General features: G+C 54.4%; 50 protein-coding genes, 6 tRNA genes and 2 pseudogenes (1 of these 58 running past the window's edge). 46 read left to right on the top strand and 12 right to left on the bottom strand.

Annotated features, from left to right (window positions below):
• On the bottom strand, positions 1–646 hold the 5' portion of the coding sequence (locus BISA_RS12535) for an MFS transporter (protein WP_081890045.1). It extends 671 nt beyond the left edge of the window; 646 of the gene's 1,317 nt are visible here — the first part of the coding sequence; its start codon is at positions 644–646; the stop codon falls past the left edge of the window.
• A 402-nt stretch (positions 647–1,048) separates the two neighbouring features.
• On the opposite strand from BISA_RS12535, the gene BISA_RS06295 reads away from it, so the two are divergent.
• The 21 genes and pseudogenes from BISA_RS06295 to BISA_RS06195 all read left to right on the top strand — a co-directional run bounded on the left by BISA_RS06295 (position 1,049) and on the right by BISA_RS06195 (position 23,833).
• Positions 1,049–1,441, top strand: coding sequence for a VOC family protein (locus BISA_RS06295; RefSeq protein WP_033890876.1), 393 nt, complete (start codon positions 1,049–1,051; stop codon positions 1,439–1,441).
• Between the two features lie 63 nt (positions 1,442–1,504).
• Positions 1,505–2,449 (top strand): EamA family transporter, encoded by a 945-nt coding sequence (locus BISA_RS06290; protein WP_237746104.1) that lies wholly within the window; start codon positions 1,505–1,507, stop codon positions 2,447–2,449.
• Positions 2,446–2,934 (top strand): GNAT family N-acetyltransferase, encoded by a 489-nt coding sequence (locus BISA_RS06285; protein ID WP_033890875.1) that lies wholly within the window; start codon positions 2,446–2,448, stop codon positions 2,932–2,934. The genes BISA_RS06290 and BISA_RS06285 overlap by 4 nt, the downstream gene beginning before the upstream one ends.
• 103 nt (positions 2,935–3,037) lie before the next feature.
• Positions 3,038–3,337, top strand: coding sequence for a DUF2316 family protein (locus tag BISA_RS06280; protein WP_033890874.1), 300 nt, complete (start codon positions 3,038–3,040; stop codon positions 3,335–3,337).
• 47 nt (positions 3,338–3,384) lie between these two features.
• A complete protein-coding gene (locus BISA_RS06275) occupies positions 3,385–4,080 on the top strand; it encodes an SOS response-associated peptidase (RefSeq protein ID WP_033890873.1) in 696 nt (231 codons plus the stop codon).
• A 151-nt stretch (positions 4,081–4,231) separates the two neighbouring features.
• Positions 4,232–5,476: an MFS transporter gene (locus tag BISA_RS11970; protein WP_162178587.1), complete on the top strand. Its 1,245-nt coding sequence runs from the start codon at positions 4,232–4,234 to the stop codon at positions 5,474–5,476.
• Between the two features lie 190 nt (positions 5,477–5,666).
• A complete protein-coding gene (gene uvrA / locus BISA_RS06265; protein ID WP_033891179.1) occupies positions 5,667–8,696 on the top strand; it encodes an excinuclease ABC subunit UvrA in 3,030 nt (1,009 codons plus the stop codon).
• A gap of 3 nt (positions 8,697–8,699) precedes the next feature.
• Positions 8,700–11,036, top strand: a complete 2,337-nt coding sequence (gene uvrC / locus BISA_RS06260) for an excinuclease ABC subunit UvrC (RefSeq protein ID WP_033890872.1) — start codon at positions 8,700–8,702, stop codon at positions 11,034–11,036.
• 107 nt (positions 11,037–11,143) lie between these two features.
• A complete protein-coding gene (locus BISA_RS06255) occupies positions 11,144–12,115 on the top strand; it encodes a shikimate dehydrogenase family protein (protein ID WP_033890871.1) in 972 nt (323 codons plus the stop codon).
• A complete protein-coding gene (gene rapZ / locus BISA_RS06250) occupies positions 12,115–13,071 on the top strand; it encodes an RNase adapter RapZ (RefSeq protein ID WP_051917376.1) in 957 nt (318 codons plus the stop codon). Before BISA_RS06255 ends, rapZ begins: the two co-directional genes overlap by 1 nt.
• A gap of 155 nt (positions 13,072–13,226) precedes the next feature.
• Positions 13,227–14,177 (top strand): DNA-binding protein WhiA, encoded by a 951-nt coding sequence (whiA, locus tag BISA_RS06245; RefSeq protein ID WP_033890870.1) that lies wholly within the window; start codon positions 13,227–13,229, stop codon positions 14,175–14,177.
• 140 nt (positions 14,178–14,317) lie between these two features.
• A pseudogene (locus tag BISA_RS11965) lies at positions 14,318–15,522 on the top strand (phosphoglycerate kinase).
• Positions 15,523–15,597: 75 nt separating this feature from the next.
• Entirely contained in the window at positions 15,598–16,401 is an 804-nt protein-coding gene (gene tpiA / locus BISA_RS06235) for a triose-phosphate isomerase (RefSeq protein WP_033890869.1), read from the top strand.
• A 63-nt stretch (positions 16,402–16,464) separates the two neighbouring features.
• The gene (gene secG, locus BISA_RS06230) at positions 16,465–16,713 is read left to right on the top strand and encodes a preprotein translocase subunit SecG (RefSeq protein ID WP_033890868.1); all 249 of its coding nucleotides are present in this window, start codon (positions 16,465–16,467) and stop codon (positions 16,711–16,713) included.
• A gap of 135 nt (positions 16,714–16,848) precedes the next feature.
• On the top strand, positions 16,849–17,799 hold the full coding sequence (locus BISA_RS06225) for an L-lactate dehydrogenase (protein ID WP_033890867.1): 951 nt from the start codon (positions 16,849–16,851) through the stop codon (positions 17,797–17,799).
• Positions 17,800–17,807: 8 nt separating this feature from the next.
• Positions 17,808–18,707 carry an HAD family hydrolase gene (locus BISA_RS06220; RefSeq protein WP_033891176.1) on the top strand — a complete coding sequence of 300 codons (900 nt, stop codon included), beginning with the start codon at positions 17,808–17,810 and terminating at the stop codon, positions 18,705–18,707.
• A gap of 5 nt (positions 18,708–18,712) precedes the next feature.
• Positions 18,713–19,777, top strand: coding sequence for an ADP-ribosylglycohydrolase family protein (locus tag BISA_RS06215; protein ID WP_033890865.1), 1,065 nt, complete (start codon positions 18,713–18,715; stop codon positions 19,775–19,777).
• Positions 19,774–20,709: a PfkB family carbohydrate kinase gene (locus BISA_RS06210; protein ID WP_033890864.1), complete on the top strand. Its 936-nt coding sequence runs from the start codon at positions 19,774–19,776 to the stop codon at positions 20,707–20,709. The genes BISA_RS06215 and BISA_RS06210 overlap by 4 nt, the downstream gene beginning before the upstream one ends.
• Positions 20,710–20,857: 148 nt before the next feature.
• Complete coding sequence (locus tag BISA_RS06205) at positions 20,858–22,402, top strand: aminotransferase class I/II-fold pyridoxal phosphate-dependent enzyme (protein ID WP_152597203.1); 1,545 nt, start codon at positions 20,858–20,860, stop codon at positions 22,400–22,402.
• Between the two features lie 407 nt (positions 22,403–22,809).
• Positions 22,810–23,553, top strand: coding sequence for a nucleotidyltransferase family protein (locus BISA_RS06200; protein WP_051917375.1), 744 nt, complete (start codon positions 22,810–22,812; stop codon positions 23,551–23,553).
• A gap of 31 nt (positions 23,554–23,584) precedes the next feature.
• Positions 23,585–23,833: a hypothetical protein gene (locus BISA_RS06195; RefSeq protein ID WP_133124990.1), complete on the top strand. Its 249-nt coding sequence runs from the start codon at positions 23,585–23,587 to the stop codon at positions 23,831–23,833.
• Positions 23,834–24,002: 169 nt separating this feature from the next.
• Here the strand turns inward: BISA_RS06195 and BISA_RS06190 are convergent, their stop codons facing one another.
• From BISA_RS06190 to tkt, 4 genes are all read right to left on the bottom strand, one after another.
• Positions 24,003–25,112, bottom strand: a complete 1,110-nt coding sequence (locus BISA_RS06190; protein WP_033890862.1) for a 5-methyltetrahydropteroyltriglutamate--homocysteine S-methyltransferase — start codon at positions 25,110–25,112, stop codon at positions 24,003–24,005.
• A 205-nt stretch (positions 25,113–25,317) separates the two neighbouring features.
• Complete coding sequence (gene brnQ, locus BISA_RS06185; RefSeq protein WP_033890860.1) at positions 25,318–26,688, bottom strand: branched-chain amino acid transport system II carrier protein; 1,371 nt, start codon at positions 26,686–26,688, stop codon at positions 25,318–25,320.
• Between the two features lie 290 nt (positions 26,689–26,978).
• Positions 26,979–28,082 carry a transaldolase gene (gene tal / locus BISA_RS06180; RefSeq protein ID WP_033890859.1) on the bottom strand — a complete coding sequence of 368 codons (1,104 nt, stop codon included), beginning with the start codon at positions 28,080–28,082 and terminating at the stop codon, positions 26,979–26,981.
• Between the two features lie 68 nt (positions 28,083–28,150).
• Positions 28,151–30,256 carry a transketolase gene (gene tkt, locus BISA_RS06175; RefSeq protein ID WP_033890858.1) on the bottom strand — a complete coding sequence of 702 codons (2,106 nt, stop codon included), beginning with the start codon at positions 30,254–30,256 and terminating at the stop codon, positions 28,151–28,153.
• Positions 30,257–30,634: 378 nt separating this feature from the next.
• On the opposite strand from tkt, the gene hrcA reads away from it, so the two are divergent.
• Positions 30,635–31,786, top strand: coding sequence for a heat-inducible transcriptional repressor HrcA (gene hrcA / locus BISA_RS06170; protein ID WP_420308630.1), 1,152 nt, complete (start codon positions 30,635–30,637; stop codon positions 31,784–31,786).
• 110 nt (positions 31,787–31,896) lie between these two features.
• Positions 31,897–33,042 carry a molecular chaperone DnaJ gene (gene dnaJ, locus BISA_RS06165; RefSeq protein WP_033890855.1) on the top strand — a complete coding sequence of 382 codons (1,146 nt, stop codon included), beginning with the start codon at positions 31,897–31,899 and terminating at the stop codon, positions 33,040–33,042.
• A gap of 116 nt (positions 33,043–33,158) precedes the next feature.
• Here the strand turns inward: dnaJ and BISA_RS06160 are convergent, their stop codons facing one another.
• Complete coding sequence (locus BISA_RS06160) at positions 33,159–33,950, bottom strand: fructosamine kinase family protein (protein WP_033890854.1); 792 nt, start codon at positions 33,948–33,950, stop codon at positions 33,159–33,161.
• A gap of 151 nt (positions 33,951–34,101) precedes the next feature.
• Here BISA_RS06160 and uppP point away from each other — a divergent pair, with 151 nt between their 5' ends.
• Positions 34,102–34,986, top strand: a complete 885-nt coding sequence (gene uppP, locus BISA_RS06155; protein ID WP_033890853.1) for an undecaprenyl-diphosphatase UppP — start codon at positions 34,102–34,104, stop codon at positions 34,984–34,986.
• A 114-nt stretch (positions 34,987–35,100) separates the two neighbouring features.
• Here the strand turns inward: uppP and BISA_RS06150 are convergent, their stop codons facing one another.
• On the bottom strand, positions 35,101–35,901 hold the full coding sequence (locus BISA_RS06150) for a PAC2 family protein (protein ID WP_193349264.1): 801 nt from the start codon (positions 35,899–35,901) through the stop codon (positions 35,101–35,103).
• 194 nt (positions 35,902–36,095) lie between these two features.
• On the opposite strand from BISA_RS06150, the gene BISA_RS06145 reads away from it, so the two are divergent.
• The 17 genes and pseudogenes from BISA_RS06145 (at position 36,096) to BISA_RS13325 (ending at position 48,844) form a co-directional block, all read left to right on the top strand.
• Positions 36,096–36,168 (top strand) — tRNA-Gly (locus BISA_RS06145).
• Between the two features lie 29 nt (positions 36,169–36,197).
• A tRNA-Cys gene (locus tag BISA_RS06140) sits at positions 36,198–36,268 on the top strand.
• 42 nt (positions 36,269–36,310) lie between these two features.
• Positions 36,311–36,385, top strand: a tRNA-Val gene (locus BISA_RS06135).
• Between the two features lie 44 nt (positions 36,386–36,429).
• Positions 36,430–36,502 (top strand) — tRNA-Val (locus BISA_RS06130).
• Positions 36,503–36,533: 31 nt separating this feature from the next.
• A tRNA-Gly gene (locus BISA_RS06125) sits at positions 36,534–36,609 on the top strand.
• 276 nt (positions 36,610–36,885) lie between these two features.
• The gene (thrS, locus tag BISA_RS06120; RefSeq protein ID WP_033890850.1) at positions 36,886–38,919 is read left to right on the top strand and encodes a threonine--tRNA ligase; all 2,034 of its coding nucleotides are present in this window, start codon (positions 36,886–36,888) and stop codon (positions 38,917–38,919) included.
• A 97-nt stretch (positions 38,920–39,016) separates the two neighbouring features.
• Complete coding sequence (locus BISA_RS06115) at positions 39,017–39,772, top strand: YebC/PmpR family DNA-binding transcriptional regulator (protein ID WP_033890849.1); 756 nt, start codon at positions 39,017–39,019, stop codon at positions 39,770–39,772.
• Between the two features lie 6 nt (positions 39,773–39,778).
• A complete protein-coding gene (gene ruvC, locus BISA_RS06110) occupies positions 39,779–40,363 on the top strand; it encodes a crossover junction endodeoxyribonuclease RuvC (protein ID WP_033890847.1) in 585 nt (194 codons plus the stop codon).
• A gap of 64 nt (positions 40,364–40,427) precedes the next feature.
• Positions 40,428–41,054 (top strand): Holliday junction branch migration protein RuvA, encoded by a 627-nt coding sequence (gene ruvA, locus BISA_RS06105; protein WP_033890846.1) that lies wholly within the window; start codon positions 40,428–40,430, stop codon positions 41,052–41,054.
• The gene (gene ruvB / locus BISA_RS06100; protein ID WP_033890844.1) at positions 41,054–42,118 is read left to right on the top strand and encodes a Holliday junction branch migration DNA helicase RuvB; all 1,065 of its coding nucleotides are present in this window, start codon (positions 41,054–41,056) and stop codon (positions 42,116–42,118) included. The genes ruvA and ruvB overlap by 1 nt, the downstream gene beginning before the upstream one ends.
• Before the next feature lie 89 nt (positions 42,119–42,207).
• On the top strand, positions 42,208–42,612 hold the full coding sequence (locus tag BISA_RS06095; RefSeq protein WP_081890043.1) for a preprotein translocase subunit YajC: 405 nt from the start codon (positions 42,208–42,210) through the stop codon (positions 42,610–42,612).
• A gap of 53 nt (positions 42,613–42,665) precedes the next feature.
• A complete protein-coding gene (locus BISA_RS06090) occupies positions 42,666–43,247 on the top strand; it encodes an adenine phosphoribosyltransferase (RefSeq protein ID WP_033890841.1) in 582 nt (193 codons plus the stop codon).
• A 91-nt stretch (positions 43,248–43,338) separates the two neighbouring features.
• Positions 43,339–44,540, top strand: a pseudogene (gene sucC, locus BISA_RS11960) (ADP-forming succinate--CoA ligase subunit beta).
• Positions 44,540–45,451: a succinate--CoA ligase subunit alpha gene (gene sucD / locus BISA_RS06080; protein ID WP_033890840.1), complete on the top strand. Its 912-nt coding sequence runs from the start codon at positions 44,540–44,542 to the stop codon at positions 45,449–45,451. Before sucC ends, sucD begins: the two are co-directional and overlap by 1 nt.
• 20 nt (positions 45,452–45,471) lie before the next feature.
• Positions 45,472–46,800: a cell division protein PerM gene (locus BISA_RS11955; protein ID WP_474847207.1), complete on the top strand. Its 1,329-nt coding sequence runs from the start codon at positions 45,472–45,474 to the stop codon at positions 46,798–46,800.
• The gene (gene purH, locus BISA_RS06070) at positions 46,797–48,434 is read left to right on the top strand and encodes a bifunctional phosphoribosylaminoimidazolecarboxamide formyltransferase/IMP cyclohydrolase (RefSeq protein WP_033890838.1); all 1,638 of its coding nucleotides are present in this window, start codon (positions 46,797–46,799) and stop codon (positions 48,432–48,434) included. The genes BISA_RS11955 and purH overlap by 4 nt, the downstream gene beginning before the upstream one ends.
• A gap of 107 nt (positions 48,435–48,541) precedes the next feature.
• The gene (locus BISA_RS13325; RefSeq protein WP_081890042.1) at positions 48,542–48,844 is read left to right on the top strand and encodes a DUF3017 domain-containing protein; all 303 of its coding nucleotides are present in this window, start codon (positions 48,542–48,544) and stop codon (positions 48,842–48,844) included.
• Here BISA_RS13325 and BISA_RS06065 read toward each other — a convergent pair.
• Positions 48,743–49,681, bottom strand: coding sequence for an MIP/aquaporin family protein (locus BISA_RS06065; RefSeq protein WP_033890836.1), 939 nt, complete (start codon positions 49,679–49,681; stop codon positions 48,743–48,745). The genes BISA_RS13325 and BISA_RS06065 overlap by 102 nt on opposite strands.
• 182 nt (positions 49,682–49,863) lie before the next feature.
• On the opposite strand from BISA_RS06065, the gene BISA_RS06060 reads away from it, so the two are divergent.
• Positions 49,864–50,634 carry a pseudouridine synthase gene (locus BISA_RS06060; RefSeq protein WP_033890835.1) on the top strand — a complete coding sequence of 257 codons (771 nt, stop codon included), beginning with the start codon at positions 49,864–49,866 and terminating at the stop codon, positions 50,632–50,634.
• Positions 50,631–52,760, top strand: coding sequence for a bifunctional cytidylate kinase/GTPase Der (der, locus tag BISA_RS06055; RefSeq protein ID WP_033890834.1), 2,130 nt, complete (start codon positions 50,631–50,633; stop codon positions 52,758–52,760). The genes BISA_RS06060 and der overlap by 4 nt, the downstream gene beginning before the upstream one ends.
• 98 nt (positions 52,761–52,858) lie before the next feature.
• Here the strand turns inward: der and BISA_RS06050 are convergent, their stop codons facing one another.
• On the bottom strand, positions 52,859–53,326 hold the full coding sequence (locus tag BISA_RS06050; RefSeq protein WP_033890833.1) for an aminoacyl-tRNA deacylase: 468 nt from the start codon (positions 53,324–53,326) through the stop codon (positions 52,859–52,861).
• 576 nt (positions 53,327–53,902) lie between these two features.
• Here BISA_RS06050 and BISA_RS12255 point away from each other — a divergent pair.
• The 3 genes from BISA_RS12255 (at position 53,903) to BISA_RS06035 (ending at position 55,761) form a co-directional block, all read left to right on the top strand.
• On the top strand, positions 53,903–54,664 hold the full coding sequence (locus tag BISA_RS12255; RefSeq protein ID WP_081890041.1) for a class I SAM-dependent methyltransferase: 762 nt from the start codon (positions 53,903–53,905) through the stop codon (positions 54,662–54,664).
• Between the two features lie 131 nt (positions 54,665–54,795).
• A tRNA-Pro gene (locus BISA_RS06040) sits at positions 54,796–54,869 on the top strand.
• Between the two features lie 190 nt (positions 54,870–55,059).
• Entirely contained in the window at positions 55,060–55,761 is a 702-nt protein-coding gene (locus BISA_RS06035; RefSeq protein WP_237746103.1) for a DUF1206 domain-containing protein, read from the top strand.
• Positions 55,762–55,932: 171 nt separating this feature from the next.
• On the opposite strand, the gene BISA_RS06030 is transcribed toward BISA_RS06035, so the two are convergent.
• From BISA_RS06030 to BISA_RS06020, 3 genes are read right to left on the bottom strand one after another with little or no spacing between them, the layout of a single operon-like run.
• Positions 55,933–56,229 (bottom strand): hypothetical protein, encoded by a 297-nt coding sequence (locus BISA_RS06030; protein ID WP_051917373.1) that lies wholly within the window; start codon positions 56,227–56,229, stop codon positions 55,933–55,935.
• 1 nt (position 56,230) lies between these two features.
• Complete coding sequence (locus BISA_RS12525) at positions 56,231–57,190, bottom strand: peptidoglycan recognition protein family protein (protein WP_081890040.1); 960 nt, start codon at positions 57,188–57,190, stop codon at positions 56,231–56,233.
• Positions 57,191–57,206: 16 nt separating this feature from the next.
• On the bottom strand, positions 57,207–57,629 hold the full coding sequence (locus tag BISA_RS06020) for a hypothetical protein (protein WP_033890832.1): 423 nt from the start codon (positions 57,627–57,629) through the stop codon (positions 57,207–57,209).
• Positions 57,630–57,671 lie beyond the last annotated feature (42 nt).

The raw sequence follows: 57,671 nt of genomic DNA, 5'->3' as shown, positions 1-57,671 counted from the left end.
GTCCTTTCTCGGTTACGACTGCCGTCCTCCTCGGCAATGCCAATGCGGTGAGGGCCGCTGCCAGATAAAGCACTGTGGATGCAAGGAACGGGAACCAGCCGGCGATCTTATATAAGAGTCCGCCAATCGCGCCACCGGATAGTTCGACGCAGGATTCGCGCGCCTCGCGTATCGCCTGCGCTTTGGCGAATCGTTCCATCGGCACGATTGATTTGAGCATGGCATCGTTGGAAGGCCCCAACAGGCCGTTCATCACGGCAAACAAAATGACAAACAGCATGAATGCTGTTGTATTCATCATGTCGAAAGTGAGAAGAACAGTCGTTGCAGCAGATAAGATCATGCCAATAAGACCGAGCAGAATCATTAACCGTCTACGGTCGTGACGATCGGCTATCGCGCCACCAATCGACATAAGTACCAGCCCTATAGCGGATTCGATGGTGACCAGTAACCCCGAGATAAAAGCAGAACCGGATAGAGCCAGACCAATCAGCGGTATGACAAATGTTCGCAAACTGACTGCGGACACATCGGCTGTATCGGCAATGAACCAGTTGCGATATGCGGACAAACACCATAGTGAACGAGAATTGTGCGCGGCCTTGGCAACGGGATGATTGGGCGAGTGGATATCGGTGTTCATGGTGAAACTCATTTCATGACTGCCATGAACGGCATGCAATAGCCCATCGGATTACGGCTGATTATGGCGATCGCAAATCACGTTCATGGGAACGTTCGGAAATCAGGCATAACAACATATCGTGCGAGTCTTAATTGCCCACATCGATAGGGGAGAGACAGGAAAACGAACCGTCAATCCGCTTAGTCGTATGCGAATGATTCCAGAACGACGTACATGCAAGTCTCCTATGACCGATAATGATTCGCTACGAAAAATCCTCGATAACTGGTTCCGCAACGATACCTTTAGCTATCTATGGTAATCAGTCGGAATGTAGCAAAACGCCATTATTCGGCATAAATCCGAGAATAGTGATGAGGAGTCAAGCAGACCAAACACAATGCGCTTACAGTAAGAGTCATGTTGGATCACATCACGTTACATGTTCAGAATATTGAACGCAGCATCGCGTTCTATGAAAAGGCGCTCGCACCACTGGGATACATCGCCAAGGCGCACCACGAGCCGACAATTGGATTCGGCGTGGACGACGGCACATCCCACTCAGATTTCTATGTTTCCCCAATGGACGATGCGGAGATCTCGCCGGTTACCCATATCGCGTTCCTCGCTCCTAACCGCGAAGCCGTGCAAGCGTTCTATCAGGCCGCGCTTGCCGCCGGCGGCCGTGACAATGGTGCTCCTGGGCCTAGGCCTTACCATCCTGGCTACTATTCGGCGTTCGTTCTCGATCCAGATGGCAATAATATCGAGGCCGTAGTCGACTGGTCCGGCTGGTTCGAGAAGCGATGAGAAAGCTGAATAGTATCATTGGTGACGCGTGATAGTGGGGGTATTCACGCTTGGAGGGGAATATTGCAGAAGCTTCAAATACTACGCTCTGAACGTGGCCGCGTGGTGGCTGCGGCTGGCATGGTGATGGTCGGTTCTCTCGGCATACAGACTTCGTCTTCACTGTCGGCATCATTGTTCGATGCGTTGGAACCGATTCCGGTCAGTTCAATGCGCATGCTCGTTGCGGCAATCGTCATGCTTGCTCTGGTTCGTCCGAAATTGACCGGCAGGTCGAAAGGCGAATGGCTGGGCATCGTGGTCTATGGGCTGGCGATGGCGGCGATGAACATTTGCCTGTATTCGGCCATCGACCGCATCCCTATGGGTGTGGCCGTCACTTTGGAATTCCTCGGCCCCTGCGTGGTCGCCCTGGCTGGTTCGCATCACTGGCGCGAAGGCTTGTGCGCGATAGTCGCGCTGGCGGGTGTTGGATTGATCTCATTCACACCGGGCGGCTACTTCAACCCGGCTGGCTACCTGTTCGCGCTAGGGTCGGCTTTCTGCTTCGGCCTTTATACATTGTTCGCCGACAAGGTCGGCAAGTCAGGCAGTGGGTTGGACGGGCTCTCCCTGTCCGTCACGGTGGCCGCTCTCGCCACGTTACCGATATCTATCGGCCACGCCACGCATGCGACGCCCTCCCAATGGGGCGTTATCGCTGCTTCGGCCGCGTTAGGTGTAGTGATTCCCTACACGATGGACACACTGTCCGGACGCATCACATCAGCTCGTGTGGTTGGTACGCTGTTTTCCATCGACCCGGCTATGAGCGTGGTTATCGCCGCGTTGATTCTACGACAAACAATCACACTTATGGCTGTGTCCGGCGTTATCGTTGTTTCTTTCGCCGGAGCCTTTCTCGTATGGGCATCCGGAGGCAATGGCGCGAACGGAGAAGCCAATGAAGTATCCTCCAAGAATCCTGTCCCTTTGAATCACAATGAAAATGAAAGAGAGACGGAATGATAATCCGCATCGCTCCGATTGAACCTCGATGGTTCGAGGAGAAGGCGCAGGTGCAATCCCGTACATGGCGGGAACTCAATCAGGGGCATATCCCGCAGGAGATTGTGGATGCCATCACACCGCAGTTAGCGTTGAGGCTCACCGAGGCCCACGCCAAGGATCCTAATCAGGTCGTGCTGGTGGCGCTTGACGACGATCATGTGATCGGGTTCGCCGAATTGCTGTGCACGCCACGCCCTCCGGCCGATCGTCCCGAGGCGGCGGAGCTGGCCTCGCTATACGTGCTGGCCGACGGGCATCGGCGGGGTGTCGGACGCATGCTGGTCGAAGCCGGGAAACAGGCCATCGGTAACGACCGGCTCGTGCTTTGGGTCGCTGGGGTCAACGACAACGCGCAAGGTTTCTATCGGCATATCGGCTTCCACGAGACCGGCTTCACCCAAACCGAGGACATGGGGCCGGAACTCGAAATGACCAACTACTGATAATTCATTCTTATCCATGCAGTAAACCGGTATGTTGCTGTGCGCATAATTCGAAAGTAAGTTGTATACCGAATCTTGCACTGATAAGAGGGGGAAGTATGACATGTCTTTGACTATTGAGCAGCGTGCGGCGACCATACGTGAATTTCGCGAGAATATGGCTTTGCTTGGATTGACTGCGGAACAGATCGGCGCGGATTTCGGAGTGTCCGGCGCGACCGTTACGAACATCATCGAACTCAAGTCCGGCGTGCTGGAATATCCGTGGATCGTACGCCGTTATCTGCTCGACAAGGCAGCCGCAGCAGGTGTGCAACCGGTGACATTCACTGCATTGCGTGGCGACCCGCACGACTACTGGTTCCTTGATGACCGAATCATCGATGCGAACAGATTGGACTGACAGACCGAGAACCGACTCGCGAATTACGCGATGGTATGCTTCACGCTATGTGCAGGTGTTTTGCGGCTGACTTGGATTGGGATGTGATTGCGGAGCAATTCAGCGTGGATAAGGACGACTCGAATCCCGCCGAACTCCCGCAGCCGTCGTACAACATCACGCCCAAGAAGAGCATTGGCATTGTGGCGCAAGGGAAGGATGGGCGGCGTCATCTGGCCAACGCATATTGGTCATTGATTCCGACATGGAGCAGCAGTAAAGAACTGTCGTACCCCACATACAACGCTCGCATCGAATCGGCTTGCAGCAAGCCTACGTTCGCGGATTCCGCTAAGTCAATGCGAGCGATCATTCCCACTTCCGGGTACTACGAATTTCACGGTCGCCGGCCGTATTATTTTCACGCACCGGATGATGCCATATTGCATTTGGCTGGATTGTTTTCGTGGTGGAGAGAAGGGCAATCTCCTTGGCTGTTGACCGCGACGATACTCACCTGCCAAGCTGTGGATGGCCCTGCCACGGTTCATGACCGCATGCCGGTGCTTGTGCCAGATAATCTCGCCGATGCATGGCTTGATCGTTCAGTCGATGGCGCTTCATTGATTCCGGATATACAGAAACGCGGTGTCGAAATATCCCGCAACCTCACCTTTCATGAGGTTTCTGCATTCGGTCCAACAGATAATGGGCGTAAGCTGATTCGCCCATTGCGGCAAATGCATACGCCTAGCCTATTCTGATGCGTAAATCTGTTGATGAACAGCTGCGGTGCTGCATGGATCGGTAAGTCAGAACAGACGATTCGACATACCTCGTTCACCGTCTGTTCACCTTATCTATTACAATCTTCCGCCGAACCGTAACGGGAAGAGCGGAGGGATAGCCATGTTCATGGCAGATAAGGAAACGGTGGATAAGGCCAGCGGCATGAAGCATTACGCCGGTCTGGCAGTATTCTCCTCGGCGGTCGGGCACGCACTCGACGGCCTTGATTTGATGATTCTGGGCTTCGCGATGTCCGGCATCATGGCCAGCTTCAACATCGACAAGACCACGGCAAGCACATTGACCACCATCACGCTGGCCGGCGCATTCTTGGGTGGTCTGGTGTTCGGCCGTCTTGCGGATAAGTACGGCCGCATTCGTGTGCTTACCTATTCAGTGATTTTCTTCGGTGTATTCACGCTGTTCTCCGCGTTCGCACCGAATTTCTTCCTGATGGCATTGTTCCGCTTCCTCGCCGGCGTGGGCATTGGTGCTGAATTCGGTATCGGTATGGCCATCGCCGCCGAGGCATCCAGCCCCGAGAACCGCGCTAAGGCCACTTCCGGCGTTGGCCTTGGCTTCCAGGTGGGCGTACTGCTGGCTTCCCTGCTGAGTGCTCCGATTCTGACCGCCTTCGGCTGGCGTGGCCTGTTCGCCATCGGCATCGTGCCGGCCATCGTGGCCATCTTCATCCGAGTGTTCGTACCTGAACCGCCGCTGTATTTGAAGCATCGCCAGACGGCCAAGGAGCATGGCTCGATTCGCCAACTGTTCTCAACGCCGGAACGCGTGCGCTTCTCCATCGCCATCATCATCCTGTGCACCGTGCAGAACTGCGGCTACTTCGGCATCATGACCTGGCTGCCCAGCTATCTCAACACCGAACTGAACCTGTCCCTGACCTCCACCGGCATTTGGACCGCCGTCACTGTGCTTGGCATGATGCTCGGCATCTCCGTGTTCGGATTCCTTGCCGATCACCTCGCCGTCGCCCGGCATTCTGGATCTTCCAGATCGGCGCTGCATCATGGTCGTCATCTACAGCCAGCTCAAGGACCCGACCGCACTGCTGGTCGGTGGTTTCTTCATGGGCATGTTCGCCAACGGTATGATCGGCGGCTATGGCGCGTTGATTTCCGAGCTGTTCCCGACCGAGCTGCGTGCCACCGCACAAACCGCCCTGTACAACACTGGTCGTTTCATTGGTGGCGGTCTCGGCCCGGTCGTTATCGCAGCCATCGCCACCGGCCACGGCTTCGGTTTCGCTCTGGCAACTATCGCATCCATCTACATCATTGCATTCATCACGATGTTCTTCATTCCAGAGAAGAAGGGCGTCGCACTCGAGTAAGCGGTGCGCGTAATTTCTGATGATTCGCTGAGGTCTCGGATATCTTGTCCGAGGCCTTTTTCTATACGTTTGCCGCAGTCCTGAACCTTGAACACGCCATCGAACAAGCGTTCGACTGAAGTCGCGTGTTCGGGTATTCTTGGGGCAGATTGCAATGTACGAGCGCAGCGTACAACGCTCATATGTGGACGTATTCAACAGGGAAGGCGGATTGCAGTGGCGGTAACGCAGACTGGCACAAAGCGCACAGCTGGGGGACTGAAAACCGGCAAAGGCAGGAACGGTGAGGTCATCGTTGAGAAGGTCATGACCAGCGACTCATTCCTGAGCCGCGAGATCAAAAAAGCGCCACTTATCGAACATGATGGTTCCTTGGTGGCTGATATCTCCCACATTCCCAACGATTTGAAGATCACGATTCAGGGCGCGCGCGAGCACAACCTGAAGAACGTGGATTTGGCGATTCCACGCAATCGCATGGTGGTGTTCACCGGACTGTCCGGTTCCGGTAAATCCTCGCTTGCATTCGATACTTTGTTCGCTGAAGGTCAGCGCCGCTATGTGGAATCCCTGTCCGCTTACGCACGCCAGTTCCTGGGCCAGATGGATAAGCCTGATGTGGACTTCATCGAAGGCCTGAGCCCAGCCGTTTCAATCGATCAAAAAACCACGAATCGCAACCCACGATCCACTGTGGGCACGATTACTGAAATCTATGATTATTTGCGACTTCTGTTTGCGCGTACGGGTGTACCGCACTGCCCAGAATGCGGTGAACCGGTGGCTTCGCAAACTCCACAACAGATTGTGGATGCGCTGCTGGATTATCCGGAACGTACGCGATTCCAGATTCTCGCCCCGGTGGTTAAAGGCCGCAAAGGCGAGTTCGTGGATATGCTCGAACTGCTACGCTCTGACGGATATGCGCGTGCGCTGATCGACGGCGAAATGAAGCAGCTATCCGATGACATCAAACTCGCCAAGCAGAAGAAGCACACCATCGAAGTGGTGGTGGATCGTTTGGTGGTCAAGGATGGCATTCGTCAGCGTTTGACTGATTCGGTGGAAACCGCACTGAAGCTTGCGAATGGCAGCATCGTCATCGATTTCGTGGATGAGGAGGAAGGCTCTCCAGCCCGCCGCCAGCCATTCTCTGAACATCGCAGCTGCCCGAATGGTCATACGTTGGAGCTCGATGAGATTGAGCCGCGCACCTTCTCCTTCAACGCGCCGTATGGCGCATGCCCGGCTTGCACGGGTCTGGGATTTAAGTTGGAGATTGATCCGGAACTTGTGATTTCTGACCCGGAAAAGTCGCTGGCCGAAGGTGTTATCGAGCCGTGGAGCAACACGAAGATGACCTCCCAGTATTACGGTCACGTACTCGAAGGCCTGGCCCGTGAGATGGGCTTCTCAATGAAGACTCCGTGGAAGGATCTGCCGGGGGATGTGAAGCACGATATTCTCTACGGCCACGATTTCAAGGTGGATGTCTCTTATCGCAATCGTTGGGGTCGACTGCGTGAATACTCCACCGGTTTTGAAGGCGTGGTGCGCACGTTGATGCGTCGCCACGATGAAACCGACTCGCAGTCCATGCGCGAATACTATGAGTCCTACATGCGCGAAGTGCCCTGTCAGGTGTGTCATGGACGCCGTCTGAAGCCGGAGGTATTGGCAGTCACCGTGGATGGCAAATCCATTTTCGATGTCTGTGATATGCCAGTGGTTCGTGAACTCGAATGGGTCAATGGACTGAAGCTCGAAGGTTCGGCACAACTCATCGCGGGGGAAGTGTTGAAGGAGATCAAGGCGCGCCTTGGATTCCTCAATGATGTGGGCCTCGACTATCTGACACTTTCTCGTGCGGCAGCAACGCTTTCCGGTGGCGAAGCACAGCGTATTCGTCTTGCCACACAAATCGGCTCCGGTCTGGTTGGAGTCATGTACGTGCTTGACGAGCCGTCCATCGGTCTGCATCAACGCGACAACGAACGACTGATTGAGACCCTGCATCATTTGCGTGATCTTGGCAATACACTCATCGTGGTCGAGCATGATGAGGATACAATTCGTCAAGCTGACTGGTTGGTGGATATCGGCCCTGGTGCCGGCGAACATGGTGGTGAAGTCATCTACTCCGGTCCTGCAAAGCATTTGATTGAGGCCAAGCGTTCCATCACTGGCGATTACATCGCGCATCGCCGCGAAATCGCGGTACCGACTCATCGGCGTAAGGTTAACAAGACCAAGATGCTCAAGGTGGTGGGCGCGCGTGAGAACAACCTGAAGAACATCAACGTGAGCTTCCCGCTCGGTGTCTTCACTGTGGTCACCGGCGTCTCCGGCTCCGGCAAATCCTCTTTGGTGAACACGATCTTGTATCCGGTGCTTGCTGACAAGCTCAATGGTGCTCGCATCGTGCCGGGCAAGCATACGCGAGTCGAAGGCGTCGATCAGGTGCGCAAGGTGATTCATGTGGATCAGAATCCGATAGGTCGCACGCCGCGCTCCAATCCCGCCACATACACCGGCGTATGGGATAAGATTCGTACGCTCTTCGCCAAGACTCCGGAAGCGCAAGTGCGCGGCTATGGGCCGGGCCGATTCAGCTTCAACGTCAAGGGTGGCCGATGTGAGGCCTGCCACGGTGACGGCACGTTGAAGATCGAGATGAACTTCCTGCCGGACGTGTACGTGGAATGCGAAACATGCCACGGCAAACGCTATAACCGAGAAACCCTTGAAGTGAAATACAACGGGAAAACTGTTTCCGACATTCTCGATATGCCCATTGAGGAGGCCGCCGACTTCTTCAAGGCATACACCGGTATTTCCCGCTATCTGAAGACGCTGGTGGATGTTGGTCTCGGCTATATTCGACTCGGCCAGCCGGCACCGACGCTGTCCGGCGGTGAATCGCAGCGTGTGAAGCTCGCCACCGAGCTGCAACGTCGTTCGGACGGTAAAACCGTGTACATTCTAGATGAGCCAACCACCGGTCTGCACTTCGAGGATGTGAACAAGCTGCTTAAGGTGCTGCAATCACTGGTTGATAAGGGCAATACGGTGATTGTCATCGAGCATAATCTCGATGTAATCAAGGAAGCGGATTGGCTGATTGATTTGGGACCCGAAGGAGGCGATGGCGGCGGCACCATCGTCACGCAGGGCACTCCTGAACAGGTGGCTGAATGTGCTGATTCCTGGACTGGCAAATTCCTTAAACCAATGTTGTAAATTATGACGAACAATATTGAACGGCATAGTCCGGATGAGTGGCGCAAAACCGCTTCGGCATTGATAGCAGAGAGCACGACCAGCAGTGCAGCGTCTGGCAATGGAGCGGAAGCACAAGTCAATGTGAACGGAGCTCCATTGCTCGGTGATTCGCGTGATTTGTTCAGGCCGAAAACCTCGGATATTCCGGCGAAACCAGGCGTCTATAAGTGGCGTGATGGTGAGGGTCGTGTCATCTACGTGGGCAAGGCCAAGAATCTGCGCAACCGCCTGACTAATTATTTCCAGCCGTTGTATCTACTGCATCCGCGCACACAGACGATGGTGCTTACCGCACGCAGTCTTGAATGGACTGTGGTGGGTACTGAGCTTGAATCATTAACGTTGGAATATACGTGGATTAAGGAATTCGATCCGCGATTCAACGTGCAATTCCGTGACGATAAAACTTATCCATATCTGGCGGTCAGCACGGGCGAGCGAATCCCGCGCGTTTGGGTCACGCGTTCACGCAAACGCCGCGACACTCGATATTTCGGACCGTATGCGAAAGTCTGGGAGCTGCGTCATAGCCTGGATAAGCTGCTGCGCACGTTCCCAGTACGAACCTGCACGCCTAACGTATTTCACAAAGCAGAGCTGACCGGTCGTCCATGTTTGTTCGCGTCGATTGGAAAATGTTCTGCGCCATGCATCGGCAAAATCACACCTGCGGAGCATCGCAAGCTTGCCGAACAATTGGTTGGTGTGATGACTGGGCGTCTCGGCCGTTCATATATCGCCCAACTGACTCGGGAAATGAAAGAAGCCAGCGCCGAACTCGAGTTCGAGAAAGCCGCGCGTTTGCGCGACCAGATTCAAATGCTCGAAACCGTGGTGCAGCAGAACGCAGTCGTGTTCGATCAGGATGTAGACGCTGACGTATTCGGCTTCGCCACCGATGAATTGGAAGCCTCTGTACATGCGTTCTATGTGCGCGCAGGAGCTATCCGCGGTGAACGTAATTGGAGTGTGGAACGCGTCGAAGACATTGCGGATGGCGATTTGATAGCCGATTTGATTGTACAAGTGTATTCGGATGCGGCCGGCGACAATACAAAAGCCATGCAGCCCAATGGGGTAGCTGCCTCCATACAGGAGCAGCGTGAGGCCATTGGCTTTACGCAAACCGTTACTGCCACTGATGCCATCGCCCGTGCCAAGGCAACCCGAGAGCGCAACACACGTCAGGAAGTCACCGGACGTGCAGACTTGCTGGCTCCGATTGCGCCGGTACCACGCGAAATCATCGTGCCCATCGAACCAAGCCGTCAAACGGAACTCGAAGATTGGCTGACCGGCTTGCGTGGGGGAGCGGTAAGCATTCGCGTAGCCTCACGCGGTGATAAAAAACAGCTGATGGACCGTGCCAACGAGAACGCCAATCAGGCACTGCAGCGCAGCAAGCTCAGCCGTATCTCGGACATGGGCGCTCGTACGCAAGCCATGAACGATGTGGCCAAAGCGCTGTTCCTTCCTGAAGCTCCGCTGCGTATCGAATGCTACGACATTTCCAACACCGTAGGCGGCGCCTTCCAGGTGGCTTCGATGGTGGTGTTTGAGGATGCTATTGCCAAGAAATCCGAATACCGCCGTTTCGCCATTCGAGGCAAGGACGGCAAGGGCGCAGTGGATGACTTGTCGGCGTTGTATGAAACCTTGACCCGCCGATTCAAGCATGGCAATATCGCCGGCGATTCCGGCGACAGTATGGACGCGGAACAGCGAATCAAAACAGCTACAGCGTCAGCTTCGGTAAAGCCAAATGCTAAGACAGGCACTGAAAGCAATAACCAGGTTGAAGAAACCGTGCAACAGAACACTGATCGCCATCATTTTGCCTACAAGCCAAACCTGGTGGTGGTCGATGGCGGCAAGCCACAGGTCATGGCTGCAGCAAAAGCACTTGAGGATTGCGGTGTAACGGATGTGGCAGTTTGCGGTCTGGCTAAGCGTTTGGAGGAAGTCTGGGTTCCAGACGACGATTACCCAATCATCTTGAAACGCCAATCCGAGGGCATGTACCTATTGCAACGAGTGCGCGACGAATCCCACCGATTCGCCATCACCTACCACCGTCAACAACGACGTAAAGGCGCCTTGCGCAGTGCATTGGATGAAATCCCGGGTATTGGCGAAAGCTACCAGAAACGATTGCTGAACCATTTCGGTTCCGTCAAAGCCATGCGTGAAGCCAGCGTTGAGGATTTCATGAAAGTCAATGGTATAGGCAAAGCGAAAGCAGAGACACTGTACCGAGCATTGCACATCGCTGATGCAGATGCATCAGCAAACGAATGAGCTACCGATAGGTAGTGCCGCAACCCCTACAAAGGGGGATTTTCGTTTGATGTAACCACATCTGCCTATAACTTCAGCTAGCATGGAGTGCAGTCGAAGGAGGGGATATGATCAACCATCGTTGTGCAGTGCTTGGCAAACCCATCGCGCATTCGCTTTCGCCGGTGCTTCATAATGCGGCGTACAAGGCATTACGCTTAAGCGATTGGTTTTACGACAAGCATGAAATCGGCGAAGGTGATCTCGATGCCTTCCTCAAATCCTTGGATTCATCCTGGGCTGGCCTCAGCCTGACCATGCCACTGAAGAAAACCATCCAGCCGTATGGTACGCCGACAAATCTTTGGGCAAGAGAGCTCAAGGTAGCCAATACCGCAGTGTTCGACTGGTCACATGTTGCCGATGACCCGGCATGGCCGCATGGCAAGCCAAGCATCAAGCTATACAACACAGATGTTATCGGCATTCAATTGGCATTCGATCATGCCCATCGTGAGCTCGGCTTGTATCATCAGCCTGATCGAACTGGTAACGCGCTGATTATCGGCAATGGCAATACGGCTACCTCGGCATTGGCAGCATTAAGCATGATGCCGGAAATTGGCCATGTGACCATTGCGGCGCGTCATCCTGGGAAAAACACAGCACTACAACCTTTGGCTGAGCGATATATCGCCACAGCTGCACCGTACAGTGAAATCAATCTTGCGGATAAAGAAGCTCTGCTCGCAGTCGCTCAAGAGTCTACATATGTGATTAATACGATTCCCGGTCACGCTGCGGATGGTATTGCCTCTGAGCTCAATGAGGTTCAGACAATAGCGTTACATGGCCTTCTGCTGGATGTTGTATATGATCCTCGCCCCACGCAACTCATGACTGCATGGCGTTTGCGTGGAGGCAACGCTATTGGCGGCGAGGAAATGTTGCTCTATCAGGCGCTGGTACAAGTATTGCTGATGACCGGCATCTGGGATAATGATCCGCCAAGCGATGCAGACAAGCGACTTCAAGACACCACCACTGAAGACGATCAACTGGAAATCGCCATGCGTAACGCACTCGAGGAGGCATTGTGATGGAACAACACATACCAAATCACGCTTCTGATCAGACTGTGGCCGTAAACGCTGCAAGCGCAGACAATCAGCCTAATCCAGCTGATGCGTTTGAAGTGCTGCTCATCACCGGCATGTCAGGTGCGGGCCGTTCCCGCGCAGCCGGAACCGTAGAGGATATGGGCTGGTATGTGGTGGATAATCTTCCACCGAAACTGCTGGTACCTCTGGTTGATATGATGACTTCCGGTTCGGATAGCAGTATCCATAGGCTTGCAGCGGTTATCGATGTACGTTCCCGCAGCTATTTTGACGATTTGGCAGCTGTATTGAGCCATTTGGACGATCTTGGCGTCAAAACCCGAATTCTGTTCCTTGATGCCAGCAACGATGTGTTGATTAAGCGTTACGAGTCGGTACGCCGTCCGCATCCGTTGCAGCATGGCAACCGGCTGATTGATGGAATTCTTGAAGAACGTCATTTGCTGAGCAACCTGAAGGAACGTGCGGATTGGGTCATCGATACCAGTTCGCTCAGCATTCATCAGCTATCCACCAAGCTGTATGAAACAATGCTGGGTTCAGGGCCGACTACCGTTGCCGTGCATATTTTCAGCTTCGGATTCAAATATGGCACACCAATTGATGCTGATTTCGTAGCTGATGTAAGGTTCCTGCCCAATCCATTCTGGGTGCCCAGCCTGCGCGAGCTTACCGGGCATGATAAGCCGGTGGCTGATTATGTGCTTTCCAGCAAGGGAGCCACGGAGTTCCTTGACTCGTATGAGAAGGCGATTGAGACTGCGCTCGAAGGGTACGCTCACGAGGATAAGCATTTTGTGACCATTGCCATCGGCTGCACCGGTGGTCAGCACCGGTCGGTGGCCATGAGCGAGGAACTTGCTCGCAGATTGCGTGCACATGGGCTTAAAGTCACCGTTTCTGCAAGAGAACAGCATAAACATCACTCATCATGAGTGACCACACTGCGAGAAGCCAGAGCCCAAAAACCCTATCGAACGGGTTCGCTTGTCCACGAGATTAGGTATCACAGTAAGCCGATGGCTTCCGGCGTGCAACGGCACGAAGCGGCTGAAGCATTGGGAAGAACGAGACTGTAGGAGGTTGGATCTTGGCTCTTCTGGACGATGTCAAAAGCGAATTGGCAGCTTTTGAGGGTGATTCGCCAGCCGCGATCAAGGCCCAAGCGGCGGCCATGATTCGCTTTGGTGGCGGACTTCGCCCCGTGCAGAACTCATATGTGATTCAATCCGTATACACCTCGCTTGATGCAGCGGAATGGCTGCGCGATACGCTGAGGAACGTATTCGGGCATGAAGCAGAGGTCAAGCATCTGACCCGTCAGACGCCGAATGGACCAGTGGAAACCTATGTGGTGCTGGTCACTCGCAATGTCGTGGCGCTGGCGTTGCAGACCGGTTTGGTGGATCGCCGTAAGCAGCAGGTTCATGGTCTTCCCGCTGAAGTGGTCAATGGTTCCATCGCTCAGATCAAGGCCGCTTGGCGAGGCGCTTTTATGGCTCGCGGCTTCCTGTCCGAGCCGGGTAAAGCGAGTTTCCTGGAGATTGCGTGCCCTTCTGAAGAAGCGGCTATGGCTCTGTGCGGCGTTGCTCGTCGTCTGGGTATCCAGGCCAAGCATCGTACATTGCGCAGTTCTGAACGTGTGACGTTGAAGGATCCGGATGCCATTGAGCGCATGCTGAAGCTGATGGGGGCTTCCCGCTCAGCTCGTGAATGGACTGGCAAGCGTTCTGACGGTGAAACCCGAGGCAAGGCGAATCGCCTGGCGAACTTCGATGACGCGAATATGCGTCGCAGCGCCAAGGCGGCGGCTGAGGCCAGCGAAAAAGTGCAGCACGCATTCGAAGTGCTGGGAGATAACATTCCGGAGAATCTGCGTCAGGCTGGCCAGCTCCGTATCGACCATGTCGATAAGAGCTTGGAAGAGCTCGGCAAGATTGCCGAACCGCAGATTACCAAGGATGCCATCGCTGGCCGTATTCGTCGTCTGCTGCAGCTTGCAGAGAAGACCGAAAAGCAGCGTGCTGCCGAAGGAAAATAAAGCACATCACTGCTCTATAACGAATTTGCAACACCGCATTCGCCTTGTGAGGCAATGCGGTGTTTTGTTCTTCAATACCTGTAATATGCAAATTGGCAAAACTGGCCACTTTGGCGTCGAACGTCAAGGAAAGGATATTCATGAAGACACTCAAGGATCTTGGAGATCTCAAGGGCAAGCGCGTTTTGATGCGTGCTGATTTCAACGTCCCGCTGGACGGCACCACGATCACCGATGACGGTCGTATCAAGGCCGCCCTGCCGACCATCAAGGCTCTGCGCGAAGAAGGCGCAAAGGTCATCCTGATGGCTCACCTCGGCCGCCCGAAGGCAAGGTCGTTCCTGAGCTGAGCCTGGCTCCGGTCGCTGTTCGTCTCGGCGAGCTGCTCGGCATCACCGTGCCGCTGGCCAAGGACACCTACGGTGAGGACGCTCAGGCCAAGGTTGCCGCCATGACCGACGGTGACGTTGTGCTGCTCGAGAACGTTCGCTTCAACCCGGAGGAGACCAGCAAGGATCCGGCCGTGCGTGCTCCGTACGCCAAGAAGATCGCTGCTCTCGGCGAGGTCTTCGTTTCCGATGGTTTCGGTGTTGTGCACCGCGCTCAGGGCTCCGACTATGATGTGGCCGCTGATTTGCCGGCTGCCGCAGGTCTGCTGGTCGAGAAGGAAGTCAAGGCTCTGTCCAAGGCTACCGAGAACCCGGAGCGTCCGTTCACTGTGGTGCTCGGTGGTTCCAAGGTCTCCGACAAGCTCGGCGTGATCGAGAACCTGCTCGACAAGGCCAACCGTCTGGTCATCGGCGGTGGTATGGTGTTCACCTTCCTCAAGGCCAAGGGCTACGAGGTCGGCACCTCCCTGCTGGAAGAGGATCAGCTGGACAAGGTCAAGGGCTACATCGAGACCGCTGAAAAGAACGGCGTTGAGCTCGTTCTGCCGACTGATATCGTTGTGAACCCGGGCTTCCCGGCTGGCGATACCCCGGTTGCTCCGGAGACCGTCGCCGCTGATGCCATCCCGGCCGACAAGATGGGTCTGGACATCGGCCCGGAGTCCCAGAAGCTCTTCCACGACAAGATCGTCGACTCCAAGACCGTCGTGTGGAACGGCCCGATGGGCGTGTTCGAGATTCCGGAGTTCGCAGCCGGCACCAAGGCTGTGGCTCAGGGCCTCGTTGACGCTACCGCAGCTGGCGCATTCACCATCGTTGGTGGTGGTGATTCCGCTTCTGCAGTGCGTAACCTCGGCTTCCCGGAGGACGGCTTCTCCCACATCTCCACCGGTGGTGGCGCTTCCCTCGAGTTCCTTGAGGGCAAGGAGCTGCCGGGCCTGAAGGTTCTGGAGTAGTAGCCATTTATGGCTTAGATAGGCTCCCTTCAATCGAGGGGAGCCTATTATGTTTACGGGGAGGAAAGGATAAGTATGGCATCAAAGCGCACTCCGTTGGTAGCCGGCAACTGGAAGATGAACTTCAATCATCTTGAGGCCACATATTTTGTACAAAAACTGGTATGGCTGCTACGAGATGCTCACTTTGATTTCAAACGTTGTGAAGTCGCTTTATTCCCCTCATTCACATCATTGCGCAGCGTGCAAGTGCTGGTGGAAGCGGATAAGATGCACATCAATTATGGCGCTCAATCCGTGTCCGTCACCACGCAGGGCGCATTCACCGGCGATGTTTCCGCAGATATGATTGCAAGCCTCGGCTGCGCATATGTGATTGTCGGCCATTCGGAACGTCGCAAATATCATCCAGAGGATGATGCGAATATCGTCGATCAGGTCAGAGCAGTGCTTGCCGCGGGCATGCAGCCGATTCTATGCGTAGGCGAAAGCTTTGAGGAGCGTCGCCAGGGCATTGAACTGGACTTCGCAGTCGGCCAGGTTCATGACGTCACACGAGACCTCAATACCGAGGAAGCAGCCAAACTTATCGTGGCATATGAGCCGGTTTGGGCTATCGGCACTGGCATGGTGGCAACTCCTCAGACCGCGCAGGAAGCCGCCCATGCCATCCGTGACGATCTTGCAGCCACCTTTGACCGTACAGTGGCTGATACCGTTCGTATTCTTTATGGTGGTTCGGTGACTTCAAAGAACGCTGCCGAATTGATTTCCCAGCCCGATGTGGATGGATTCCTGATTGGCGGAGCTTCACTGGATGCTGAAGAACTCGCTAAAATTGCACGTTTGGCATTAAAAACCACACTTTCTCGAGCATAATGCCACGGTTTTCCCGTATGTGCGCTATGCTGTTCATCAGTAATTTCAAACCGGAGGTACCCTGTGACCGCTCTTAAGATCACGCTCGAAGTCATTGTCGTCGTGCTCAGCTGCTTGCTGACCCTGCTCATCCTTATGCATAAGGGCAAGGGCGGTGGCCTTTCCGACATGTTCGGTGGCGGCTTGACTCAGAATGCTGGCACCTCTGGTGTGGCTGAGAAGAACCTGAACCGTTGGACCGTTATCATCGCCCTGATTTGGGTTGCCCTGATTATCGGCCTTGACATGATGACTAAGTTCAACCTCGGCTGAGCTCCGCATATGCTTCCTACGACCCATGACCGTATGTTCGGTCATGGGTCGTATTCGTTTCATTGAGCTCGATGAGCGCTAAGCAATAAACAGCAGCATGTCTGCCAATGTCGTTCACATATAGGGGAGATCACTATGGTTACAATGAACCGCAACAAAGTCGTTATCGTCGGCACGGGTCAGGTGGGATCGACCGCCGCATATGCCATCGTCACGCACGGTTTGTGCAATGAGCTGGTGTTGATCGATCATTTCACTGAAAAGGCCATCGCTGAAGCACATGATCTCGACGATGGCAGCGAATTCCAGGATCGCCATGTCAAGGTGCATGCCGGAGATTATTCCGAATGCAAGGACGCAGACATTGTGGTTATCACCGTGGGCCGTAAACCCCCGGCAAACTCCACCCGCATGGCGGAACTCGGTTTTACTGTGGGATTGGTTGGCGATGTTGTAGACCATGTGATGGCTTCCGGCTTCAATGGCGTCATTGTCATGGTTTCCAATCCTGTTGATGTGATGGCTTGGTATGCCTGGAAGCGTTCAGGGCTGCCACGTACTCAGGTGCTAGGAACTGGTACTGCGCTGGATACTTCTCGTCTGAAAACCATTATTGGTGAGGAGACCGGTCTGGATCCTCGTAACGTGGGCGGATTTGTTATGGGCGAACATGGCAATTCGCAGTTCACTGCATGGTCCACTGTATCGCTTGGAGGTAAGCCGTTCGGCCGATTCCTTGCAGACAATCAAGATCGATTCTCTTCCGTATCCACAGCCGAGATTGAAGAGAAGACCCGCACGCGCGGCAATGAGATTGTCGCGGCAAAGCATGGTACGAACTATGGCATTGCCTCCACCGTAGCCGGCATTGTGCAGACAATTTTGTGGGATGAACGCCGTATTGTACCGGTTTCCACATTGCTGGACGGCGAGTACGGTGAGCATGACGTGTTCCTCGGCGTTCCCACTGAGCTCAGGGCCAATGGCGCCAACGAAATCGTAGAACTGGAACTCAACGACGAAGAACGCGAAAAGCTGCATCATTCCGCCGAACTTGTACGCGAGCATTGCAAGGGGCTGCTGTGACCAACACGCTGACCGACAAGCCACAACTACTGGTTGCCGATCTTGATGGCACCTTGCTGCACGATGCGGAAGTATTCGAAAACCGAAACATCACCCAGCACAGCATCGATGTCATCAATCGTGCCCATGATGCCGGCTATAAGTTCGCCGTTGCTACCGCACGGCCGGTGAGCACTGGACTGCGATTCGCACAGATACTCCCAGTTGATGCAGTCATTTACCTCAATGGTGCACTTATCGACTTTGATCCCGCACATTCGAATTTCGAAACATTGACTAAGGATTCAACCGAAGGCAATCCAGATCTCATCAAAATCGGATTCTCCTCCAAGCGTGCCTGTGAGGTTTGCCAACAGCTTTTGAAGCATATACCTAGATTGAAGCTGGGCATTGTGATGAACGATGTACGTTACACGAATTTCGATGTTCGCCAGTATTGGAAAACCCAGTCCTTCCAATACACCAACTTCCAAGTCAGCACAGATGCCTCCGGCAATGAGCACAGCGTTCACATACTCGAGCCTGATGCCAATCATCCAATTCCGGTACCTCAGGGGACTGCGGATAAGATCACGATCTTCCCAGAAGGCAATCAATGGGATGAACTGGAATCACTGATTCCGGATGATTTCGACGTATCGATTTCCGAAGGCGTGATGTGGATGCTGATGAATCCCAACGCTAATAAACAGCATGCAATGAATATCGTATGCGAGCGTCTGGGTGTACCGTTGGAGCAGACCGTCGCCTTTGGCGATGATCTTATCGACATTGATATGATGCGTGCTGCGGGCAGGGGAGTGGCTGTATCCAATGCCAATCAAAAGGTCCTTGCAATCGCGGATGAAGTCTGCCCTGCAAACAATGACGATGGCGTGGCCCAATGGATTGAGTCACAGCTACAGTAGGAATCATGAACAACACTATGTTGGAGGAGCGCGCTTATGGCGCGTTGATTGGGTTGGCCATTGGCGATGCGCTCGGCATGCCTACGCAAAGCATGTCAGCAGATCAGATACGTGCTGAATATGGAGCAAAGCCTATACGAGACTTTGTGAATGCTTCGCCAAAACAGCCAATAGCACCTAATATGAAAGCCGGCTCAATTACCGACGATACTGAACAGGCGCTCGTCCTAGCGAATCAGCTGATTGCCGGAGCAGGTGAATTGGACATCCATCAGTATGCGCAATCATTGCTCAACTGGGAAGATGACATGAAGGCCAAAGATTCGCTTGATTTGCTCGGGCCTTCCACCAAGTCCGCATTGGAACAATTCAAGGCCGGCGTGGATGTGAATCTTACGGGCATTCATGGCACTACCAATGGCGGTGCCATGAGAGCCTGCCCTATCGGCATCGCCAACCGTCCGGACACTCATTTAGCGGATACCGCACGTCGTTCCTCCATCGTGACCCATAACACCATGCAAGGCATTGAATCCACCATGCTGATCGCGGCAACGGTGAGTTATGGTTTGGAAGGCGCTGAAGCCGGTGAAGCCATGATGATGGCACTGAATTATGTGACCGCTTACCTTGCCATGAATCGTTTTGAGGGCATGGAAGTGGGGCATTGGTCGCCTAAAGCATCGGTTATCGCACGTACGCGTTGGGCTATCGCTTGGGCTCATGAGCATGCGGATTCGCAATCCGGTGATATCTACGACCATGACATGTTCGGCGACCAGCTTCGTGCGCTTGTCGGTACCAGTGTGGAAGCGAATGAATCCGTGCCCGCGGCCTTCGCTATCGCCACGCGGTATGTGCAACGCCCGTTTGACGCATTATGTGTGGCCGCCAATGTTGGCGGCGACACCGATACCATTGGCGCTATGGTAGGCGCAATGCTCGGCGCGGTTCACGGTGCTGAAGGATTCCCCGCAGAAATGGTTCGTAAGGTTCAGGAAATCAACCACATCGATATGAGACAGACAGCAAAGCAATTGCTTGCCATCTCCAGGAGCGATGAACGATGAGCAGAGTCATTTCTTTAGGGCAAATGCTAGTTGACCTGACCATGCGCATCGACCGCGTGCCCGAGCCGGGTGGCGACGCCTTCGCCGATGAAGCCGTGGCTCGTGTAGGCTCCAGTTTCAATATTCTGCACGCGGTACGTCAAATGGGCGTGAATGCTGCGCACGGCGGCATTATCGGCACCGGTCCGTGGGCCACGCAGATTCGTGACGCACTGGCTTCCGACGGCATAGAACATATCGGTCTCACCGATTTCTCCCGCGATTCCGGTATCTGCATGGCTATGACCGACGCCAGGGCTGAACGAACATTCGTCACTGTGCGTGGTGCGGAAACCCAAGGCAATGAACATTGCTTCGAAGCAATCGAGCCCGCGAACGACGATATCGTACATATCAATGGCTACACGTTTGCTCATCCCACTGCCCGCGGCTTGTACGCGTTCCTCACGCGATATGAATCTCACGAATTCACTACGGTGTTTGATCCGTCTTCGGTAACGGCTGGCGCGGAAGATCGTTTACTGTCCGCAATCATTGCGCACAAGCCTATTTGGTCGTGCAATTATGAGGAAGCTCTTGCATTGGCTCGTCGATTGGGCATATCCGGTTCTTCCTTGGAAGATACCGGTAACACCTGTGCCTCGTTAAGCACGGCCGTTCAAGCACCGGTTATTCTCCGTGCTGGCGCATCAGGTGCTTGGCTGTGTGCTGAGCCTGGGGCACAAGCTGAACTGATTCCCTCCTACCATGTGCACGCCGTGGATACCAATGGTGCCGGTGACTGCCATGTAGGCGTGATGAGTGCAGAACTGATTCGTGGCGCCTCGTTGCATGATGCAGTTCGAACCGCCAATATCGCTGCGGCGATTTCCGTGACCCGTCGTGGTCCGGCTACCTGCCCCTCTCGTGAAGAATTGGCAACGATTGCCTAACACAGTTATTGCCGCAGTGGCTTACACAAATGTCACTGCGGCATCTCATTTTCCCATTGTTACAACACGCAAATTGAACTCGAATTGAACTAGGTGTAGTCTTTGAACCGTTGTTCAACATGAAATTGAACTTCTGTTTGGAGGGACTATGACCGTCACGGTATTCGCCCAGCGTTTGCGCAACGCTATGGATAGCAGGGGATTGAAACAGGTCGACTTGGTGCATGCGGCGGAACACCGTGGTGTCAAAATGGGCAAAAGCCATATCAGCCAATATGTTGCCGGCAAAACCATGCCGCGTGAAGATGTGCTGGACTTTCTTGCCAGCGAATTGGATGTGGATACGAACTGGCTTAGGGGAGAGACCAGTGAAACATCGGAACAACACAATGAGGGGATGGCTACTATGTCTGTTGAACAATCCGCGGCTAATGTGACTCGGGCCGAATCTGTTGATGAGATTCCAGCTGGTCGCCGCCGTGCATTCGGTAAGTCTCATAAGCTCGACAATGTGCTGTACGATGTGCGTGGCCCTGTGGTGGACGAAGCCGCACGCATGGAAGCGGATGGCACGCATATTCTGAAATTGAACATCGGCAATCCGGCACCGTTTGGTTTCCGCACGCCGGATGAAGTCGTTTACGATATGGCGCATCAGTTGACTGAGACTGAAGGTTATTCGCCATCCAAAGGCCTGTTCTCCGCGCGCAAGGCCATTATGCAGTACGCACAGCTGAAGAACCTGCCGAATGTGACCATCGATGATATTTACACCGGCAATGGCGTTAGCGAGCTCATTAACCTCTGCATGTCCGCTCTGCTGGATGACGGTGACGAGGTGTTGATTCCAAGCCCTGATTATCCGCTGTGGACGGCCTGCGTGAATCTGGCTGGCGGCACCGCAGTACATTACGTATGCGATGAGCAATCAGAATGGTATCCGGATATTGACGATATTCGTTCCAAGATCACCGATCGTACGGTGGCCATCGTGCTTATCAATCCGAACAATCCAACTGGCGCGCTTTATCCAAAGGAAGTGCTCCAGCAGATTGTGGATATCGCGCGCGAACACCAGCTCATCATCTTCTCCGATGAGATCTACGACCGTTTGGTCATGGACGGATTGCAGCACACGTCTATCGCCTCGCTTGCCCCGGATTTGTTCTGCGTCACGTTCTCCGGCCTATCGAAGTCTCATATGATTGCCGGCTACCGTGTAGGCTGGATGGTGCTTTCCGGCAATAAGCGTATCGCCAAGGATTACATTGAGGGCATCAACATGCTGGCGAATATGCGTATTTGCTCGAATGTGCCGGCGCAATCCATTGTACAGACGGCATTGGGCGGTCATCAAAGTGTGAACGACTACATTGTGCCGGGTGGCCGACTCTACGAGCAGCGTGAGTATATTTACAATGCAATCAACGCCATTCCTGGTTTGACGGCGGTTAAGCCCAAGGCCGCGTTCTACATCTTCCCGAAGATCGATGTGAAGAAGTTCAATATTCATGATGATGAGCAGTTCGCCCTTGACCTGCTTCATGATGAACGCATTCTGATCACTCGAGGCGGTGGCTTCAACTGGGGTGAACCTGATCACTTCCGTATCGTGTACCTGCCGCGTATCGAAGTGCTCAAAGACGCCACCAACAAAATCGCCAACTTCTTCAGTTACTACTGGCAGAACTAATGGAAAACCTTCGTTGAGCCTGTTTTGATACAGCGATAGACCTATTCTTTTGTATGGTATATGGAGCTGTTCAATCTGCAAGTTCAATAGGAGTTTTTCGACCATTCCGCAACATTCCGCAACAAATCTCTTTTTCGTTGCCGAGCGACATTCGGGGGCGTAGGCCTCGCGCTGAGACAGTACAGCGCGAGGCCTTTCTTAATATTTGATAGCGAGAAGGCTTCCGGCTGCATCCTCGCTCTATATAAACGTTGATTGACTCGGAATATGGGAAGACCGCCCTCCCCGTGGGGACTGTATTATCAAGTGTGTAACTGATAGTAACTATGTGCTTGATTTGGATAATCTCATCAAGTTTGCGGGTAGACCTGTGCAAGGAATATGAGAAATGATGGGAGAATAATCGTATGGACGAACTGATTCTGCCAGACAAGCCGTGGACTCAACGTCAGATTCGAGACTTGCGTAAAGAAATTATCGCAGGAGGCGACGCGATTGATGGTCTGAGCTATGTGACAGTGCGACTCTGGTATCAGCAGGCTCTGGCCAAGGTCGTGGCGCAAGTCGGCAGGCTTGACACGTCCGGGCTCGATATCGGGGATATGACTGTCGCGTTCAGGGTGAAGACGGTTGACACCTTGAAGGATAAGCTGATTCGTGAACCGACGTTGCAGATTCCCCGCGTAAGGGACGTGATGGGCGTGCGCATAACCGCTGACATGACGCTGGATGCACAAACCGCGCTTGCCTCTAGGATTGGCGACGTGCTTCCGGTATTCAAAATCTCGGATATGCGTGAAGCTCCGCACAGCGGGTATCGTGCCGTGCATGTCATAGTGAAGCTCCCGGATGGGGTTTTCTGTGAAGTGCAGGTGCGTACGTTGCTGCAGGATGCTTGGGCTAACTGTTATGAGCTTGCGGGGGATATTTATGGGCGCGCTATCCGATACGAAGGCAAACCGGACCATGATGACCACGGTGTGGTTGATTCGTTGAAGAATATATCGGCAAGTGTCGCGACGTTGGAGAAGGTATTGAATGATTCAAACGACAACAATGTCAAGCGAAAAGCCGTAACCGCATCCATGTCTTCGATAATCGAAGTACGTGATTCCCTTGAGGAGAAACGTGACATTCTTAAACGTTTCTAACTATTATGGGGATATCAATAGGAAAGGAACCATGATGGTGGGTGTCATTATCCGGTATAACCGGAAGACTGGGGACCGTTGTGTCAAGGTTTATGACGGCCCCAACGGATATCTCGATGCAGGCAATGACCCGGCGTATTTGCGCGATTCCGCAAAAGTCGGAACCGATTGGGAGGTTGCCTTAATCGGCTCCGACTCCTTGGCTTCGGTGATGCATACGCATTCCCGTTATTTCAGCGGCAAGGATCGGACAAAGGAACTGGCCGCCCAGTTCGAGTAAACAATCAAATTCAGGTGGGTTCGATTCTATCAATCGCATGCAGATTCATCGAAACCGTGTGAAACACGTTGATTACCGTGTTTCACACGGTTTCGATGTAATTCAGACGTAGTTTCAGATGCCTAGCGCACTATCTGCCATGACCTGCACGAGGTGGGTCAACACTGCACTAATTCCATACCTCTTCAGCAATGGAACGAACCAGAGCGATCTTGGCCCACTGCTGGTCTTCGGTCAGATGGTTGCCTTCTTCAGTGGAAGCAAAGCCGCACTGAGTAGACAGGCACAGACGCTCCAGCGGCACATACTGCGCTGCTTCGGCGATACGTGCCTTAATCGCTTCAGGTTCTTCCAGCTCAGGCTTCTTGGAGGTGATCAGGCCGAGCACCACCTTCTTGTCTCCGGACACCTTGGCCAGCGGTTCGAAATCACCGGAACGATCGTCATCGAACTCAAGATAGTAGGCGGCAACATTCTCTTCGCCGAAGAGCACATCGGCCACCTGACCATAGCCACCTGCGGAGAACCACTGAGACTGGTAGTTACCACGGCAAATATGCGTGGTCACCACCATATCTTCCGGAACAGAAGCAATCACCGCATTGTTTACTACGGCGTACTGGCGCTGCACGGTCTTGGCATCAACGCCGAAAACGGTGTCCTTGAAGTCCTCGCCAACAAATGCACCCCAAGTACAATCATCGAACTGCAGCGTACGGCAGCCGGCCTCGTACAAATCATGGGCTACCTGAATATAGGCGTTGGCAATAGCTTCAGCCAGAGCATCGTTATCCTTGTACGGGCTGTGTGCCTCCTCGGCAATGCCCTGTTGAAGCACGAACAGCGTCTGCGCAGGGGAAGGAACGGTCTGTTTGGCGATGGTGTTCTCATCTTCCAAAGCCTTGACGAACTTGTAATGATCCACGAACGGATGGTGTTCACCATTGAGCTCACCATCCACACCGGCAGCCTCGGTCACGGGCGTGCCATCGGAACCCTTGAACAGAATCGGAGCAGTGCCGCGCTTTACACCGTTCAATCCCCACATGAAGTCAAGATGCCAGTAGGCGCGGCGGAATTCACCATCGGTAATCACATGCAGGCCAGCTGCCTTTTGTTTGGCAACCAGCTCGGTGATGGCCTTGTCTTCAACAGCCTTCAGTTCGGCAGCATCAATACGGCCGGCTTCGAAATCAGCACGGGCTGCTTTGAGCTCGGCAGGACGAAGATAGCTACCAACCACGTCGGCGCGGAAAGGTGCATTATGCTGATACGTCATGGAGTCGCTCCTTAACGATTCATGACCGCTGAACCAAATCAAACAATCAGTTCACCAGCCATGATTGGTGTGGTTATGTCAACGTCGTTTGTTGAACATGCCATCATCGCATATCCAACAAACGTATACGTTGGGTACCTTATCAGCGCAATTGCAACACTGTCTGCAGCGTCTCACAAAACATCACTGTGCTGTTCAAAAAAACTTATGACTTAGCCCTATGCGCAATCCTGAGTGAGTCAATCACACCGATTACCGCACCAATAGCCGATGGAGTCAACCATCCAAGCTGTTGCTGCTGCAACGGAAGCATATTCAGCAAGGATTCAAGCCACGGCAGCGAACCACCAAACACGGTGACCAGCGAAGCGACACAACCAATCAGCGCCACAATGCCAACCAACAGCACCATCCAGAAATACACGCGGGGGAATCGTGCCGCAAACACTGTATGCGTGATGGCCAGCAGCACGAGCACAATCGAAATCGGGTACAACGCGGATAGCACCGGTACGGAAACCTTAATGATCAGACTTAATCCAGCGTTGGAGACCACGAAACTGAAGATGGTGAACGCCAGCTGCCATGCACGATAGCTCACTGTGTGACCGGCTACGGTCGGGAACTTGGTGTGGAAGTAAGTGGCGCAAGTGCAAATCAGACCAGTGCAAACATTCAAACATGCGATGACGAATACGATGCCGAGGAAAATAGTGCCGGCAGTGCCGAAAATCGTAGAGGTAAGGTTCGTCAGCACCGTGGCACCAGTGTCACTATTCGCATTGATAGTAATGATGGAACCGGAAACCGCACCAACATAGCTCAGCGCACCATAGATCAGAATCAACAGCACTCCAGTGCCAAGTCCGGCAATTGCAGTCTCGCGCTGTACCTGTGACTCCTCGGTAACGTTGAGTGCATGTACGTTGGCTGAAATGACAATACCAAAATACAAGGCAGCAAGCAGATCCATCGTCTGATAACCATCGAGAAATCCGCGAGCCATCTGATTGGTTTGATAATTACCGGAAGGTGCAGCAGCTGTAGCAATACCATGTACCAGACAAGCTACGAACAATACCGCAATCAGTACCAGCAGCAACGGCCCCATGAAGCGGCCAAGCACCTTGGATAGTTTTTCAGGATGCTGTGCGAAGAGAAATGCCAGCGTGAAGAACAGCAGTGAATACAGCAGCTGAGCTATCCATTTGGAGCCATCTGGCACGAGCGGCACCACCATCATTTCGAATGATGTTGTAGCTGTGCGAGGAATCGCGAAGCACGGCCCAATGGTCAAAATAATGGCAATGCCGAGAAACAGCGCGAATTTGGGGGAGACCCGGCCGGCGAGCTTATCAAAACCATCTGCGAACGTGACCGCCAATACGCCAAGAATTGGCAGACCCACCGCGGACACAATGAATCCAATGGCTGCCGGTATTGTGGAGGCTCCTGCCTGTGCACCTACGAACGGCGGGAAAATGAGGTTTCCTGCACCAAAGAACATCGAAAAGAAGGTAAACGTCATCACCACGCGCTGTCGGCTATTCAGGGTGCGCAATACAAATCCTCTCATCAGAGCGCCCTATATCAAGTTCAGGCACAATCTCTCTGTTCGCGAACTTACCAGTCAGGGAACTTTGCGGCAAGAGAGAGCCGTGCCGATGGCATCCGAATGCCCACGTTTCGGTCATCATCGACGATATTTGCTTATTGTTGTTTCCGGCCAGAGCGAAGGGCCTGCAATATACGCGCACAAGGTTGACATCGTTGGCGGACAGCAAATGAGGCTCTGACCATATTTTCAGGTCAGAGCCTCATTGAGTGTTACTGATAATGTGCTATTCGCACATTACGTCAGCGATCTCAGGCGTTCACGCGATCGATGCCGGACTGAACGTCGGCCAGCACGGAATCCCAGGACTTGATGAAGGCGGCGACACCGTCGGCCTCCAGCTTGTCGGTGACGTCCTTCAGGTTGATGCCGAGCTCAGCCAGCTTGTTGATGATGGCGTGGGACTCTTCGTAGGTGCCTTCGATGGACGGAGCGCCGTTGCCGTGATCGGCCAGAGCGTTCAGGGTCTTCTCCGGCATGGTGTTGACGATGTGCGGAGCAACCAGCTCGTCAACGTACTTGCAATCGGAGTAAGCCGGGTTCTTGGTACCGGTGGAAGCCCACAGCGGACGCTGAACCTTGGCGCCCTTGGCAGCCAGGTCGGCCCAACGCGGATCCTCAGCGAACTTCTTCTCGAACAGCTCGTAAGCCAGGCGAGCGTTGGCCACAGCAGCCTTGCCCTCCAGAGCCTTAGCCTCGTCGGAGCCGTTGGCTTCCAGCAGCTTGTCCACAGCGGTGTCCACGCGGGAGACGAAGAAGGAAGCGACGGAGCCGATGTGCTTCAGGTCGTGGCCGTTAGCAGCAGCCTGAGCGATGCCCTCGATGTAAGCGTCGATGACCTGCTCGTAACGCTCGAGAGAGAAGATCAGGGTGACGTTCACGGAGATGCCCTTGGCCAGGGTAGCGGTGATAGCCGGCAGGCCTTCGAGGGTTGCCGGGATCTTGATCATGGCGTTCGGACGGTTGACCTTCTCCCACAGCTCGACAGCCTGCTTCTCGGTGGCTTCGGTCTCGTGGGCCAGACGCGGGTCAACTTCGATGGAGACGCGGCCGTCAACGAAGTCGGTCTTCTCAGCGATCTCACGGAAGATGTCGGTGGCGTTGCGCACATCGGTGGTGGTGAGTTCGCGAACGGCGGTCTCAACGTCAACCTTGCCGAGTTCCTTGAGCTGAGCATCGTACGGGCCGACCTGGCTCAGGGCCTTCTGGAAGATGGACGGGTTGGTGGTAACGCCGACCACGTTCTTGTTGGCGATGAGGTCCTGCAGGGAGCCGGACTCGATGCGGGAGCGGGACAGATCGTCCAGCCAGATGGAAACGCCGGAATCGGACGTACGCTGAGTTGCTTCAGTCATATTTTTCTCCTTGTTATTGGCTCCCCTCCTTTAAGAGGGGAGCCGAAATTTATTAAATTATTCAGTAATCAGGCGTTGGCCTCGGCGATGGAAGCCTCAGCAGCCTCGACCACATGCTCGGCGGTGATGCCGAGGTCGATCATGTTCTGAGCGCCATCACCCTGCAGACCGAACTGCTCGATGGAGACAGGCTTGCCGTAAGAGCCGAGGTACTTGTACCAAGGCATTGCGACGCCGGCCTCGACGGAGACGCGGGCCTTGACGGAAGCCGGAAGCACGGCCTCCTTGTACTCGGCGTCCTGCTCCTCGAACCATTCCATGGACGGGAAGGAAACGACGCGAGCCTTGGTGCCCTTCTCAGCCAGGGTCTTGGCAGCGGCAACAGCCCACTGAACTTCGGAACCGGAAGCCATGATGATGACGTCCGGAGTACCTTCGGTGTCGACGAGCACGTAAGCGCCCTTCTTGACGCCGTCCTTAGCCTTGGCAGCGGTCTCAGCGAGAGTCGGCACGCCCTGGCGGGTCAGCACCATAGCGCCCGGCAGAGTGTTCTTCTTCTCGAAGAAGTAACGGTAGGCTTCGGCGGTCTCGAAGGCGTCGGCAGGACGAATGACTTCGAGCTGCGGAATAGCACGGAAGGAAGCGAGGTGCTCAACCGGCTGGTGGGTCGGACCATCTTCGCCGACGGCCACGGAATCGTGGGTCCAGACGTAGAGGTTCGGGATCTCCATGAGGGCGGCCAGACGAACGGCGGAGCGCTCGTAGTCGGAGAACATGAAGAAGGTGCCGCCGAACGGACGGGTGTGGGAGCCCAGCAGGATGCCGTTGGTGATGCAGCCCATAGTGAACTCACGGACGCCGAAGTGCAGCTGGCGACCGAACTCGTTGCAGTTCGGCCACTGCTTGGTGGCGCACTCGGCAGGAGCGAAGGTGGCAGCACCCTTCAGGTCGGTCTTGTTGGAGCCACCGAGATCGGCGGAGCCGCCCCAGAGTTCTGCTGGCATGACAGCGGCGATAGCGTTCAGCACGGAGCCGGAAGCGCCACGGGTAGCAACACCCTTGCCGACTTCGAAGGTGGCCTCAAGGTCATCGATAGCCTTGTCGAAGCCTTCCGGCAGTTCGCCGGCCTTGATGCGGTCGTACAGGGCAGCCTTGTCCGGGTTGGCCTTGCGCCAAGCATCGAACTTCTCGTCCCAAGCCTTGTGAGCTTCCAGACCGCGCTCGGCAACCTTGCGAGCGTGAGCCAGAGCCTCTTCGTCGATGTGGAAGGACTCTTCCGGATCGTAACCGAGTTCCTTCTTCAGGCCGGCAACAGCCTCGGCACCCAGCTTGGAGCCATGAGAAGACGGATCGTTGGTCTTGCCCGGGGTCGGCCATGCGATCAAGGAGTGAACCTTGATGAGCTTCGGCTGATCCGGAGCAGCGGCCTCAGCCTTGGCAATCACTTCAGCCAAGCCCTCGACATCCTCCTTGTAGGAGCCGTCAGGCTGGATGAAGCTGAATTCGTCGGTGTACCAGCCGTAGGCCTGGAAGCGCTTGAGCACATCCTCAGCCAGCACCAGGTTGGTATCGCCTTCGATCTGGATGCGGTTGGCATCGAAGATCACGGTCAGGTTGCCGAGCTTCTGGTTAGCAGCCAGGGAAGCAGCCTCGCCGGAGATGCCTTCCTCGATATCGCCTTCACCGCAGATAGCCCAAATCTTGTGGTAGAACGGGGAATCTTCCTTCGGGGTTTCCGGATCGAGCAGACCACGCTGGAAACGCTCGCCGTAAGCAAAGCCGATGGCGGAAGCGAAGCCCTGGCCCAGAGGACCGGTGGTCATTTCGATGCCCGGGGTCAGGCCGTACTCGGGGTGGCCCGGGGTGCGGGTGTCAGCGCCGCCGCGGAAGTGCTTGAGGTCATCCAGGGTCACGCCATAGCCGGAGAAGTACAGCTGGACGTACTGGGTGAGGGAAGCATGACCGCCGGAAAGGATGAAGCGATCGCGACCTTCCCAATTGGGATCGTTGGGATCATGCTTGATGAAGTGCTGGTACAGGGTGTAGGCGACAGGCGCCAGGGAGATAGGGGAACCGGGGTGGCCGGAACCAGCCTTCTCAACCGCGTCAGCCGAAAGGACCTTTGCCATCTTGATGGCGCGCTCGTCGAGCTCGGTCTCCTTGAATTCGGTCATGGATTTACTTTCCTTCCAATTGGTCGGGCCGCGTATCCGGCTTGTGCCGGGCGCACGACGCCCTCACATTGCGTTTCCCATGTTAACGTCGCAAGAAGACGTTTGTGGTGCATATTTGGCGTGTTTTGGTAAGTTGTGTTCTGTTAGCGTTCACAATTAACATGTCTTCGCTACCGACGAACGTATTAGCACTCGAAACCAATGAGTGCTAATACAATATGAATCGAGGCTTACGCTGGTTTGATATCGATCAGCCGCTGAATGTGACACGCCGGAACGTCGGTGTTGTTCTTTCAGCGTGTCGTTCGCGTTATCTCACTCGAAACGTCATGCATCTGCTGTGCATGAATGCCGAACATGAGATAGCGGGCATATCAGATGCATGCGCGCGCCACGCAAATTACGTATATATGGAATGCACATAAGGAGGCGCGCATGACGCAATCCAGACGCATGTTGGTGTTGCGCGCCGTGGTTGAAGACTACATTCGGTCTCAGGAACCCGTGGGATCCACATCGCTTACCAAACAACATGATCTAGGCGTCAGCTCGGCTACGATTCGCAACGATATGGCAGCACTGGAAGATGAGGGCTACCTCATCCAACCGCACACATCAGCGGGACGCGTACCCACCGAAAAAGGGTATCGCTACTTCGTTGATCGTCTTGCCACGGTCATGCCATTAAGCGAAGCGCAACGTCGAGGTATCAACAGCTTTTTGGAAGGCTCGGTCAGCTTAAAGGATGCACTGCAACGCGCGGCTCGCCTGCTTTCAGAAATAACTGGCCAAGTCGCGATAGTCGCATCCCCATCGTTGGCCAAAGCCACAATGCGGCACGTCGAAATGGTCCCGGTGGCCATGAACACATTGCTTGCTGTGGTCATTACCGATACCGGGCGTGTGGCACAGCATGGTCTCGTCGTACCCTCCATGCCATCAGCGGATGATATCAATCATCTATCGTCGACAGTAAACGAGCAATGCAGCGGCCTATCTCTGGCAAAAGCGGGGGAGAAGGTCCGCTCCATCGCCGAAACAGCAGGATTCGAAGAAGTCAAGGCAGTTGCTAAAGCATTGGCCGATGCTTTTGAATCTATGGCATTGGATGAGCGAGCCAATGAGTTGTACATGTCTGGGGCTTCGCACCTTGCTCATTCGCGTTCTTTGGCCGATTTGGCGCCACTGTTCGATGCATTGGAAGAGCAAGTTGTGCTCATGAAGCTGATGAGCAATCTCAGCGAGGAAACCAATGCGTCCGGAGTTGGCGTTGCCATCGGCTCGGAAAGCCATACACCCGGACTCTTGCATGCCTCAGTAGTCAGTAGTGGGTACGGACGTAAGGCGGCTTCCCGCGACTCGAATCTCGATGACGATTCGACTACGAGCCCGAGCGACAACGAACCCGTTGCATTCGTCGGATCCATCGGCCCCACACATATGGATTATGCGGCCACTATGGCCGCGGTTCGAGCGGTGGCGCGATACCTCAGCGCTTTTATTTCCGAAAGTGGAACCGACGCATCATGAAAAATCAACTCTTCGGATCGGCATTTGCATGTTTTCAACATGCATGTGAACGCTGACCGCGGGCTATGGCACAATAACCGGCAGACTACACGAACACAAAGGATTATTCAGTGGCAGATTATTACGAAACCCTAGGTGTTGACCGCAACGCCAGCGACGCTGATATCAAAAAAGCTTATCGCAAGCTCAGCCGTAAATATCACCCGGACATTGCCGGCCCTGAATTTGAAGACAAGTTCAAGGAAGTCAACAACGCATACGAAGTGTTGTCGAACCCGGATAAGCGCCGTATGTATGATTCCGGCGTGGATCCCAATAATCCCAATGCCGGTGCCGGTGGTTTCTCCGGTGGCTTTGGAGATATGGGCGATGTGTTCTCCACATTCTTCGGCTCCGCTTTCGGCGGTGGCTCCCAAGGCCCTGTTCCGCGTACTCAGCCTGGACGTGACGCTCTCGCTTCGGCTTCCATTGATTTGAAGACCGCCGTCTTTGGCGGCACTGCACATGTAAAGATCAATACGTTTGCGCTGTGCCAGGAATGCGGTGGCTCTGGATCCCAAGGCGGAGCACAACCGGTCACCTGCCCGGATTGCCACGGCCAAGGCTTCATGCAGAAGGTCGTTCGCACGATGCTGGGACAGATGATGACTTCCGCACCTTGCGAGCGATGCGAAGGTCACGGCACCATCATCAAGAACCCGTGCCCCAGCTGTATGGGCCACGGTCGAGTGCGCACCACGCGCAACGTTGGCGTCAGCGTGCCGGCCGGCATCAATGACAACGCTCGTCTTCGTCTTGCCAATCAAGGTGAGGTCGGCGAAGGCGGCGGCGCTGCAGGCGATTTGTATATTGATATCCGCATCCGTACCGATAAGCAATTCACTCGCGACGGCGATAATCTGCATTGCTGGATTCAAGTGCCGATGAGCTGGGCAGTGCTGGGCCATGATTTGGATATCGATACGTTTGACGGCAAGCAGACGATTTCCATTCCTGCAGGCTGCCAGCCGGAAGATACTGTGACGCTGAGGGGGCTTGGCGTTACCAACATTCGTAACAACGACGAACGTGGCGATTTGATTGCCCATGTCAACGTGCTTATTCCTACAAAGCTTGATGACAGCGAACGCCATCTCATCGAACAGTTCGCGCAATCGCATGATTCGGATGCTTCGCATGTGGCCCAGGCATCCCGACCTCAAGCCGGGCAGAAAAAGGCTGGCTTCTTCAGCAAATTGAAGGACGCATTGAGCTGAGCTGAATGCCGGCGTCAATAAGCCTGTTGCGTTGAATAAGGAAGGGTGTGGGAGTCTTATCGATGAAGACTCCCACACCCTTCCTTATGGCCTGCTTAGTTTAGGAAATAGAGCAATCAGCCGAGCAGCGACCGGCACATGGAGCGGTATTCACTGACGTATCCACCGCCGAAGAACACACAATGGCCGGCGATGGGGTAGAGCTGCCAAAGAGTCAGACGTTCCTGCCATCCGGCTTTCAGTGGATGCACTGACTGGTAGCCTTCGGTAATCTGCGTCAAATAGCTCATACCAAACAGGTGCAGCATGGCCAAATCCTCTTCGCGGTGACCGCCGTGTGCTGCTGGGTCGATGAGAACGGCCTCGCTGTGGCCGGAATCAGCAGTCCACATCACATTGCCGCTCCACAGGTCGCCATGAATACGGGCCGGCTTATCATTTGCCGCTCGGCCCATGAGATCTGGAAGCGCTTCAATTACACGCTCAGTCAAATCAACGTCACGCTTGTCCAGCTCGCCACGCTTTACGCCAAGTTCCACCATCGGCCGCAGACGACCATCAGCGAAATAACTGATGGGGTCGCTCCATGTGCCGGTGTCCATCTTTACTGGGTCTTGAAGCGGCCCAAAATAACATGTGCCATCGTACCCGTCTGGGGCAGAACCGAAGAATTCAGCTCCGGCGTCATGCATGCGAGCGAGCGCAGAGCCAAAATCAAAAGCTGCTTTCGCCGTGGGAGATGAGCTGCTGACCCGTTCGATATCGAGGTAATCCTTACCCCATCTGTACACTTCGACCACGCGCGGTCCGCCTTGAGCATGTGCGGCACCAAGCCATTCCAAGCCGCGCCCCTCGCATTCAAAGAAGCCTTGTGGTGCGAAAGCCCTGCTTTTGCGATATGTTGCCATCGCAGTCCCTCCTCCTATTCTGTTTCCACTTTGCATTGTAGAAGCCGTGGTTGTCATCGTTGTTGACATGATTTCTTAGTGTTGTTCTACACCCCCTTCGGTAGTGTGTTCATCGTCATAACTACGAGATAAGAATGAATTAAGAGGGGTTATGAATTTTTTCCAAGCCATTGTTCTTGGCATTATTCAGGCGCTGACTGAGTATCTTCCAGTTTCCTCCAGCGCTCATATTCGTATTTTCGGTGATCTGATGCTGGGTTCCGACCCAGGTGCTGCGTTCACCGCCATTATTCAAATCGGTACCGAGCTTGCTGTGGTGTTGTATTTCCGTCGCGACATCATCAATATTCTGACGCATTGGTTTGCTTGCTTGTTTGGTAAAAACGGCAAGGATTTCAAGTCTCGTATGGGTCGTGGAGACTATTACGCCACAATGGGCTGGAATGTGATTGTTGGTTCCATTCCGATTGTCATTCTTGGTTTTACGCTGCAGAACATTGTTGAAACGACACTGCGCAATCTGTGGATTACCGTCACCGTGCTGTTCCTGTTCGGTATTCTGCTGTGGGTGGTGGATGCTCGTGCGCGTCAATCCAAGACTATGGCGGATATGACGTATCGCGATGCTTTCCTGTTCGGTCTGGGACAGTCTCTCGCCTTGATTCCTGGCGTGTCTCGTTCTGGCGGCACCATCACCGTTGGCCGTGCACTTGGATATGAGCGTGAGGCCGCTGTGCGACTGAGCTTCTTGATGGCTATTCCCGCTGTTCTGGGATCTGGTTTGCTTGAAGCGGTTAAGGCTGTGAAGAACTACAAGGCCGACGCGTTGTTCCCTGGCTGGGGTCCAACCATTGTGGCGGCTGTCGTGTGCTTCATTCTGGGCTACATTGTCATTATCGGCTTCCTGAAGTTCGTGTCCACATTCTCGTACAAGGCTTTTGCCATCTACCGTATCGGCCTGGCCGTTGTGGTTGCTTTGCTGCTGCTGTTTGGCGTTCTGCCGGCTATTGATCCATCCGTGGCCGCTGCAGCATAACAGTACTTGGTTGCCGAGGATCATCGGCAACGCCGGCATATGTGAAGAGCGCCGCTCACCTGACAGCGAAGGTGAGCGGCGCTCTTCACATATAATGCGGAAAATATGTCTTTCTCATTCGCCCATATTGCGTAGGAAGGCTTCGGCCTCTTTTACCAATTGCTCGGCCTGAGGTGCACCCAATGAGGCTTCTGCATCGGCTTTCTGTTTGAGGTCGTATTCATGTTCCAAATGGCCGACGTAATCACCTAGCTGGTCATTGCATCTGACCAAGATCGAAGCTTGCGCCTTCCAATGATCGGACTTGGACTGCAAGTCACCTGTATCAAAAGTAAACCCGATACGGTCTCCTAATGCTTGCAGAAGGCGCAAAGTTCCCGCCGCGCACTCATCACTGCCAAGATACTGGGGAATCGATACCCACATCGAAGCGTGAGAGAACCCCTGATCAGCTGCTGCCACATCCAAAACAGTGGGAATGCCTACTGGCCCGTTGTATTCACGATCGCCTTCACATTGGCAGGCTCCATCACTGACGGATAACGGCAATGGCCTGGTGTGAGGACAGTCCGAAAACATCGAACCGAGAGTGATGATCTGATTGACATCAAGTTCCTCAGCTATCGCAAGACTTTCGCTGCAATAATTACGCCAGCGATAATTAGGTTCCGGAGCAATCTGCGCATAAAGATGGCGATGGGGAGCCAAAGTAATGTCATAAAACGTGGTTTGTGGCCAAATAAGGTTGGCATATCCGGCAGCATGGCACATCATTGGACGAGCCACCTGATAGTCGTAATAACCATCGCAGCTAATGTGTCGAATCTCGCGGGACTCATATTGCCCAACGAGATGACGAATGACGTTTGTAGCCGCCTGGCATGCATCATTCCAGCCTTCAAATGCGGCAATCATAACCGATTGAGGCATATGCGCTTCTCCACTCATATTGTCTAGAGTAACGTGCGCCAGCAGTCATCGAGAAGCTCTTTAGCCATAAGCGAGCAGAGCAAGGAATAATAAGGCGACACGCCGTGATTGGACGAACTACATGCATGTGAGTATAGTAATCACTCGTGCTTCGGCAGGGGAATCCTGCAGAGAGCATTGCGGACATAGCTTAGTTGGTAAAGCGCAACCTTGCCAAGGTTGAGACCGCGGGTTCGAGTCCCGTTGTCCGCTCTAGGTCCGACGAGTTGACAGACCTTTACGGTGGGTTAGCCAAGCGGTTAGGCAGCGGCCTGCAAAGCCGTATAGACGAGTTCGACTCTCGTACCCACCTCGAAGGACAGCGGATTCCATCTGCTGTCAACACAGCAGACCCGGGCGGTTGGCGCAGTGGTAGCGCACTTCCCTGACACGGAAGGGGTCACAAGTTCGAATCTTGTATCGCCCACCACGGATGAAGTAATTCATCGTGATAATTGAATACCGAATGATTTCGGGCGATTGGCGCAGCGGCTAGCGCACTTCGTTCACACCGAAGGGGTCGTAGGTTCGATTCCTACATCGCCCACTGAATCCTGCTTCTCACGGCAGGATTCTTTGCGGACATAGCTTAGTTGGTAAAGCGCAACCTTGCCAAGGTTGAGACCGCGGGTTCGAGTCCCGTTGTCCGCTCCACTTTGAAGACCTCGCTTCGGCGAGGTCTTCTTGTATTCCAACGCATAATCCGCTACTCGCAGCTGGTGGTTGTAATACGTGTGTTCCGACCGTAGGCTTGGCCGAACGGCCTTGAGTGTGTCGGAACACACGTATTACAACCACCAGCGCCCAATCCCGTTAACGATAACAACGCGTCTTCGCTATTGTCTGACGCAGTGCCTATCGTGTCCACTGTTGATTAACAGTCCAGGCCTGCACATTAGTAACGCGGACCCCGATAGCAAAGGACATATCATGGCGCAAGCTACCATCTCCATAACAGTCAACGGCGAAGCGAAGGAGGTGGAAGCAACCACCACTGGCGTAGAGCTGTTCGCGGAAGATAAGAACATCATCGCAGTCAAGATCAACGGCGAGAACCGTGACCTGTACACTCCTCTTTCCGACGGCGACTCCGTAATGCCTATTGCCCTCGATTCCGAGGACGGTCTCGCGATCATGCGTCACTCCGCCACCCATGTCATGGCTCAGGCCGTGCAGGAAATCTACCCGAACGCCAAGCTCGGTGTTGGTCCGGTCATCAAGGATGGCTTCTACTACGACTTCCAGGTCGACAAGCCCTTCACCCCGGAAGATCTGAAGGACATCGAAAAGCGCATGCAGCGCATCATCAAGTCTTCCCAGTCCTTCCGTCGCCGTTCCGTGACTGAGGAAGAGGCCCTGGCCGAGGAGACCGACCAGCCGTTCAAGATCGAGCTCATCAAGGATAAGGAAGCTCATCTCGACCCTGCCGCAGCCACCGAGATTTCCGAGAAGGAACTGAGCTTCTACGACAACGTCGACCGTGACGGCAACGTGGTCTGGAAGGATCTGTGCCGCGGTCCGCACCTGCCGAACACCCGCTACATCAAGGCGTTCAAGATCGAACGTTCCGCAGCCGCCTACTGGCGCGGTTCTGAGAAGAACCCGACCATGCAGCGTATCTACGGCACCGCTTGGGCTACCAAGGAAGACCTCAAGGCCTACCAGACCCGTCTGGAAGAGGCCGCCAAGCGCGATCACCGCAAGCTCGGCGCCGAGATGGATCTGTTCTCCTTCCCGGATGAGATCGGCCCGGGTCTGGCCGTCTTCCATCCGAAGGGTGCCGCCGTGATCAACGCGATGGAGGATTACTCCCGCGAGATGCACCGCAAGTACCACTACAGCTTCGTGCAGACCCCGCACATCACCAAGGGCGGTCTGTATGAGACCTCCGGCCACCTGCACTGGTACAAGGACGGCATGTACCCGCCGATGCACCTCGATGAGGAATATGATGCGGAAGGCAATGTGACCAAGCCGGGCGCCGACTACTACCTGAAGCCGATGAACTGCCCGATGCACAACCTGATCTTCAAGTCCCGCCAGCGCTCCTACCGTGAGCTGCCGCTGCGACTGTTCGAGTTTGGTACTGTGTACCGTTACGAGAAGTCCGGTGAGGTGCATGGCCTGACCCGCGTGCGTGGCTTGACTCAGGATGATTCCCACATCTACTGCACCCGCGAGCAGATGAAGGATGAGCTGACTAACCTGCTGACCTTCGTGCTGAAGGTGCTGCGCGACTTCGGTCTGTCCGACTTCTACCTGGAGCTCTCCACCAAGGATGAGAACAAGTACGTCGGCTCCGATGAGATTTGGGAGGAGGCCACCAATACTTTGCGTGAAGTGGCCGAGGCTTCTCACCTCAGCCTCGTGGCAGATCCGGGTGGTGCTGCCTTCTACGGTCCGAAGATCTCCGTGCAGGCCCGTGACGCCATCGGCCGCACCTGGCAGGTTTCGACCATTCAGCTTGACTTCAACCTGCCTGAGCGCTTCCAGCTTGAGTACATCGCCAAGGATGGAACCCACCAGCGCCCGGTGATGATTCACCGTGCCCTATTCGGTTCCATCGAGCGCTTCTTCGCTGTGCTGCTCGAGCACTATGCAGGTGCATTCCCGGCATGGCTGGCTCCTGTTCAGGTGCTTGGCGTTCCGGTTGCCGATGAGTTCGCTCCGCACCTAGCAGGCTTTATCAAGTCCCTTGAAGAAGACATGGTCCGTTGCGAGATTGATTACTCCGATGATCGTTTCGGCAAGAAGATTCGCAACGCTTCCAAGTCCAAGGTGCCGTTCATCCTCATCGTTGGTGAGGAAGACATGAACAACAACGCCGTGAGCTTCCGCTTCCGTGACGGTAGCCAGCTCAATGGTGTGCCGGTTGATCAGGCTCGTGAACAGATTCTCACCGTGATCAAGAAGCGCGTTCAGGTCAACTCCGTCGACGACTTCAAGGCCGCCGTCGAAGACTGATCTCATTCCTTAATTCCAGGCCGGTAGTTGGCTATGTCTGATTACCGGCCTACAATCATTCCGTTTGACAACATTCGTTTAATCGCTAGGAGCACCAATGTCAGGTCATTCCAAGTGGGCGACCACCAAGCACAAGAAGGCCGCTATCGACGCTAAGCGCGGCAAGCTCTTCGCCAAGCTCATCAAGAACATCGAAATCGCTGCCCGTCTCGGCGGTGGCGACCCGGACGGCAACCCGTCCCTGTATGACGCCATCTACAAGGCCAAGAAGGCCTCTATGCCGGCCGACAACATCGCCCGCGCCGTCAAGCGTGGCTCCGGTGCCGAAGATGGTGCCGCCAACTACGAGGACATCGTGTACGAGGGCTACGCTCCGGCAGGCGTCGGCCTCATCATCGAGTGCCTTACCGATAACCGTAACCGTGCTGCTGCTGAAGTCCGCTCCACCCTGACCAAGGGCAACGGCTCCTTGGCTACCTCTGGTTCCGTGTCCTTCAACTTCGAGCGCAAGGGCCAGATCGTGGTTCCTTCCGAAGGCGTGGATTACGACAAGCTCTTCGAAACCGCCGCTGAGGCTGGTGCCGAAGACGTGACCGATGACGGCGAAGTCTACACTGTTATCACCGGCCCGTCCGATCTGTTTGTGGTTCGTAAGGCCCTGCAGGAGGCTGGTTTCGATTACGATTCCGCCGATCAGGTCATGCAGCCGAAGAACGAGGTTGAGCTGAGCCTCGAAGATGCTCGCAAGGTCTCCAACCTCATTGATAAGCTCGACGATCTTGACGATGTGCAGAACATCTACTCCAACTGGACCGCTTCCGATGAGGTTATGGCCCAGCTTGACGAGGAGTAATCTTCAGTGATTATCCTTGGCGTCGATCCCGGGCTTACACGCTGCGGGGTCGGCGTGATTGAAGCCGGCGAACATCGCCGGCTTTCGTTTATTCACGTCGACGTAGTGCGTTCATCCCCGGATATCTCTCAGGATCTACGATTGTTGGCCATTTACAATGGGCTGTCGGAAAAAATGGATCGTTTCGCCCCGGACAGCGTATCCATCGAACGCGTTTTCGCGCAATCCAACCGCAATACCGTACTTGGCACGGCGCAAGCCGCAGGTCTTGCCATGCTTGCTGCTGCGCAACGCAATATTCCAGTTGCTCTGCATACACCGACCGAAGCAAAACTGGCTATCACCGGCAATGGCCAAGCACAGAAGATTCAGGTGGAGCGCATGGTGACGCGCATTCTGAACCTCACTAAGATGCCGACGCCCGCCGATGCCGCTGATGCTTTGGCTTTGGCCATCTGCCACGCGTTACGCCCTGCTGGAGCTCTGCAAGGCGGAGAACGAGAACAACATTTGACCCCGGCACAACGGCAATGGGCCGAAGCGGCACAGCATATGGCCAAGCGACGTATCAATCACGACCGAGGTATGTAGTATACTTCGAACAGTTGTTCGATTACATGTGCATGAGAGCACCACGGCGTGAAAGGATGCATGGATGATTGGAATGCTGACCGGTCGCGTTGAATCGGTGGACGCCGATACAGCGCTTATTGACGTTGGGGGAGTGGGCTACGAAGTTCGCATGGCCGCATCCGATCTCGGTAGAATTCATGCCGGTCAAGAGGCTCGCGTCTACACCTATATGAATATCTCTCAGGATGCCGTCACTCTGCATGGTTTTTTGGATAGGGATGCCAAGAAAACATTCCTTCAACTCATCAAAGTATCCGGCATCGGTCCAAAAGTCGCGCAATCATTACTTTCCACATTGACTCCAATCCAACTCGCTCATGCTATTGCCGATAATGATGCGGTAGCCCTTGCCAAAGCACCTGGTCTCGGCAAAAAAGGTGCGCAAAAAATAATTCTTGAGCTCAAGGGGTCAATTGACCTGAGTCAAATCGATGAGGCCCATACTGCCGAAACCGCTGTACGTCAGCCTGTGGATACCGGCACGGAACAAGTCGTGGAAGGTTTGATTTCACTGGGATGGCGTCAACAGGACGCGCAGCAGGCAGTAAAGGAAGCCATTACGGATAACGATATCAATACGCCGCTGGCCGCTGAAGATGTGCCTCGCGTGTTGCGTTTCGCCCTCGCACTCATGGATAGGGGACGGTAATGAACGAATCACTTGATTTCGGTACGTCAAACACCGGCGCAAATGAGGAATCCCTGCGCATGGTGTCCTCACAGCCCATTGGCAACGAACCCGTCAGCGACGAGGAGCTGCGCCCTCATGTCTTGGATGGCTTTATTGGCCAGCCAAGACTGAAGGCTCAGCTCCAGCTGTTCCTGGATGCCGCGCGTAAGCGCGACGTGCCACCGGATCATATTTTGCTTGCAGGCCCTCCTGGACTTGGCAAAACCACACTGGCGATGATTGTGGCTAACGAATTGGAAGTTCCAATACGTGTCACTTCAGGACCAGCTGTTCAGCATGCCGGTGATTTGGCTTCAATACTGAGCTCATTGGATACCGGCGAAGTTCTGTTCATCGATGAGATTCACCGACTGCCTCGCGCCGCGGAAGAGCTGCTCTACATTGCTATGGAGGATTTCCGCGTGGATGTGATGGTGGGCAAAGGACCTGGTGCGAGCTCCATTCCACTCACCCTTCCCCGATTTACCGTGATCGGCGCTACCACGCGCGAAGGCATGCTGCCCAGCCCGTTAAGAGCACGTTTCGGCTTCACTGCCCATTTGGATTTCTACCCGCATGAAGAGCTGGAGAAGCTCATCGATCGCTCGGCGAACGTGTTGGGTGTGAACCTCGATGAGGGCTCGGCGCATGAAATGGCGCTGCGATCGCGCGGCACACCGCGAATCGCGAACCGACTGCTGCGCCGCGTACGCGATTGGGCCATTGTTCATGACCTGATTGTGGTGCACCCAGCAGATGTCAAAGAGGCGCTGTCCTTGTATCAGATCGACTCCGAAGGTTTGGATCGTTTGGACATTGCGGTATTGAACGCCATAGTGCGTAACTTCAATGGTGGTCCGGTCGGTCTTAATAACCTTGCGGCTATGGTCGGCGAGGAATCCGAAACCGTGGAGACGGTTTGCGAACCATATCTGGTACGCGAAGGTTTCCTTGTCCGCACGCCAAAGGGCCGTGTAGCCACACAGAAAGCATGGCAGCACCTGGGATTGACTCCCAGCGATGATGTCAGCAAGCTCTTCTAAACTTTAGCCTGTTTGCATAATCCGGTTATGTGTCAATCTTTGCCGTAGCCGATGTTCTAAAGGAGTTTTCCGTGGATTCTTCATACGTAATGATTATCGTGATGATCGTGGTCATCGGCGGTATGATGTGGTGGCAGTCCAAGAAAGCCAAGCAGCAGCAGGCCGAGAAGCAGGACTTTCGTCGTAATCTGCAGCCTGGCACCGAAATCATTACCATCGGTCAGGTTATCGGCAAGGTCGTGGAAGTCGATGAGCAGTACGAGGAGATCGTCATCGATTCCGAAGGTTCCAAGATGCGTTTTGCCTTCAACGCCATCGCTCGTGAATACACTCGTCCGGCCTACGTTTCCGATGATGAGGTAGACGAGAACGGCAACCCACTGCCGACCGACGAACAAGACGCTCCAGCCAACGATGAGGCCGGTCAAGAGCCCATCGACACCACCACCGTCGAAACTGAAGACGGCAACAAGAACGAAACTGAGACCAAGTAATTTCTTGTATTCAACAGCACACGTAACCACACGATCAAAAGGCGAATAGCACAATGGCACAGTCTGACATCACCATCGAAGCACTGAGCAAAGTAGGCCAGGAAGATGCCGAATACATGGTATCTCTGGTGCGTTCCGTACCCGGTTTTCCCAAGGAAGGCATTATCTTCCGTGATTTCATGCCGGTAATTGCCGATCCTCGTGGTTTGAAGATCCTGTTGAAGGCTCTTGAGGAGACTCTTCCCGTCAGCCCTGACGAATTCGATGCCGTTGCCGGACTCGAATCTCGTGGTTTCCTGTTTGGTCCTGCTCTTGCTGCACATCTCGGCAAAGGCTTTATCGCCGTGCGCAAGGCAGGCAAGCTGCCTCCTGAAACCATCGGAGAGTCCTACGACCTGGAATACGGTACAGCCAGCGTGGAAATCGAAACTGAAGCAGTTGCCAAGGGTGAGCGTGTGCTTATCGTCGATGATCTCATCGCCACGGGCGGCACCGCCAAAGCCGCGGCTGACCTCATTGAAAAGGCGGGCGGCAAGGTAGCCGGCTTCAGCTTCGTCATGAAGCTCAACGGTCTGGACGGTATCGACAAGCTCGGTGGCGTTCCGGTGAGCTCCCTCATCTCGATGCCCGCTTGATTCGTCTCACCAATTAATCTCCGCTTTTATTGTCCGGCATGTACCATGTACAGTTACATGCCGGATTATTCATTTCATCAGGGAAGGATTCATGGACCTTTACGAATACCAGGCACGAGAGTTGCTTGAGGAACAGGACATCCCCACCCGGGTGCCATTTTTGCCCAGAACTCCCATGAAGTTGCCGAAGCAGCAGATAAAATCGGCTATCCCTGCGTTATCAAGGCACAGGTGAAAATCGGACACCGTGGGCAGGCGGGCGGTGTAAAGATTGCGCATAACCGTGACGAGGCCATTCTCGAATCGGAGAGCATCCTGCCAATGACCATTCACGGGCACAAGGTGTCCGGCGTGCTGGTGGCCGAGGCTAAAAACATTCTGCACGAATACTATGTATCCATCTCCGTAGACCGCACTTCCCGTGATTTCGATGTGCTCGCCACCGCCAATGGTGGTACCGAAGTCGAGGAAATCGCTAAGGAACATCCGGAATCCGTAAAGCGTCTCCATATCGAGGCACTGGGTGATTTCGATCTTGTCGCAGCGACCAAGATGGCCGAGAGCATTGGCTTCTACCATGCCGACGTTGATCAGGCGGCTCAAATTCTGCTGAAAATGTGGCATTGCTTCAAGGACAATGACGCCACACTGGTGGAAATCAACCCTCTGGCCAAGATTGGCGATCCGGATGATGAGTCCACCAAGCAGCTGTGCGCACTTGATGCCAAGATTTCTCTGGATGATAATGCAGCCTTCCGCCACGACGGTTGGACTCGCTTTGTTGATCCCATTGTTCCTGACCCCTTCGAGCAGAAGGCTCGTGAGCATGGATTACACTATGTGCATCTGCACGGCGAGGTCGGTGTTATCGGCAATGGTGCAGGTCTGGTGATGAGCTCTCTGGATGCTGTTTCCGGCGCTGGCGAAGAGCAAGGAACAGGCATTAAGCCGGCCAACTTCCTCGATATCGGCGGTGGCGCATCGGCAGCGGTTATGGCCAGCAGTCTCGAAATCGTGCTGTCCGACCCGCAGGTCGAATCGGTATTCATCAATGTCTACGGTGGCATCACCTCCTGCGTTGAAGTGGCCAATGGCATTCTTGAAGCCGTGAAGACGCTTGGCAGTTCCAAGCCCATCGTGGTTCGTTTCGACGGCAATGCCGCAGCAGAAGGCCTGCATATTCTGTCCGAGGCCGCCAACCCCACCATTCACGTATCTGAAACTATGGAGGGCGCAGCCCAGAAGGCCGCACAGCTTGCCGCTGAAGCCACCCAGTCCAAGGAGATTCACTGATGCTGTTTGTTGAAGACGGTGCACCTGTCATCGTACAGGGTATGACCGGTCATCAGGGCATGACTCATACCGCACGCATGCTCAAGGCCGGTACCAATATTGTCGGTGGCGTTAATCCGCGAAAGGCTGGAACTTCGGTAACGTTTGCCGGTGCGCATAACGGTGAAGATGTTGATATTCCGGTATTTGCTACCTGCCAGGACGCTCGTGAAGCAACTGGCGCCAAGGCAAGCGTGGTGTTTGTGCCTCCGCGATTTGCCAAAAATGCTGTGGTCGAAGCTGTGGAAGCCGGCATTGAGCTCATCGTGGTGATTACCGAAGGCATTCCGGTTGCCGACTCCGCGTATTTCGTCGAGCTAGCCAATGAAAAGGGCGTTCGCATCATCGGACCGAACTGCCCAGGCCTCATCACTTTGGGCAATCCCGGTGTAAATCTGGGCATTATTCCGGATGGTATCGTCGGCCGCGGCCCGCTTGGTCTGGTTTCCAAGTCCGGAACCCTGACCTATCAGCTGATGGGTGAGCTTTCCGACATTGGCTTTACTGCATGCCTTGGCGCTGGCGGTGACCCCATCGTGGGTACCACGCTGCTGGAAGCGCTGGAAGCATTCGAAGCGGATCCGAACACCAAGGCTGTCATGATGATTGGTGAAATCGGTGGTTTCGCCGAACAGGAAGCTGCAGCTTGGGCTAAGGAGCACATGACCAAGCCAGTAGTCGCCTATATTGCCGGATTCACTGCTCCTGAAGGTAAGCAGATGGGTCATGCTGGAGCTATTGTTTCTGGAGGCAAGGGCACGGCTCAGGACAAGAAGAACGCTCTTGAAGCTGCCGGCATCCCTGTAGGCAAAACTCCAGGACAGGCTGCGCAAATCATGCGTGACGTCCTTGCTGAAAACCACATTAACTGATCGCGTATAGAACGGTCTTTATGAAAACATTGATACGCCGATGGATGCGGGGGATTGTAGTATCCCTCGCATCCTTGGCAGTATATGCCATTGCTCTAGGTTGTTTTATCGCATTGATGCTGCTAGTCATCTCTATGGAAGAGGGAGGTGACAATCTCACTGACAGCACCATACCTCTGACGAAAGCAATAATGCTGCTGAGCGAAGGCTCCGGGTTTGAAACCGATTCAATAAAACTCACTATCATTCCATTGCTACTTACTGTTTTGCTGATATGGCTTATCGATACGATGGCAGTTCGCCTGAAAGCAGTAGGCATCCATGAATTCGCAGCCGGCTTGATTGCATGGCTCATCATCAACGAATATTGCCGACGCTCTCTCAATGGTGGACTCGTCGATGCGCAATGGGTTGTATTAGCCAAAGCAGCTTTGATATTTATTCTTGGATATGCATTGGCATTGCTGATTCATTCCGAAGTCATTTTGTCGTTGAATCAGCGATTGCATAGTGTGCTATCCGTTGAAGCCATCAGATGTATTAAACTCGGCATCTTCCTAGGGCTTACTATTCTGGGCCTGTATTTGTTGGCCGGTCTGATCACTGTAATCGTTTGGATAGCATTGAACAATGCTGCAGTGGTCTCGATTTTCACCATGTCGGGGATGGAAACAGGTTCAAGAATCCTGACCAGCATCGCCATGATAATTTGGCTTCCCAACGTAATGATTTGGGCTATCTCATGGTTGGTTGGCGCAGGTTTTGCCGTTGGCGATCTTGCCAACTTCACATTGTGGGTCGGGCAATCCAGTTCACTGCCGGCAGTCCCGGCGTTCGGCATTTTCCCCGAACCGGTGACCAATGAGATTTGGCGGACAGTGGCCATGTGCACACCGTTTATCATCGCATTCATCACTGGCCTATTGATACTGTTCCTGCCTCGGGGATTCCGCTACCGCCCTATGAAAGTGCGCGACGCACAGATACGAAGCTCCGTGATACTGGATCTGCTTTATCCTGCTGCATCGTTCTCAATCAGCGCCGTAATCATTTCTTTGGGCTCTTCGTTGTGCTTTGTTTTGTCCAACGGCTCTCTAGGCAGTCATCGACTCGCCAATGTCGGTGTCAATGTCATGGCATCCACTAGGGCTGTGGGCCATCCGGCTGCATTGGGACTTGCCGCGGCATGGCTCATCGCACTGATTGGCACAGCGCTTGTTTTTTCGATATTCTGGATAGTTGGAAAAGCCAAGTCTTCCAACACCACTGTTCAGACGGCTCGTAGCACAGCTTCCAAGCCGCACTCAGACGTGTCACAATCCCAAAAATCCAAGGAGGAACAAGGATGACAAACACGAACAGGCCGATACGACGGGCACTGGTTTCCGTTTTCCATAAGGAAGGGATCGAAGTACTCGCCGACGCGTTCGTGAAGGCAGGTACCGAGGTCGTGTCTACCGGCTCGACCGCCAAGAAGCTTGCAGAGCTAGGTGTCAAGGTCACTGAAGTGTCCGACGTCACCGGTTTCCCCGAATGCTTGGACGGACGTGTCAAGACGCTGCACCCGTACATTCATGCCGGCATTCTGGCGGATATGACTAATCCTGAGCATGCCAAGCAGCTCGAAGAGTTTGGTATTAAGCCATTCGATTTGGTCGTTGTCAATCTGTATCCGTTCGCGGATACCGTGCGCTCCGGAGCCAATGAAGCTGATACCATCGAAAAAATCGATATCGGCGGCCCTTCTATGGTGCGTGGCGCAGCCAAGAACCATGCAACCGTAGCCATTGTGACCGATCCGGCTGATTATGCATTGGTTGCTGCTCGCGTGGCCGATGGTACCGGATTCTCTCTGGAAGAGCGTAAGTGGCTTGCCGCTAAGGCCTTCGCACACACTGCGGCCTACGATGCCACAATCAACGAATGGACTTCCAAGCACTGGACGAAGCCCGCTTCTCTTGAATCTGCAGAAGTGGATAAGGATGATCAGGGTACCGAGGTTGATTCTCAGAAGTTCCCGGCTCAGTACACGCGAACCTGGGATCGTGCTCATACACTGCGTTACGGTGAGAACTCTCATCAGCAGGCCGCCCTGTACATTGATCCGCTCAACCAGACCGGTTTCGCTCACGCCGAGCAGCTCGGCGGCAAGCCGATGAGCTACAACAACTACGTGGATGCCGATGCCGCATGGCGCACCGTGTGGGATATGGCTCCGTCCATTGCTGTGGCTGTGGTCAAGCACAACAACCCGTGTGGTCTGGCCATCGGTGCCACCGCTGCCGAAGCCCACAAGAAGGCACATGCCTGCGACCCGATGAGCGCTTACGGTGGCGTGATTGCCTGCAATTCCAAGGTGACACTCGAAATGGCCGAAAGTGTTCGCCCGATTTTCACTGAAGTCATCGTAGCTCCTGATTACGAGCCGGAAGCTCTGGAACTGCTGCAAACCAAGAAGAAGAACCTGCGTATTTTGAAGGTTGCAGAACCACCGAAGGGCCACGAATCCGTGCGCCAGATTGATGGCGGCTTGCTGGTGCAGGATACTGACCTTATCAATGCCACCGGCGATGATCCGGATGCTTGGAAGTTGGTTTCCGGTGAAGCTGCTGATGCCGATACCCTGAAGGATCTGGTGTTTGCTTGGCGTGCAATTCGTTGCGTAAAGTCCAACGCCATCCTGCTGGCTCACGATCAGGCAACGGTTGGTATTGGCATGGGTCAGGTCAATCGTGTGGATTCCTGCCACTTGGCCGTCGAGCGTGCCAATACGCTGGCTGATGGCGCTGATCGTGCCACCGGTTCCGTTGCCGCTTCCGATGCGTTCTTCCCGTTCGCCGATGGTGCCCAGGTACTCATCGATGCCGGTGTGAAGGCTATCGTGCAGCCTGGCGGTTCCATCCGCGATGAGGAGGTCATCGAAGCAGCTAAGAAGGCTGGCGTGACCATGTATCTGACCGGTACCCGTCACTTCTTCCACTGATCGACGCTAATGAGTCACAGTATTACTCATTAGTACTCAGTAATAAGGCTCCTCTCGTATACTGACGAGAGGAGCCTTGTCGTATCCAGATTGTAAGAAAGAGCACCATGCATAATCATCCGTATGTTTCCGAAGCGCATGAAGGCAAACCCTGGTTCGAGTGGATCGTGCTTGGCGTTGTTGTGGTTATTACTGTCATAGCGGCATGCGGATACACAATGGCCGCCACGGTGTTACTTTCCGTGACGGCCATGAGTACGGGACTCATCCGATTAGTGTTACGAGAGAAGAGTCCGTGGAAGGTGCGCTCAGTGGCGTTCGACTCCTTCATCGGAATCGCTCTGGGAATCGGCCTGCTGATCACGTACTTCAGCTTCTTCGGCCTGTTCTCCAGTTCCTTCCTCCACTGAATCAAATGATTCCTGTGCTGCGCCATCGTTCGCTACGGCAGCCGCAGCATCTTCGACAGACTCAGCCTTCAGCTTCGGCGTGGTAGCCATTTGCACCACAATCATTGCCAGAGCCACAATAGCGGCGGCAAGTACTGGGGCAAGCCAGAAGACCCAAAGCTGCTGCACCGGGTTCTGAGTCAGACCCTCGTTCATGGCTGCAAGAGCAATACCAGTGGAACGAGCCGGGTTCAGGCCGGCACCAGTCACCGGATAGCTGATGGCCACGGCAATGCCATAAGCGCCACCCATAATCAGCGGATAACGGTCTGTGGATTCATTGTCCTTGCCGATAGCGGACATCGCAGCTGCCACCACAATCAGCGAAGCAACAACCTCCACCACAATCGCCAATGTTATAGAGAAAGTAATGCCGTACTGGGTAAGCAGGCTGTAAGACACCGAACCCTGTTCAAAACCGTTGATAGCAGGGGAGAGCCATACCTTGGCTGCGACCTGCTCGGAAGTCGGCAGCAGCTTGACTACAGCGAAGGCAGCGGCAACGGCGCCGATGACCTGCGCGATGATATACAAAATGCCATCCACCACATTGGTTTTGGAGGTCAGTACTGCAGCTACAGTGACAGCCGGGTTCAAATGGCCGCCTGATACACGGGCAAACAATGCGGTGATCACCGCATAAGCCAAGCCGGTGGCTAGCGGCACAAAGACAACATTGACGCCATATACGGCAGAACCCCAGGTGGAGAATGCGTAGATGGCGAAGCACAGCAGTAGGCTACCGGCCAGTTCGGCGCAGACGCGCAAAGCCAGCGGCTGTTGCTTGGTTTCTTCCATAGTTGTAATCCTTTTCATCTGTTGGAAGGCGGGCGAACCCGCACAAACGTTTGCCAGTCTATCAGTAGTCCGCCTTTCTGGTATTATGTAAAGGTTGGAATTGGCTGAGAATTTCAGCCGCCAATATACGTATTAGATTTCAGGTTGGCTTTTACAACCTGCCCGGCCACGTTGGGAGAACGATGCCACACGCATATTCTCGCGCTGAAAAAGCGCATGATGATTCTAATTCCATTCGTCTGCAGAAACTGCTTGCCCAAGCCGGCTTCGGTTCCCGCCGTAAGTGTGAGGAAATGATTACCGATGGTCGTGTTGAGGTGGACGGCGAACTGGTTACCGAACTTGGTTCCCGAGTAAATCCCAAGACTCAGCAGGTGCGCGTGGATGGTTCTCGCGTACGTGTGAATCCGAACCATGTAACCCTTGCCTTGAACAAGCCGCGCAAGGTGCTCTCCGCGATGGAGGATCCGAAGGGCCGCTACACGCTGCGCGACATCGTGGGAGATAAGTACGAGCGTATCTTCCATATGGGTCGTTTGGATTATGATTCCGAAGGCCTCATCCTCATGACCAATGATGGTGAACTGTCCCAGCATGTCATGCACCCGAAGTACGAGGTCGAGAAGACCTATATTGCCACCGTGGAAGGCAAGCTGTCCGGCACTGTGTGCCGTCGTCTGGTGAAGACCGGCGTGCAGCTCGATGACGGCTGGATTAAGCTTGATCACTGTGCCATCATTGATGCCAACCGTGATTACACGATGGTCAAGGTGGTGCTGCACTCCGGCAAGAATCGTATTGTGCGCCGAATCTTCGGTTCCATCGGCTTCCCGGTGAAGCGTCTGGTACGCACCCAGATTGGCCCGATCAAGCTCGGCGATCTGAAGTCCGGCTCCTACCGCGTACTGTCTCAGACCGAGGTTCGTTCACTGTCCAAGGAGGTTGGCCTGTGATTCGCGTTGCCATTGATGGCCCTGCTGGTGTAGGCAAATCGTCTACTTCCAAGGCGCTGGCCAAGTACTTCGGATACGCCTATCTTGATACCGGTGCCATGTACCGTGCCTGCGCATGGTGGTGCCTCAAGCAAGGCATTGATTTGGATGCCGAAACTGTGGATGAGCGTATTGTGACCGAAGCGGTGGGTGAGTTCTTCACCGGCGATCATTTCGATATCTCCGTTGATCCGGATGCTCCTGGCGTATTCGCTGATGGGGAGAATATTTCCGAGGCGATTCGTTCCTCTGAGGTCTCTTCTCATGTGTCCAAGGTTTCCAATGTGATTCCGGTGCGCAATGTGCTTATTGCCGCACAACGCGCTTACATTGCACGAGAAGCTTCCGTCGATTCCTTCTCTGGCGGTCTGGGCATTGTGGCTGAAGGCCGCGATATCACCACTGTGGTGGCTCCGGATGCCGAAGTACGTGTGCTGTTGACCGCCCGCGAGGAAGTCCGACAGGCTCGTCGTACCGGTCAAGCTGATGCCGGTGTTGGCGCGGAGGATGTCGCTGCTCGTGACAAGGCGGATTCCAAGGTCACCAGCTTCCTGACCGCAGCCGATGGCGTTACCACCATCGATAACTCTGATATGGATTTCGAGCATACGCTCGATGTGCTTATCGGCTTGGTGGAAGACGCAATCGAGAATCAGGAATACGAGCAGTACGCCGCCAATCTCCAAGGCTATGATCTGGATGAGGCGGATGAGGCTCTGATCTCCGGACGAGGTTTTACTGAAGGCTCCAGCAAGTCCGGTCCCAAGCCGGTTGGCGTGCTCGCTGTGGTGGGCCGCCCGAATGTGGGCAAGTCCTCTCTGGTGAATCGTATTCTTGGCCGTCGTGCTGCAGTGGTTGAAGATACTCCAGGTGTGACTCGCGACCGTGTGAGCTATGACGCCGAATGGGCCGGTACTGATTTCAAACTGGTGGATACCGGTGGTTGGGAAGCCGATGTGGAAGGCATTGATTCCGCTATTGCTTCTCAGGCACAGGTGGCTGTGCAGTTGGCTGATGCTGTGGTGTTCGTAGTAGACGCTCAGGTGGGTATGACTGATACCGACGAGCGTATCGTCAAGATGCTGCGCGCGGCTGGCAAACCGGTCACGTTGGCTGTCAATAAAATTGACGATCAGGCCAGCGAATACATGGCTGCCGAATTCTGGAAGCTTGGCTTGGGCGAACCGTATGCGGTTTCCGCTATGCACGGTAGAGGTATGGGTGAACTGCTCGATGCTGCAATCGATAAGCTGAAGAAGGCCGAAAAGACCTCCGGTTTCCTGACCCCATCCAATTTGCGTCGCATCGCTCTTGTGGGTCGCCCGAATGTGGGCAAATCCTCACTGCTGAACCAACTGGCTCGTGAAGAGCGTTCCGTGGTTAACGATTTGGCTGGTACCACGCGCGATCCGGTTGATGAAATCATCGACATTGATGGCGAGTATTGGCTATTCATCGATACCGCAGGCATCAAGCGCCGCCAGCATAAGCTGACTGGTGCGGAATACTATTCCTCACTGCGTACGCAGGCCGCCATCGAGCGCTCCGAATTGGCTCTGATTTTGTTTGACGCTTCTCAGCCGATTTCCGATCAGGATTTGAAGGTTATGTCTACCGCAGTAGATGCCGGCCGAGCAATTGTGCTGGTGTTCAACAAGTGGGATGCGATGGATGAATTCGACAAGCAACGCCTCGAGCGTTTGTGGAACACCGAATTCGACCGTGTGACATGGGCTCAGCGCGTAAATCTTTCCGCCAAGACCGGCTGGCATACGAATCGTCTGGCCAATGCAATGCATACGGCATTGGAATCCTGGGATCAGCGTATTCCCACCGGTAAGCTCAATGCGTTCCTTGGCAAGATTCAGGCCGCGCATCCGCATCCGCTGCGCGGTGGCAAGCAGCCTCGCATTCTGTTCGCCACACAAGCTTCCACGCGTCCGCCGCGTTTCGTAATCTTCGCCACCGGCTTCCTGGAGCACGGCTACCGCCGCTACATCGAACGCCAGCTTCGCGAGGAATTCGGCTTCGAGGGCACGCCGATTCAGATTTCGGTGAACATCCGCGAAAAGAAGAAGCGCAAGTAGTGTTCTAGCGCGGTGTGCCGGCGATGCTGCTTGTATGAAGATAGGGGTCTTGCCTGATGCTTGATGAGCATCAGGCAGACCCCTATACGCGTTGTTGCCTACTTCAGGTATTCGTCGCTGTTGAAATAGCCGGCGATATCATTGCTGTCGATGATGAGCTCAGGTGCGATGGCGAGTGTGTGGTGTGCATCTTCCGTACCGCAATACACTATGTCATGCTCCAGAAGGCTGTTGTCAAAGAACATATGCACACCGTTCAGGAACAACGGACCGACCGTGCCAACATCGTAGCCTGTACGCTCCTTGACTATCTCCGGTGATGCCAGATGGATCTGATGCAATCCCAAAGCACGGCCGAGCTGCCGCCATTTCAGATGTCCCACAGCGGAAGCGACAACAGCGAACACGCCTTCCTTGGACTCGACGATATAGGTGGCTGCAGCCTTGGTGACGTCGAACACCTTCGCGCCCGATTCCAAATCGACAATCGCAATCTCGTGCTCGATAATCCGGGCCTGATTAGGATGTAGTTCCGCGAATTGCTTGATTTGTTCAAAACTGACCATGTCGCGTGCCTCCGTTGACTACACATCCGAGTCCGTACTCAAGATTCCCCTGCACTTCCCGTAAGTGCGCATCTAACAATTATATAAATGCTGCAGTCTGCCTTTCCAACTTATGACCGCGCGAGCTAATCCGGGCATAAGAGAAAAGCCACCACAGAAAACCGTGATGGCTGTAAATCGTGTAAGCGAAGGATCTAGAGCAATCTCCAAATCGGTTTCAGCAGAAGGTCAAGAATCCTATGCGTGATTCCTGCCCGAGTCCAGAAGATCTTCCTACGAATCCGGTAGAAGCGCGAGGGTTTTGTACTCCCAGAGATTCTTCACATGGTAAGTGCACCAAATCAGGCATTTCCTCAGTTCCCTGTGTGTGAGATCGGGATTGCCGCCTCCGTCATGGACGGGCGTTATGAAGGAAAGAAAGTGACTGCCGTGAACGTGCACGTTGTAGTGCCACCGTTGGTCTGTTCGACAATCAATATCGCCTGATGATAGCTGGCGACTTTATCGGTCATGTTCGTCTTCCTTGACTCGGCGGCGTGGATTCGGCCTAGTTAGTCAAGTGCTTAAGCTGAAGGTATGGAACAGACGAAATTTCACGGCAAGGCTCGAGTCTATGCGAAAGGAAGGCCGGGCTATCCCGCAACGGTAATCCGGTACATCGATGATTTGATGCGGCGCGAACTTGGAGAGACTGCTCGCGAAAATGCGACAATCGCGGATATAGGAGCCGGCACCGGTAAATTTACCAGTGTCATTGCCGGTTTAGGTTTACCTGTTCATGCTGTAGAACCAGATGCGGATATGCGTACGGAACTGGTTCAACATATGCGTGAGTTCGCCAATGTGACTGTTCATGACGGCACCGCCGACTATACGGGACTTCCGGCACAGAGCGTAGACGTTATCACCGTGGCTCAGGCAATGCACTGGTTCAACCCGGACCGGTTCTCGGCCGAATGCCAGCGCATCGCGCGTGATGGACGGTATCTGCTGGTGTCGCTATACAACGTCACATCGTTCGATTCGGCATTGCGTGAAGATCAACACGATGAGGATGGCGACATCATCACGGGCAGCATCCGGCACTTCGAAGACACGACAGCCGCGTTTTTCCAGAATCCCAAGCTTCACACATTTCCCAACCCGATTCATTACACACGTAAGTCCTGGCAAGCGTATATGGACTCGCACTCGCATAGTCCACTGCCGACTGACCAGGATTATGCCTCCTATCGGTCATGGGTCAATACGTTGTTCGATCAGCGTGCAACTAATGGAATAATGACCGACGATACCGTCTGTATGGTGGCAAGCGAGTTGGTGCGATTCGGCATATAATGCATTGCGGCTATAGCCTATATGCTATGTTGGAATCCAACTGCCATGAATCATCCTCCCATGCGACACGCATCTGATTTTGAGTGATTGGCAATGCATGGTAGATTACCTGACTGTTGCTTTTGCAGCATCGGACCATAGCGCAGTTTGGTAGCGCACTTGACTGGGGGTCAAGGGGTCGCGGGTTCAAATCCCGCTGGTCCGACTTTTCGAGACCATTGGAAACAGGCCGCTTTGCCTTACGGGAGTAGGGCTGAGCGGCTTTTTCGTTTTCACCCGATTTCACTCTTTTTCGACCGTTTTCCAGAAAAAAGTGCCCAAAATGTGCCCAAAAAAGAGGGAGGGAATCGTTGCATCGCACTGGATATTCCATGCTCCGCGTACCATTGCCGAACATGATGTTGAGAATCGATTCCGACCGTCTGCAGACCAAACTGCAGGAACGTCGGGAATTCATCGGCTTCGTGTCGAAAGCTACTCATGGAGTGGCCCTCGTGGAGGGATTCTTTCTGATTCTTTCCGCGTTCACGGCCGGATTGCCGTCATGGCTTGCCATGGCGCTGGGTTTCGTTGCCGTTATGGTGACCCTGTATTCGCTTGTCGGGCTTATCATTACTTGGAGAAAAGGCTACAACGCTGAGGAATTGTATCAGGAGTTGAAAGATATGGACAGGACGGAGAAGCATAGCAGCATCATCGCCATCAATGACGGTAACCGCTACCTCCTCTACCATGACCGGCAGTGGGGATGCGATTTCTTCCCGAACCATGCCACCGCCGATAACGAGACCGAGAATGTTCGGCTGCTCTCGGATTATCTTTCAACCGGTTTCGACATTCCGAAGGACGATTTCACTCTCATCCGAGTCACCGATGAGACGCATGAGAAGTACTCGACCGAGCATGAGGAGAACCGCGTATACGATTACACGCTCTACAAGGCGCATATAAAACGCATGCCCGACGCGTGGAGGAGCGAACGGTTCCACGTGGATTCCAAGGACTGCCGCTGGATGACCTGCGATGAGATGCTGTCCGATGAGACCATTCGCAGAATCAACCATGATGTGGTCTCGATGGTTAGGGACCACGCCTGACTTCCATACGGCATAAACAGAAACACCGCCCCGCACTCCTGTAAATAGGGGAGTGCAGGGCGGTGTTGTTTTCAGGCGTGGATTATTCCACTAGGAGTTCATGAGCGGGAAAAATTTTTCCCACGATTGCGATTTTTCGTGGGTTCGCGATTTTCCGCCCGGTTTTTAACATCACTTGCCGTTGAGTCGCACCGGGTTGTATGCGACACCGAATGCTGCGGCGATGACGCCTGCGGCGCTGGAGATGTAGGCTCCGACCTGTGGGTCTCCGAACGCGCTCACACCCAATCCGATGACGCCGGCGATGAGCGTGACCACGTAGATCACGGTGCGCACGGTGTCGTTGAACACGGGAGTGTAGCCACTGGTCGTAGTGGTTTCGGTGGCTTTGTGGTCTGCGACGCCGGGCGTGTTCGTGGTCTCGGTTTCGGTAATGGTTTCTTCTACGTCTACTGGGGTGACTGCCATGTTATTTCTCCTCCTTAGTGTCGGTGGTTTCCGTTGCGGTTTCAACGGTCTTGTTCTGGTTGGTGAGCGTGATGCTCAGATTGGCCAATGCGGCGTTGACGCTGGTCTTGACCGCAGCCGTGATATCCTCCGGGCTTGCGCCGATGTTCTTCGCCAACGTTTCCAACGCCTTCGTCTGCGCGGTCTCGTAAGCCAATGTGCGGGCCTGCACGAGGTCGGTGATCTGCTGTGCGCGCACCCACCACGGGGCACCCTTGCTGGCGTGCATGAGCTTGACGCCTGCGGTCTCCAAAACCTTCATCTGGTCCGGGTTGCTCAAACCGGTCAAACCGGTCTCGGGACTCCAGTAGTAGACGAGTCCGGTGTCGTCGTTGCGGATCATGAGAGCGCAGCTCATATCGATATCCTCCTGTTTGGTTGTGGTTGTGTTGTTGGTGGTTGGCGCTGATGCGCCGTTGGTCATGTGGTCGTACCATTGCTGGGCTCGGGCCATGTATGCGGCGTTCTGCGAGCCGGCCAGCGAGGCCGGGCATTGGGTGGAGCTGAAACGGCTGTGAGGGAACACGTTGACCATCCACGTGGGTTTGCCCAGGCCATAGTGCTTGCATAATGCGGCCACGAGATGCGCGCCGTTGTCCAGCGTGGCTTCCGAGATGAGCCATGGATTGGAGCTGATGTCGGCATGCTCGATGCTGATGGATTCGAGGTTTGCGGTCCAATCGCCGCATGCCCACGCGGTGTTCGTATCCCACACGAGCTGGCCGATGCGGCCGTACGAGTCCACCTGGTAGTGTGCGCTGGATTGGCGGGTCTGCCAGGTGTTCCAGCAGCCGCGGATGCTCAGGTTCGCCGCATTGTGGTGCAATACGAGGTACCTGATCCTATGGTTTTGGCGGCCGGCGGTGTAATGCTTGGTCATGATGAGGTTCTCGTCAGCCTCGAGGGTCTCCCAATTCTTCATGAGGATTCCTCCTTTCCTATTGCTGGTACGTCCAGTTGCAGGCGGCTTCGCGCCGCACGTAGTCGTTCTTCAACGCCTCGTAGCGTGCGTGACCGTATCCGTTGCCGCCGAGGTCGATGTATTCCTTGCCGGCCTCCAATTGGCGTTCGTGCTGGTTGCGGGAACGAGTGTGGTTGAACAGTTCAAGTCGGAGCACGTCCAATCGCAGTTCCCTGCGGTCACGTTCCGACGATTCCAGCCGCTCGTAGTCGCGATCCAACTTGGACTGCAAGTCGCGTATAGTGCTCGAATCCGCCAACGCTGCGTCGAGCTCGTCGCGGGTGATGGTCATGTCCCGCTTGCTGACTCGTTCCAGCACCCATGCGGTGATGGTTCCGGTGGCTCCACTACCTATCACGGCGGTGACTATCACCACCCATACCGGAATCGTCTCAGTCATAGGCTCATGGCCTCCTCCTTCTGATTGACTCCCTTGAAACCC

The sequence above is a fragment of the Bifidobacterium saguini DSM 23967 genome, from assembly GCF_000741715.1.
GTDB classification, from domain to species: Bacteria; Actinomycetota; Actinomycetes; order Actinomycetales; family Bifidobacteriaceae; genus Bifidobacterium; species Bifidobacterium saguini.
Note: the sequence above shows the minus strand (reverse complement) of the source record. Positions and strands in the feature narration are given on the sequence as shown.

What these genes read in the sequence shown, in the direction of transcription:
- hrcA (WP_420308630.1), top strand. Translation starts at nt 30,635, where the DNA reads ATGCATGCGCGCGCCACGCAAATTACGTATATATGGAATGCACATAAG.
- tal (WP_033890859.1), bottom strand. Translation starts at nt 28,082, where the DNA reads ATGACTGAAGCAACTCAGCGTACGTCCGATTCCGGCGTTTCCATCTGG.
- BISA_RS06160 (WP_033890854.1), bottom strand. Translation starts at nt 33,950, where the DNA reads ATGGCAACATATCGCAAAAGCAGGGCTTTCGCACCACAAGGCTTCTTT.
- BISA_RS12525 (WP_081890040.1), bottom strand. Translation starts at nt 57,190, where the DNA reads ATGAAGAATTGGGAGACCCTCGAGGCTGACGAGAACCTCATCATGACC.
- BISA_RS11970 (WP_162178587.1), top strand. Translation starts at nt 4,232, where the DNA reads ATGGCAGATAAGGAAACGGTGGATAAGGCCAGCGGCATGAAGCATTAC.
- BISA_RS06030 (WP_051917373.1), bottom strand. Translation starts at nt 56,229, where the DNA reads ATGGCAGTCACCCCAGTAGACGTAGAAGAAACCATTACCGAAACCGAG.
- sucD (WP_033890840.1), top strand. Translation starts at nt 44,540, where the DNA reads ATGCTGTTTGTTGAAGACGGTGCACCTGTCATCGTACAGGGTATGACC.
- ruvA (WP_033890846.1), top strand. Translation starts at nt 40,428, where the DNA reads ATGATTGGAATGCTGACCGGTCGCGTTGAATCGGTGGACGCCGATACA.
- BISA_RS06205 (WP_152597203.1), top strand. Translation starts at nt 20,858, where the DNA reads ATGACCGTCACGGTATTCGCCCAGCGTTTGCGCAACGCTATGGATAGC.
- BISA_RS06095 (WP_081890043.1), top strand. Translation starts at nt 42,208, where the DNA reads ATGATTATCGTGATGATCGTGGTCATCGGCGGTATGATGTGGTGGCAG.
- BISA_RS06200 (WP_051917375.1), top strand. Translation starts at nt 22,810, where the DNA reads ATGGACGAACTGATTCTGCCAGACAAGCCGTGGACTCAACGTCAGATT.
- BISA_RS06115 (WP_033890849.1), top strand. Translation starts at nt 39,017, where the DNA reads ATGTCAGGTCATTCCAAGTGGGCGACCACCAAGCACAAGAAGGCCGCT.
- BISA_RS06210 (WP_033890864.1), top strand. Translation starts at nt 19,774, where the DNA reads ATGAGCAGAGTCATTTCTTTAGGGCAAATGCTAGTTGACCTGACCATG.
- brnQ (WP_033890860.1), bottom strand. Translation starts at nt 26,688, where the DNA reads ATGAGAGGATTTGTATTGCGCACCCTGAATAGCCGACAGCGCGTGGTG.
- BISA_RS06225 (WP_033890867.1), top strand. Translation starts at nt 16,849, where the DNA reads ATGGTTACAATGAACCGCAACAAAGTCGTTATCGTCGGCACGGGTCAG.
- BISA_RS06035 (WP_237746103.1), top strand. Translation starts at nt 55,060, where the DNA reads ATGATGTTGAGAATCGATTCCGACCGTCTGCAGACCAAACTGCAGGAA.
- BISA_RS13325 (WP_081890042.1), top strand. Translation starts at nt 48,542, where the DNA reads ATGCATAATCATCCGTATGTTTCCGAAGCGCATGAAGGCAAACCCTGG.
- uvrC (WP_033890872.1), top strand. Translation starts at nt 8,700, where the DNA reads ATGACGAACAATATTGAACGGCATAGTCCGGATGAGTGGCGCAAAACC.
- BISA_RS06090 (WP_033890841.1), top strand. Translation starts at nt 42,666, where the DNA reads ATGGCACAGTCTGACATCACCATCGAAGCACTGAGCAAAGTAGGCCAG.
- uppP (WP_033890853.1), top strand. Translation starts at nt 34,102, where the DNA reads ATGAATTTTTTCCAAGCCATTGTTCTTGGCATTATTCAGGCGCTGACT.
- BISA_RS06285 (WP_033890875.1), top strand. Translation starts at nt 2,446, where the DNA reads ATGATAATCCGCATCGCTCCGATTGAACCTCGATGGTTCGAGGAGAAG.
- BISA_RS06255 (WP_033890871.1), top strand. Translation starts at nt 11,144, where the DNA reads ATGATCAACCATCGTTGTGCAGTGCTTGGCAAACCCATCGCGCATTCG.
- BISA_RS06060 (WP_033890835.1), top strand. Translation starts at nt 49,864, where the DNA reads ATGCCACACGCATATTCTCGCGCTGAAAAAGCGCATGATGATTCTAAT.
- BISA_RS06065 (WP_033890836.1), bottom strand. Translation starts at nt 49,681, where the DNA reads ATGGAAGAAACCAAGCAACAGCCGCTGGCTTTGCGCGTCTGCGCCGAA.
- rapZ (WP_051917376.1), top strand. Translation starts at nt 12,115, where the DNA reads ATGGAACAACACATACCAAATCACGCTTCTGATCAGACTGTGGCCGTA.
- BISA_RS06295 (WP_033890876.1), top strand. Translation starts at nt 1,049, where the DNA reads ATGTTGGATCACATCACGTTACATGTTCAGAATATTGAACGCAGCATC.
- ruvB (WP_033890844.1), top strand. Translation starts at nt 41,054, where the DNA reads ATGAACGAATCACTTGATTTCGGTACGTCAAACACCGGCGCAAATGAG.
- BISA_RS06275 (WP_033890873.1), top strand. Translation starts at nt 3,385, where the DNA reads ATGTGCAGGTGTTTTGCGGCTGACTTGGATTGGGATGTGATTGCGGAG.
- BISA_RS06280 (WP_033890874.1), top strand. Translation starts at nt 3,038, where the DNA reads ATGTCTTTGACTATTGAGCAGCGTGCGGCGACCATACGTGAATTTCGC.
- BISA_RS12255 (WP_081890041.1), top strand. Translation starts at nt 53,903, where the DNA reads ATGGAACAGACGAAATTTCACGGCAAGGCTCGAGTCTATGCGAAAGGA.
- tkt (WP_033890858.1), bottom strand. Translation starts at nt 30,256, where the DNA reads ATGACCGAATTCAAGGAGACCGAGCTCGACGAGCGCGCCATCAAGATG.
- BISA_RS06150 (WP_193349264.1), bottom strand. Translation starts at nt 35,901, where the DNA reads ATGATTGCCGCATTTGAAGGCTGGAATGATGCATGCCAGGCGGCTACA.
- BISA_RS06050 (WP_033890833.1), bottom strand. Translation starts at nt 53,326, where the DNA reads ATGGTCAGTTTTGAACAAATCAAGCAATTCGCGGAACTACATCCTAAT.
- BISA_RS06215 (WP_033890865.1), top strand. Translation starts at nt 18,713, where the DNA reads ATGAACAACACTATGTTGGAGGAGCGCGCTTATGGCGCGTTGATTGGG.
- BISA_RS11955 (WP_474847207.1), top strand. Translation starts at nt 45,472, where the DNA reads ATGAAAACATTGATACGCCGATGGATGCGGGGGATTGTAGTATCCCTC.
- purH (WP_033890838.1), top strand. Translation starts at nt 46,797, where the DNA reads ATGACAAACACGAACAGGCCGATACGACGGGCACTGGTTTCCGTTTTC.
- BISA_RS06190 (WP_033890862.1), bottom strand. Translation starts at nt 25,112, where the DNA reads ATGACGTATCAGCATAATGCACCTTTCCGCGCCGACGTGGTTGGTAGC.
- tpiA (WP_033890869.1), top strand. Translation starts at nt 15,598, where the DNA reads ATGGCATCAAAGCGCACTCCGTTGGTAGCCGGCAACTGGAAGATGAAC.
- BISA_RS06020 (WP_033890832.1), bottom strand. Translation starts at nt 57,629, where the DNA reads ATGACTGAGACGATTCCGGTATGGGTGGTGATAGTCACCGCCGTGATA.
- BISA_RS06195 (WP_133124990.1), top strand. Translation starts at nt 23,585, where the DNA reads ATGATGGTGGGTGTCATTATCCGGTATAACCGGAAGACTGGGGACCGT.
- thrS (WP_033890850.1), top strand. Translation starts at nt 36,886, where the DNA reads ATGGCGCAAGCTACCATCTCCATAACAGTCAACGGCGAAGCGAAGGAG.